General features: G+C 42.5%; 58 protein-coding genes, 1 tRNA gene and 3 pseudogenes (2 of these 62 cut by a window edge). 53 read left to right on the top strand and 9 right to left on the bottom strand.

Annotated elements, in window-relative coordinates; all coding sequences use genetic code 11:
• The 3 genes in view from O3620_RS08180 to O3620_RS08190 are tightly spaced (at most 20 nt apart) and all read left to right on the top strand, a layout consistent with a single transcriptional unit that may run on beyond the window.
• Positions 1 to 352: the end of an N-acetyldiaminopimelate deacetylase gene (locus O3620_RS08180; RefSeq protein ID WP_371601632.1), read on the top strand. The gene continues 782 nt to the left of window position 1, outside the view; the window shows 352 of its 1,134 coding nt (coding positions 783–1,134); the start codon falls outside the window, past its left edge; the stop codon is at positions 350 to 352.
• A gap of 20 nt (positions 353 to 372) precedes the next feature.
• Positions 373 to 912, top strand: a complete 540-nt coding sequence (locus O3620_RS08185) for a 5-formyltetrahydrofolate cyclo-ligase (protein WP_002917801.1) — start codon at positions 373 to 375, stop codon at positions 910 to 912.
• A complete protein-coding gene (locus O3620_RS08190) occupies positions 893 to 1,576 on the top strand; it encodes a rhomboid family intramembrane serine protease (RefSeq protein ID WP_125357186.1) in 684 nt (227 codons plus the stop codon). The genes O3620_RS08185 and O3620_RS08190 overlap by 20 nt, the downstream gene beginning before the upstream one ends.
• 97 nt (positions 1,577 to 1,673) lie before the next feature.
• Here O3620_RS08190 and galU read toward each other — a convergent pair whose 3' ends face one another.
• Positions 1,674 to 2,579 carry a UTP--glucose-1-phosphate uridylyltransferase GalU gene (gene galU / locus O3620_RS08195; RefSeq protein ID WP_002893959.1) on the bottom strand — a complete coding sequence of 302 codons (906 nt, stop codon included), beginning with the start codon at positions 2,577 to 2,579 and terminating at the stop codon, positions 1,674 to 1,676.
• A 16-nt stretch (positions 2,580 to 2,595) separates the two neighbouring features.
• Entirely contained in the window at positions 2,596 to 3,618 is a 1,023-nt protein-coding gene (locus tag O3620_RS08200; protein ID WP_048773874.1) for an NAD(P)H-dependent glycerol-3-phosphate dehydrogenase, read from the bottom strand.
• A 159-nt stretch (positions 3,619 to 3,777) separates the two neighbouring features.
• Between O3620_RS08200 and O3620_RS08205 the strand changes: the two genes are divergently transcribed.
• The 4 genes and pseudogenes from O3620_RS08205 (at position 3,778) to O3620_RS08220 (ending at position 7,255) form a co-directional block, all read left to right on the top strand.
• Positions 3,778 to 5,484: an ABC transporter ATP-binding protein gene (locus tag O3620_RS08205; protein ID WP_371601633.1), complete on the top strand. Its 1,707-nt coding sequence runs from the start codon at positions 3,778 to 3,780 to the stop codon at positions 5,482 to 5,484.
• Between the two features lies 1 nt (position 5,485).
• Positions 5,486 to 5,624 (top strand): annotated as a pseudogene (locus O3620_RS08210) (ABC transporter ATP-binding protein); the annotation flags it as partial.
• A pseudogene (locus O3620_RS08215) lies at positions 5,603 to 6,331 on the top strand (ABC transporter ATP-binding protein); the annotation flags it as partial. The pseudogenes O3620_RS08210 and O3620_RS08215, both read left to right, overlap by 22 nt.
• A 135-nt stretch (positions 6,332 to 6,466) precedes the next feature.
• The gene (locus O3620_RS08220; protein ID WP_371601674.1) at positions 6,467 to 7,255 is read left to right on the top strand and encodes an ABC transporter ATP-binding protein; all 789 of its coding nucleotides are present in this window, start codon (positions 6,467 to 6,469) and stop codon (positions 7,253 to 7,255) included.
• A gap of 116 nt (positions 7,256 to 7,371) precedes the next feature.
• On the opposite strand, the gene O3620_RS08225 is transcribed toward O3620_RS08220, so the two are convergent.
• The gene (locus O3620_RS08225; RefSeq protein WP_002920358.1) at positions 7,372 to 9,345 is read right to left on the bottom strand and encodes a peptide ABC transporter substrate-binding protein; all 1,974 of its coding nucleotides are present in this window, start codon (positions 9,343 to 9,345) and stop codon (positions 7,372 to 7,374) included.
• 228 nt (positions 9,346 to 9,573) lie between these two features.
• On the opposite strand from O3620_RS08225, the gene O3620_RS08230 reads away from it, so the two are divergent.
• The 10 genes from O3620_RS08230 to O3620_RS08275 all read left to right on the top strand — a co-directional run bounded on the left by O3620_RS08230 (position 9,574) and on the right by O3620_RS08275 (position 17,495).
• On the top strand, positions 9,574 to 10,263 hold the full coding sequence (locus O3620_RS08230) for a gamma-glutamyl-gamma-aminobutyrate hydrolase family protein (protein ID WP_002893948.1): 690 nt from the start codon (positions 9,574 to 9,576) through the stop codon (positions 10,261 to 10,263).
• Between the two features lie 217 nt (positions 10,264 to 10,480).
• Positions 10,481 to 10,924, top strand: a complete 444-nt coding sequence (locus tag O3620_RS08235; protein WP_002920355.1) for a dUTP diphosphatase — start codon at positions 10,481 to 10,483, stop codon at positions 10,922 to 10,924.
• A gap of 1 nt (position 10,925) precedes the next feature.
• On the top strand, positions 10,926 to 11,441 hold the full coding sequence (locus tag O3620_RS08240) for a histidine phosphatase family protein (protein ID WP_002907880.1): 516 nt from the start codon (positions 10,926 to 10,928) through the stop codon (positions 11,439 to 11,441).
• Between the two features lie 42 nt (positions 11,442 to 11,483).
• Positions 11,484 to 12,116 (top strand): methyltransferase domain-containing protein, encoded by a 633-nt coding sequence (locus O3620_RS08245; RefSeq protein WP_002907881.1) that lies wholly within the window; start codon positions 11,484 to 11,486, stop codon positions 12,114 to 12,116.
• A 5-nt stretch (positions 12,117 to 12,121) separates the two neighbouring features.
• Positions 12,122 to 13,489, top strand: coding sequence for a DNA repair protein RadA (gene radA, locus O3620_RS08250; RefSeq protein ID WP_080556503.1), 1,368 nt, complete (start codon positions 12,122 to 12,124; stop codon positions 13,487 to 13,489).
• A gap of 115 nt (positions 13,490 to 13,604) precedes the next feature.
• Positions 13,605 to 14,321, top strand: a complete 717-nt coding sequence (locus tag O3620_RS08255; RefSeq protein WP_002916623.1) for a TIGR00266 family protein — start codon at positions 13,605 to 13,607, stop codon at positions 14,319 to 14,321.
• A gap of 113 nt (positions 14,322 to 14,434) precedes the next feature.
• Positions 14,435 to 15,130 carry a TIGR00266 family protein gene (locus tag O3620_RS08260; RefSeq protein WP_101771898.1) on the top strand — a complete coding sequence of 232 codons (696 nt, stop codon included), beginning with the start codon at positions 14,435 to 14,437 and terminating at the stop codon, positions 15,128 to 15,130.
• A 148-nt stretch (positions 15,131 to 15,278) separates the two neighbouring features.
• Positions 15,279 to 15,776 (top strand): beta-class carbonic anhydrase, encoded by a 498-nt coding sequence (locus O3620_RS08265; protein WP_371601634.1) that lies wholly within the window; start codon positions 15,279 to 15,281, stop codon positions 15,774 to 15,776.
• A 97-nt stretch (positions 15,777 to 15,873) separates the two neighbouring features.
• Positions 15,874 to 16,740, top strand: a complete 867-nt coding sequence (locus O3620_RS08270; RefSeq protein WP_002899165.1) for an ABC transporter permease — start codon at positions 15,874 to 15,876, stop codon at positions 16,738 to 16,740.
• A complete protein-coding gene (locus tag O3620_RS08275; RefSeq protein ID WP_125330792.1) occupies positions 16,737 to 17,495 on the top strand; it encodes an ABC transporter ATP-binding protein in 759 nt (252 codons plus the stop codon). Before O3620_RS08270 ends, O3620_RS08275 begins: the two co-directional genes overlap by 4 nt.
• Positions 17,496 to 17,691: 196 nt before the next feature.
• Here O3620_RS08275 and O3620_RS08280 read toward each other — a convergent pair whose 3' ends face one another.
• Complete coding sequence (locus tag O3620_RS08280; protein ID WP_371601635.1) at positions 17,692 to 19,173, bottom strand: M protein trans-acting positive regulator PRD domain-containing protein; 1,482 nt, start codon at positions 19,171 to 19,173, stop codon at positions 17,692 to 17,694.
• Positions 19,174 to 19,466: 293 nt separating this feature from the next.
• Here O3620_RS08280 and O3620_RS08285 point away from each other — a divergent pair, with 293 nt between their 5' ends.
• The 19 genes and pseudogenes from O3620_RS08285 (at position 19,467) to rpmH (ending at position 34,934) form a co-directional block, all read left to right on the top strand.
• On the top strand, positions 19,467 to 19,706 hold the full coding sequence (locus O3620_RS08285) for a GlsB/YeaQ/YmgE family stress response membrane protein (protein ID WP_002899160.1): 240 nt from the start codon (positions 19,467 to 19,469) through the stop codon (positions 19,704 to 19,706).
• Positions 19,707 to 19,761: 55 nt separating this feature from the next.
• Positions 19,762 to 20,343: an alkaline shock response membrane anchor protein AmaP gene (gene amaP, locus O3620_RS08290; protein ID WP_371601636.1), complete on the top strand. Its 582-nt coding sequence runs from the start codon at positions 19,762 to 19,764 to the stop codon at positions 20,341 to 20,343.
• Positions 20,344 to 20,354: 11 nt separating this feature from the next.
• Positions 20,355 to 20,525 (top strand): DUF2273 domain-containing protein, encoded by a 171-nt coding sequence (locus tag O3620_RS08295; RefSeq protein WP_002905455.1) that lies wholly within the window; start codon positions 20,355 to 20,357, stop codon positions 20,523 to 20,525.
• Between the two features lie 18 nt (positions 20,526 to 20,543).
• Positions 20,544 to 21,134, top strand: coding sequence for an Asp23/Gls24 family envelope stress response protein (locus tag O3620_RS08300; RefSeq protein ID WP_371601637.1), 591 nt, complete (start codon positions 20,544 to 20,546; stop codon positions 21,132 to 21,134).
• A 76-nt stretch (positions 21,135 to 21,210) separates the two neighbouring features.
• Entirely contained in the window at positions 21,211 to 21,414 is a 204-nt protein-coding gene (locus O3620_RS08305) for a CsbD family protein (protein WP_002893927.1), read from the top strand.
• Positions 21,415 to 22,527: 1,113 nt separating this feature from the next.
• Entirely contained in the window at positions 22,528 to 23,229 is a 702-nt protein-coding gene (locus O3620_RS08310) for a hypothetical protein (protein ID WP_002899149.1), read from the top strand.
• Positions 23,230 to 23,250: 21 nt separating this feature from the next.
• Positions 23,251 to 23,391, top strand: coding sequence for a hypothetical protein (locus tag O3620_RS08315; protein WP_173306651.1), 141 nt, complete (start codon positions 23,251 to 23,253; stop codon positions 23,389 to 23,391).
• A gap of 222 nt (positions 23,392 to 23,613) precedes the next feature.
• Positions 23,614 to 23,775 (top strand): hypothetical protein, encoded by a 162-nt coding sequence (locus tag O3620_RS08320; RefSeq protein ID WP_371601638.1) that lies wholly within the window; start codon positions 23,614 to 23,616, stop codon positions 23,773 to 23,775.
• A 265-nt stretch (positions 23,776 to 24,040) separates the two neighbouring features.
• Positions 24,041 to 25,708 (top strand): ribonuclease J, encoded by a 1,668-nt coding sequence (locus O3620_RS08325; RefSeq protein ID WP_371601639.1) that lies wholly within the window; start codon positions 24,041 to 24,043, stop codon positions 25,706 to 25,708.
• Positions 25,709 to 25,782: 74 nt separating this feature from the next.
• Entirely contained in the window at positions 25,783 to 26,562 is a 780-nt protein-coding gene (locus tag O3620_RS08330) for an alpha/beta hydrolase family protein (RefSeq protein WP_002916601.1), read from the top strand.
• Between the two features lie 106 nt (positions 26,563 to 26,668).
• Positions 26,669 to 28,126 carry a glutamate--tRNA ligase gene (gltX, locus tag O3620_RS08335; protein ID WP_002916599.1) on the top strand — a complete coding sequence of 486 codons (1,458 nt, stop codon included), beginning with the start codon at positions 26,669 to 26,671 and terminating at the stop codon, positions 28,124 to 28,126.
• Positions 28,127 to 28,214: 88 nt separating this feature from the next.
• Positions 28,215 to 28,850 (top strand): annotated as a pseudogene (locus O3620_RS08340) (DUF6287 domain-containing protein).
• A gap of 175 nt (positions 28,851 to 29,025) precedes the next feature.
• A complete protein-coding gene (locus tag O3620_RS08345) occupies positions 29,026 to 30,225 on the top strand; it encodes an argininosuccinate synthase (RefSeq protein WP_002902161.1) in 1,200 nt (399 codons plus the stop codon).
• Positions 30,226 to 30,239: 14 nt separating this feature from the next.
• Positions 30,240 to 31,625, top strand: coding sequence for an argininosuccinate lyase (argH, locus tag O3620_RS08350; RefSeq protein WP_002899135.1), 1,386 nt, complete (start codon positions 30,240 to 30,242; stop codon positions 31,623 to 31,625).
• 148 nt (positions 31,626 to 31,773) lie between these two features.
• Complete coding sequence (gene rnpA, locus O3620_RS08355; protein ID WP_002899133.1) at positions 31,774 to 32,133, top strand: ribonuclease P protein component; 360 nt, start codon at positions 31,774 to 31,776, stop codon at positions 32,131 to 32,133.
• Positions 32,117 to 32,932 carry a YidC/Oxa1 family membrane protein insertase gene (locus O3620_RS08360; protein ID WP_002899132.1) on the top strand — a complete coding sequence of 272 codons (816 nt, stop codon included), beginning with the start codon at positions 32,117 to 32,119 and terminating at the stop codon, positions 32,930 to 32,932. Before rnpA ends, O3620_RS08360 begins: the two co-directional genes overlap by 17 nt.
• A gap of 21 nt (positions 32,933 to 32,953) precedes the next feature.
• The gene (gene jag / locus O3620_RS08365; RefSeq protein ID WP_125340297.1) at positions 32,954 to 33,979 is read left to right on the top strand and encodes an RNA-binding cell elongation regulator Jag/EloR; all 1,026 of its coding nucleotides are present in this window, start codon (positions 32,954 to 32,956) and stop codon (positions 33,977 to 33,979) included.
• 49 nt (positions 33,980 to 34,028) lie between these two features.
• Entirely contained in the window at positions 34,029 to 34,661 is a 633-nt protein-coding gene (locus O3620_RS08370) for an HI_0552 family protein (protein WP_371601640.1), read from the top strand.
• A gap of 138 nt (positions 34,662 to 34,799) precedes the next feature.
• A complete protein-coding gene (gene rpmH, locus O3620_RS08375; RefSeq protein WP_002893904.1) occupies positions 34,800 to 34,934 on the top strand; it encodes a 50S ribosomal protein L34 in 135 nt (44 codons plus the stop codon).
• Between the two features lie 61 nt (positions 34,935 to 34,995).
• On the opposite strand, the gene O3620_RS08380 is transcribed toward rpmH, so the two are convergent.
• Positions 34,996 to 35,613 (bottom strand): YafY family protein, encoded by a 618-nt coding sequence (locus tag O3620_RS08380; RefSeq protein ID WP_002902170.1) that lies wholly within the window; start codon positions 35,611 to 35,613, stop codon positions 34,996 to 34,998.
• Positions 35,614 to 35,637: 24 nt separating this feature from the next.
• Here O3620_RS08380 and O3620_RS08385 point away from each other — a divergent pair, with 24 nt between their 5' ends.
• The gene (locus O3620_RS08385; RefSeq protein ID WP_002902171.1) at positions 35,638 to 36,102 is read left to right on the top strand and encodes a pyridoxamine 5'-phosphate oxidase family protein; all 465 of its coding nucleotides are present in this window, start codon (positions 35,638 to 35,640) and stop codon (positions 36,100 to 36,102) included.
• Positions 36,103 to 36,113: 11 nt separating this feature from the next.
• On the top strand, positions 36,114 to 36,674 hold the full coding sequence (locus tag O3620_RS08390) for a DNA-3-methyladenine glycosylase I (protein ID WP_002902173.1): 561 nt from the start codon (positions 36,114 to 36,116) through the stop codon (positions 36,672 to 36,674).
• A gap of 130 nt (positions 36,675 to 36,804) precedes the next feature.
• Here the strand turns inward: O3620_RS08390 and O3620_RS08395 are convergent, their stop codons facing one another.
• From O3620_RS08395 to O3620_RS08405, 3 genes are read right to left on the bottom strand one after another with little or no spacing between them, the layout of a single operon-like run.
• Positions 36,805 to 38,220, bottom strand: coding sequence for a DUF4153 domain-containing protein (locus O3620_RS08395; RefSeq protein ID WP_002914101.1), 1,416 nt, complete (start codon positions 38,218 to 38,220; stop codon positions 36,805 to 36,807).
• A 2-nt stretch (positions 38,221 to 38,222) separates the two neighbouring features.
• Positions 38,223 to 38,441: a helix-turn-helix transcriptional regulator gene (locus O3620_RS08400; RefSeq protein WP_002899126.1), complete on the bottom strand. Its 219-nt coding sequence runs from the start codon at positions 38,439 to 38,441 to the stop codon at positions 38,223 to 38,225.
• Positions 38,442 to 38,449: 8 nt separating this feature from the next.
• Positions 38,450 to 38,926 carry a DUF2975 domain-containing protein gene (locus tag O3620_RS08405; protein ID WP_002914100.1) on the bottom strand — a complete coding sequence of 159 codons (477 nt, stop codon included), beginning with the start codon at positions 38,924 to 38,926 and terminating at the stop codon, positions 38,450 to 38,452.
• 205 nt (positions 38,927 to 39,131) lie between these two features.
• Here O3620_RS08405 and O3620_RS08410 point away from each other — a divergent pair, with 205 nt between their 5' ends.
• From O3620_RS08410 to O3620_RS08445, 8 genes are all read left to right on the top strand, one after another.
• Positions 39,132 to 40,217, top strand: a complete 1,086-nt coding sequence (locus O3620_RS08410; RefSeq protein WP_049547756.1) for a helix-turn-helix transcriptional regulator — start codon at positions 39,132 to 39,134, stop codon at positions 40,215 to 40,217.
• Positions 40,218 to 40,347: 130 nt separating this feature from the next.
• A complete protein-coding gene (locus O3620_RS08415) occupies positions 40,348 to 41,589 on the top strand; it encodes an MFS transporter (protein ID WP_049547665.1) in 1,242 nt (413 codons plus the stop codon).
• A gap of 95 nt (positions 41,590 to 41,684) precedes the next feature.
• Positions 41,685 to 42,455 carry a TatD family hydrolase gene (locus tag O3620_RS08420; protein ID WP_049547664.1) on the top strand — a complete coding sequence of 257 codons (771 nt, stop codon included), beginning with the start codon at positions 41,685 to 41,687 and terminating at the stop codon, positions 42,453 to 42,455.
• Positions 42,448 to 43,020, top strand: coding sequence for a ribonuclease M5 (gene rnmV, locus O3620_RS08425; protein WP_032905616.1), 573 nt, complete (start codon positions 42,448 to 42,450; stop codon positions 43,018 to 43,020). Before O3620_RS08420 ends, rnmV begins: the two co-directional genes overlap by 8 nt.
• A 67-nt stretch (positions 43,021 to 43,087) precedes the next feature.
• Entirely contained in the window at positions 43,088 to 44,185 is a 1,098-nt protein-coding gene (locus O3620_RS08430; protein ID WP_009660064.1) for a DUF262 domain-containing protein, read from the top strand.
• Complete coding sequence (locus tag O3620_RS08435; protein ID WP_009660072.1) at positions 44,182 to 45,411, top strand: hypothetical protein; 1,230 nt, start codon at positions 44,182 to 44,184, stop codon at positions 45,409 to 45,411. The genes O3620_RS08430 and O3620_RS08435 overlap by 4 nt, the downstream gene beginning before the upstream one ends.
• 86 nt (positions 45,412 to 45,497) lie before the next feature.
• Entirely contained in the window at positions 45,498 to 46,370 is an 873-nt protein-coding gene (rsmA, locus tag O3620_RS08440; RefSeq protein ID WP_049547663.1) for a 16S rRNA (adenine(1518)-N(6)/adenine(1519)-N(6))-dimethyltransferase RsmA, read from the top strand.
• Between the two features lie 55 nt (positions 46,371 to 46,425).
• Positions 46,426 to 46,833, top strand: a complete 408-nt coding sequence (locus tag O3620_RS08445; RefSeq protein WP_371601641.1) for a hypothetical protein — start codon at positions 46,426 to 46,428, stop codon at positions 46,831 to 46,833.
• A gap of 15 nt (positions 46,834 to 46,848) precedes the next feature.
• Here O3620_RS08445 and O3620_RS08450 read toward each other — a convergent pair.
• Positions 46,849 to 46,931 (bottom strand) — tRNA-Leu (locus O3620_RS08450).
• Between the two features lie 194 nt (positions 46,932 to 47,125).
• Here O3620_RS08450 and O3620_RS08455 point away from each other — a divergent pair.
• The 7 genes from O3620_RS08455 to purR all read left to right on the top strand — a co-directional run.
• The gene (locus tag O3620_RS08455) at positions 47,126 to 51,811 is read left to right on the top strand and encodes a Cna B-type domain-containing protein (RefSeq protein WP_371601642.1); all 4,686 of its coding nucleotides are present in this window, start codon (positions 47,126 to 47,128) and stop codon (positions 51,809 to 51,811) included.
• A gap of 234 nt (positions 51,812 to 52,045) precedes the next feature.
• Positions 52,046 to 52,924, top strand: coding sequence for a ribosome small subunit-dependent GTPase A (rsgA, locus tag O3620_RS08460; RefSeq protein WP_004185279.1), 879 nt, complete (start codon positions 52,046 to 52,048; stop codon positions 52,922 to 52,924).
• A gap of 11 nt (positions 52,925 to 52,935) precedes the next feature.
• On the top strand, positions 52,936 to 53,595 hold the full coding sequence (rpe, locus tag O3620_RS08465) for a ribulose-phosphate 3-epimerase (protein ID WP_002920304.1): 660 nt from the start codon (positions 52,936 to 52,938) through the stop codon (positions 53,593 to 53,595).
• Entirely contained in the window at positions 53,588 to 54,220 is a 633-nt protein-coding gene (locus O3620_RS08470) for a thiamine diphosphokinase (RefSeq protein ID WP_002920303.1), read from the top strand. Before rpe ends, O3620_RS08470 begins: the two co-directional genes overlap by 8 nt.
• A 1-nt stretch (position 54,221) precedes the next feature.
• Complete coding sequence (gene rmuC, locus O3620_RS08475) at positions 54,222 to 55,478, top strand: DNA recombination protein RmuC (protein WP_002920302.1); 1,257 nt, start codon at positions 54,222 to 54,224, stop codon at positions 55,476 to 55,478.
• A complete protein-coding gene (locus O3620_RS08480) occupies positions 55,468 to 56,412 on the top strand; it encodes a 3'-5' exoribonuclease YhaM family protein (protein ID WP_125347205.1) in 945 nt (314 codons plus the stop codon). Before rmuC ends, O3620_RS08480 begins: the two co-directional genes overlap by 11 nt.
• Before the next feature lie 92 nt (positions 56,413 to 56,504).
• Positions 56,505 to 57,112: the 5' portion of a pur operon repressor gene (gene purR, locus O3620_RS08485; protein ID WP_260467425.1), read on the top strand. The gene runs 208 nt beyond the window's last position; the window shows 608 of its 816 coding nt (coding positions 1–608); the start codon lies at positions 56,505 to 56,507; its stop codon lies off the right edge, out of view.

Genomic DNA, 57,112 nt, shown 5'->3' on the forward strand with positions numbered 1-57,112 from the left:
GAAGCGCTTACGGGAAATAGCAGAGGGCATAGCCCAAAGTTTCGGTCTGGAATTGGACTTGGAGCTTAAACAAGGTGGCTACCTACCTGTAGAAAATCATCCTGACCTAGCAGACGAATTGATGGACTTTTTCCAGAAGGAAGAAGGAGTGCAGTTGATTGATATTGCGCCGGCTATGACAGGTGAGGACTTCGGCTATCTGCTCAGTAAGGTCAAGGGTGTCATGTTCTGGCTGGGAGTGGACAGTCCCTATGCCCTCCATCATCCCAAGATGGCACCGGATGAGGCCGCACTGCCCTTTGCTATTGAAAAAATTGGGAAATTCCTAGATTATAAAATCAACGAAAGATAAGGAAAAGGTGGACGAGCTGCATGAAAAAAGAGCTGAGACAAACTGTGCTGAACCAGATGAAGAAACTGACAGGAAAAGAAAAAGAGCAGGCAGATAACTGGCTGACCCAGCACTTGCTCAGTTCAGCAGCTTATCAAAACGCTCAGGTTATCGCTACCTATCTTTCTATGCCGCATGAAGTCTCAACTGCATCCTTTATCAAGCAGGCTCAGTTGGACGGCAAGCGGGTTTTAGTGCCCAAAACCTATGGCCAGGGTCGGATGATATTTGTGGATTATGATGAAAGTTGCCTGCAAAAAAGCTCTTTTGGTCTTATGGAGCCGATAAGTGAAGAGGCTGTGGACAAGACAGAAATTGATCTGATTCATGTGCCGGGTGTGGTTTTCAATTCTCAAGGCTTTCGGATCGGTTACGGCGGTGGCTACTATGACCGCTATCTGGCTGATTTTGCAGGAGCATCCATCAGCAGCATCTATAGTTTTCAACAGTCTGATTTTGAGCCTGATTATCACGATATAGCAGTAAAGGAAGTACTGATTTATGAACTACATCTACGATAAAAAATATCCTGTGACCAGTGTTTTGTTAATTCTAACAACACTTGTCTTTGTGGGGATGCTGATTTTACGTGGCTTTTCTTATGCTGAAGCACAAACGGTCTTTGAATTTGGAGCAGTGTATTCTCCAACTATTATCATGAATCCCATTCAGATATGGCGCCTCTTTTCTGCTATCTTTGTGCATATTGGCTTGGAGCACTTTGTGGTAAATGTTATTACTCTTTATTTTATTGGACGGCAGGCAGAAGATATTTTTGGCTCACGAAATTTCTTTCTGCTCTATATGATGTCTGGCCTAATGGGAAATATCTTTGTCTTCTTTTTCAGTCCAGATGCTCTATCAGCAGGAGCTTCAACCGCCTTGTTTGGACTTTTTGCCTCTATCGTGACCCTGCATTATGTCGTTCGCGACAGCTACATTCAGCAGCTGGGGCAGTCTTATATGACCTTGATTGTGGTCAATATCATCTTTAGTTTCATGCCTAGTATCAGCTTGGCGGGGCATTTGGGAGGTTTGATTGGTGGCATACTCTGTGCGGTCATTCTCCCTATCAAAGGCTCAAGCAATGCTTTTAAACCTGCTCAGCGCTGGTTAGTCCTATTCGGTTATCTAGCCTTGGCCGCCCTTCTGATTTTTCTAGGCTTTCATCATTCCTTGATTTAACAAGTGTGTATAAATAACTAACGATATATAAAAAAGAGGTTAAAAACCTCTTTTTTATAGCTGAAATTTTATTTTCAACGTTAGTTGTTTGAATCAATTATTTTTTACTTTGTTTTTTCTCTAATGTATGACCCAAGTCAATGATATACTGCTTCAAGGAGTCTTTGACCTGCGGATGCTTGAGGGCGTAGTCGATAGAAGTCTTCATAAAGCCGAACTTGTCACCGACATCATAGCGATCGCCCTTGAATTCGCGAGCGAACACGCGCTGCGTCTTGTTAAGAGTATCAATCGCATCGGTCAGCTGAATCTCATTTCCAGCACCTGGCGCTTGTTTTTCCAAGATTTCAAAAATTTCTGGTGTCAGCAAGTAGCGGCCGATAATAGCCAAATCACTCGGTGCATCCTCAGGTTTTGGTTTTTCGACGAAGGTTTCCACGCTGTAGAGACCTTTGACACCTTCGCCTTGAGGGGCAATCACACCATAAGAGGAAACTTCATCATGAGGGACCTGCATGACAGCGATGGTAGAAGCGTGAGTAGCCTCGTAATCATCAATCAATTGCTTGGTCAGCGGCACAGCCTTATCATTGGTGATGTCCATGAGATCATCGCCCAGCATGACAACGAAAGGCTCGTTTCCTACGAAAGCCTTAGCTTGAAGGACAGCATCTCCCAGTCCGCGCGGATGGCTCTGACGGATGAAATGCAGACCGATACCAGTGGTTTCATCGACCAATTTGAGCAAATCGTCTTTACCCTTTTCTTTGAGATTGTATTCTAATTCAAAGTTTGAGTCAAAGTGGTCTTCGATTGAGCGTTTTGACTTACCTGTGACAACTAGAATATCTTCAATTCCAGATTTGAGAGCTTCCTCGACGATGAACTGGATGGTTGGCTTGTCGACGATCGGCAACATTTCCTTGGCCAGTGCTTTGGTAGCTGGCAGGAAGCGGGTTCCGAGACCAGCTGCAGGGATGACGGCTTTCTTAACTTTTGACATAATTATTTCCTTTCTATTAGAACGAAGTCCATTCGTTCTCAGCCTTGAATTCATTGTTCATAATTTCATAAATGGCTTCTTTGATATTACAGTTTTGATAAATAACCTTATAAATAGCCTGTGTAATCGGCATATAAACATCGAGCTCTTGGGCCAGTTCATAGGCAGCCTTGGTGGTGGAAATTCCTTCGATAACCATGCCCATATTGGCTTCAATATCAGCTAACTTCTCGCCGCGTCCTAGAGCATTGCCGGCCCGCCAGTTGCGGGAGTGGACAGAAGTCCCTGTGACAATCAGGTCACCGACACCAGATAGGCCGCTGTAAGTCAGAGGATTGGCTCCTAACTTGACACCTAGACGCGTGATTTCGGCTAGACCGCGTGTGATAATAGCTGCCTTGGCATTGTCACCGTAACCTAGTCCATGGAGAGCACCAGCTCCGACTGCGATGATGTTTTTCAGAGCGCCGGCAGTCTCCACTCCGATAACGTCGGTATTGGTGTATAGGCGGAAGTAGTGATTGCTGAAGAGCTCCTGCACATACTTAGCTGTTTCCAGATCCTTAGAAGCAGCGGTGATCAGGGTAATATCGCGTACAATGGTTTCCTCAGCATGGCTGGGACCTGAGACAACGACAATCTCGCTGCGTAGCTCTGCAGGGATTTCTTCTTCCAGGATAGTTGAAATCCGTTCATGAGTATTGGGCTCCAGTCCCTTGGAGGCGTGCATGATTTTCACCTTATGGTCCAGAGCTTGAGCTACTTGTTTGGCTACCAGACGGGTTACCTTGGTCGGCACGACAAAAAGCACGGCATCGGCATCTTTTAAAGCTTCTTCCAGATTATGATAAGCCTTGATCTTTTCGTCCAGTACAATATCTTTGAAATAGCGTTTATTGGTGTGTTCGTCGTTGATTTCGTTGATTTGCTCAGCGATATTTCCCCAAATACGAACCTCGTGTCCGTTGTCGTTTAATACTTGTGATAAGGCTGTTCCCCAAGAACCAGGACCAATCACAGCAACTCGTTGTTTATCCATATCTTCTCCTTATGATGAAATTCCGAGTCTGAATTTAAATCAGTTTTAGAGTCTATATCTCATTTTACCATATAATATAAGAAATTTCTTGCTTGACATTGTTTTTATCTGTGATATAGTAAGGAAACTAAGTCAAATATGAAAAAAGTAGGAGGAAGCATGTTTTTTAAAAGTCTATTACGGTATAAATGGTATGCCCTGAGTTCGCTTTTGATGACCTCGTTGATGATTGCCAGCTCTCTTTTACTGCCCTGGTTTTTAAAACACATCTTAGACGCTTTGCAGGAGCAAAATAGCCAGACTATCTACAGTATGGGCGGTTGGCTGATTGGCATCGGTTTTGTCGGGCTGGTGGCAGGAGGGATTAATGTAACCTTGGCGGCTTACATTGCCCAGGCTGTCTCATCAGATCTCCGTGAGGAGACTTTCCGCAAGATTCAGACCTTTTCTTATGCCAATATCGAGGAATTCAACGCTGGTAATCTAGTCGTGCGGATGACGAATGACATCAATCAGATTCAAAATGTAACTATGATGCTCTTTCAAATTCTTCTTCGACTGCCCATTCTTTTTATCGGATCAGTTATCTTGGCCATTGTGACCATGCCCTCTCTCTGGTGGATTATTTTCTTGCTGATTGTGCTCATAGCTGGTCTAACGGCTGTCATGATGGGGATGATGGGGCCTCGTTTTAAGAAATTCCAGACTCTTTTGGATAAAATCAATGCCATTGCCAAGGAAAATCTTCGTGGTGTGCGAGTGGTCAAGTCCTTCGTTCGGGAGGAAGACCAGTTTCATAAGTTTAGTCAGGTGTCTGATGAGCTTTTGTCAGAGAATCTCTATATTGGCTATGCTTTTTCAATCATTGAGCCAATGATGATGTTGGTCGGCTACAGTTCTGTTTACTTGGCTATCTGGACTCTGTCTGGCATGATTCAGGCGGAGCCAGGACTGGTCAGCTCTATCGCTTCTTTTATCGGTTATCTGAGCCAGATTATTTTCACCATCATTATGGTTGGTTTTTTGGGAAATGGCGTGACGAGGGGGATCATTTCTATCCGTCGGATCAAGGAAGTATTGGCGACGGAGCCAGCTATGACTTTCCCAGACTCACCAGATGAAGAACTAGAAGGCAGCCTCAGCTTTGAGCATGTGACTTTTTCCTATCCCAATGATGACGAGCCAATGCTAAAGGATATCAGCTTTGAGGTAGAGCCTGGGCAAATGATTGGCGTTGTCGGTGCGACAGGCGCTGGCAAGTCTACCTTGGCCCAGCTGATTCCCCGTCTTTTTGATCCGCAAGAAGGTTCTATCAAGATTGGCGGTCGAGATCTGCGAGAGCTTAGTCAGGGAACTCTTCGTAAAAATGTTTCTATCGTGCTCCAGCGGGCGATTCTATTTAGCGGGACCATTGCGGATAATCTCCGTCAGGGCAAGCTCAACGCTTCATTGCCTGAAATGGAGCGAGCGGCTCGTATTGCCCAAGCCAGTGAATTTATCAGCCGTATGGAAGAGAGTTTTGATAGTGCAGTGGAGGAGCGTGGCAGCAACTTCTCTGGCGGTCAGAAGCAGCGGATGTCCATTGCCAGAGGTGTTGTCAACAATCCCAATATTTTGATTTTAGATGATTCGACCTCAGCCTTGGATGCCAAGTCAGAAAAGTTGGTTCAAGAAGCCTTGAATAAAGAGCTGCAAGGAACGACGACAATTATCATTGCTCAAAAGATTAGCTCCGTCGTTCATGCAGATAAGATTCTGGTCTTGGATCAAGGACGGCTGATTGGCCAAGGGACGCATACGGAATTGGTCGCAACTAACGATGTTTACCGTGAAATCTACGAAACTCAGAAAGGAAAGGAGGACTAAGATGCGGACGATTGCATTTTTCTGGCAATATTTTAAGCGTTACAAATTATCCTTTGTCGTTGTCCTTTTGATGATGATAACAGCGACTGTTTTTCAGGTCCTTTTTCCGGTTTATGTCGGTCAGGCTGTTCAGCATTTGGTTGAGTTGGGACGTGCTTTTGCAGAGAAGGGTGAGACTGATCAGATTCTGTCGACTTTTGGCAGTGTCATGGGCAGTGTATTGGTGTCCTTTGTCTGCCTGTCTGTTTCTAGCTTAATTTACATGGTTTTGATGACCCGAGTTATTGCCCATTCGACCAATGAGATGCGCAAGGGCCTGTTTGGCAAGCTATCCAAGATGACAGTTGCTTTCTTTGACCGCCATCAGGATGGAGACATTCTGTCGCGCTTTACCAGCGACTTGGACAATATCCTGCAAGCTCTAAACGAGAGCATGATTCAGGTTATGAGCAATGCCTTGCTTTATATGGGTCTAGTGATTATCATGTTTGTCCAAAATGCTAGATTGGCCTGGATAACGGTAGCCAGCACACCGGTTGCTTTTCTTCTCCTAGTGGTCATTGTTAGGCTGGCTCGGAAATACACCAATCTTCAGCAAAAAGAAGTCGGCCGCCTCAATGCTTATATGGACGAGACTATTTCCGGTCAGAAGGCTGTTATCGTTCAGGGGATGCAGGAGGAGGTCATCAAAGGTTTTATTGAGCAGAATGACCGAGTACGCTTAGCGACCTTTAAAGGCCGGACCTTTTCAGGCCTTCTCTTCCCTATCATGAACGGGATGAATTTGATTAATACAGCCATTGTTATTTTTGTTGGTTCGGCTGTCTTACTGAGCGACCCTAATGTTGAAACGGCTGTTGCAGTTGGCCTGATTACCACGTTTACTCAGTTTTCTCAGCAGTATTATCAGCCCATCATCCAGATTGCTGCCAGCTGGGGCAGTTTGCAGTTGGCCTTTACAGGGGCTGACCGGATTCAGGAGATGTTTGATGCACCAGAGGAAGTCCGGCCAGAGAATGCACCTGCTTTCATAGAGCTTACAGACTCCGTGGAGATCAAGCATGTGGACTTCTCTTATGTAGAAGGCAAGCCTATTCTCAAAGACGTATCTATTTTAGCCCCTAAGGGCAAGATGACGGCTGTTGTTGGCCCGACTGGTTCAGGTAAGACGACCATTATGAACCTGCTCAATCGCTTTTACGATGTGGATAGTGGCAGCATTGAGTTTGACGGTCGCGATATTCGAGACTATGAGTTGGATAGCTTACGGAGTCATGTGGGTATTGTCCTGCAGGATTCGGTGCTCTTTAGCGGCACGATTCGGGACAATATCCGCTTTGGTGTGCCGGATGCTAGTCAAGAAATGGTCGAAACGGCTGCGCGTGCGACCCATATTCATGACTATATCGAAAGTCTGCCAGACAAATACGATACCATCGTGGATGATGATCAAAATATTTTCTCAACTGGGCAGAAACAGCTGATTTCCATTGCTAGAACTTTGCTGACCGACCCACAAGTCTTGATTTTGGACGAAGCGACTTCCAATGTCGATACGGTAACAGAAAGCAAGATTCAGCAAGCCATGGAAGCCGTTGTAGCTGGCCGGACTAGCTTTGTTATTGCTCACCGCCTCAAGACGATCCTAAATGCTGACCAGATTATCGTCCTCAAAGATGGAGAGGTCATTGAACAGGGCGATCATCATCAGCTCCTTAAACTCGGCGGTTTCTACTCAGAACTTTATCACAACCAGTTTGTCTTTGAGTAGCTGGTTGGTTTTGCAGCTGGATAATCAGCCAGGCTTTTAAAATATTAGATAGAAAAGTTAAAAAATCCAGCAGGTTTCTGTTCCTGCTGGATTTTTAATTAACATCAAAGTAGTGATTATTTCACATGTTTAGCCAGATCCTCTTGGGCCTTTTTATTGGATTCCTCTTTTTCTTTTTTCCATTTTTCTTGGGCCTTCTGATAGTCTTTAGTCGTGACAATCTCATCACTGATTTCCACGTATTTATGATAGTTGGCGTCTTTTGTACCTGTCTGAGCATAAGAGTTGGTAAATGGCACAATCCGAGAAATGAACGGTGCTGCTCCTCGGCTGCTCATAGTTGGCACAACGAGGGCGCTATCTGTCAGCCATGCTTGAGCTGCAGCATATTTTTCATAGCGCTTGTCAACATCTTGTGTTTCGTTTCCGGCCTCTTCGATCAGCTTGCTGTACTCATCTAGTCCTACAGCTTTAGCAGCAGCATTGTCTTTGCCTTCAAATCCAAGGTAGGTTCTGGTCTGAGTGCTGTTACCTGGGACTAAAATGTCCAGGTAAGTAGATGGATCTTGGTAGTCTGGATCCCAGGCAACGAGACCGTTGATATCCCAGTCTTCCTGGCTAGCAGCTTCAGCATTGAAGGTGATGTTTAGTGCTTCGTCCTCAGCCAGCATCTGCAGGTCTACAGAGACATTGTCCTTGCCTAAAGCCTCTTCTAATGACTGTTTCAGAGATTGCATGCGGTTGACGAAGTTAGTAGAATTCTGAGCGACAGGAACGTCTAGATGGATTGGGAATTGTACGCCTTCATCTGCAAGAGCCTGCTTGGCTTTGGCAAATTCCGACTTGGCTTTGTCAGCATTGTGGAGACCGTCTTGGCCGTCATCCAGCTTGATACCTTTCCACTCGTCACCATAGGAAGCCAGTGATTCTTCGACCAGAGTGCCAAATTCCTTGCCATTGGCTTGTACGAAGGTTGGCGGAACAAAGAGATTACGGACAGCTGGCTTGGCTGCATCTTCTCCGTTGACCTGAGCTGAATAGCTTTCGCGGTTAAGGGCAAAGGCTAGAGCTTGGCGGAAGTCTTTGTTCAGCAGAGCTTTTTTGGTAGCTTCTTTTTGTTCATCGCTGGTTTTAGAAGTATGGTTATAACTTTGACGGTCAATGTTAAAGCTGATTAGAGCGACACCCGCTCCTGCTTCTGTCATGAAGATATTATCTTTGTATTTCTCGGCGATTGAGGAATAACTGGAAGTGGCTGGGTAGAGTCTTGCCAAACTGTAGCCGCCATCTCCAAAGGTCCGCGCTAATGAATCTTGGTCAGAACCATCGTAGTAAGACAGTTTGACACCATCAATCTTGACCTTGTCCTTATCCCAGTAATTAGGGTTCTTCTCAAATTCGACAGAGGATTTAGAAGTAATGGACTTCATGATAAATGGACCGTTATACAGAATGGAATCTGCCTTGGTTGCCTGACCGAATTCCTTGCCTTGTTTTTCTAGGAAGTCCTCGTTGACCGGCATCATGACACCTGATGTTGTTTTAGAGTTCCAGTAGGTTTCAGGCTTGTTGAGTGTATATTGAACCGTATGATCGTCCAGTGCCTTGACTCCAACAGCTGAAAAATCTTTGTTGGTACCGGCTGCGTATTCACTCAGCCCCTTGATAGAATCTTGGATAAGAGGGAGAGCGTCTGATTTGACATCAGCAGCATGTTTGATACCTGCCACAAAGTCCTGAGCCGTGACATCTGCGTATTCTTCGCCATCAGCGGTATACCACTTGGCATCTTTGCGCAGCTTATAGGTATAGACGAGACCATCTGGAGAGACTGTCCAATCTTCTGCGATAGACGGAGCTAAGTTTCCATATTTATCATTTTCCAGCAAGCCATCTACACCATTTGTAGTCAGCTCGTGGGTAGACCCCTTTGCCGACTGGATGTAGTCCAAAGTCGTTGGATCAGACGTAAAGACATAGCTGTAGATTTTTTTGCTGGATTGGGAACTTCCGCCTCCAGAGCAAGCTGTAAGTAAGCCGACAGAGAGCAGAGTGAGCCCTGCGGCAAGAAGAATATTTGATTTTCTCATAGGGACCTCCAAGTCATGAGTTTTTACACTGCTTATTATAACAAATTTCTGTCAAAAGTAAATAATTTTCTGATAATTCTGAAATGTTTTTCTAAATTTTAAAAAAGAGATTTGTAGTGTTGCATATTCTGATAAAAAATTTTTATAACCAGCTTTAAAAAAATCTATTGGACGGCTTCGCAGAGGAGTGGTAAGATATACTATATCAAAATAAGGGGGAATCACGGTATGTGCAGAACTATTGTTGGAATTTCAGCCAATCTTTGTCCAGTTGATGAAGCTGGGAAAAATATTCACACCTCTGTTTCACGCAAGTTTGTGGACGGCGTACGAATGGTTGGTGGCCTGCCGATGGTGATTCCCGTTGGGGATAAAAGTTTAGTTCAGGATTATGTAGAAACGATTGACAAGCTGATTTTGTCAGGCGGGCAAAATGTTCACCCGCAGTTTTATGGGGAAGAGAAGACCATCGACAGTGATGATTACAATATTGTCCGCGATGAGTTTGAGTTGGCACTCTTGAAAGAAGCCCTGCGCCAAAATAAGCCAGTCATGGCCATCTGCCGCGGTCTGCAGTTGGTAAATGTTGCTTTTGGCGGTACTCTTAATCAGCATATCGAAAATCACTGGCAAGGCTTGCCATTTGGTACTTCGCACTCCATTCGTACGGAGAAAGACAGCGTTGTGGAGCGCTTGTTTGGTCAGGCTAGCCAGATTAATTCGGTCCATCGCCAAAGCATCAAAGACTTGGCGCCTAATTTCCGCGCGACAGCTTTTGATCCCAGAGACAATACCATCGAAGCGATTGAATCAGTTGACAATCATCGTATCATAGGTCTTCAATGGCATCCGGAGTTTTTAATAAACGAAGAAAAGGGCAATTTGGAGCTATTTCAGTACCTCTTGCAAGAGCTGTAAAAAATTATTTTATTTTTTTAAGTTACTTTTAGGAAAATTTAAGATAAGTGTTCTATACTAAGACCATAAACAAAGACCTCCTAACTTTGTTTAGAAATCCTAAAACTTTTCTTTTTCATAATAATCTCCCTATAAGAACCGCCCAATTGGCGGTTTTTTTGCTTGTTCTTTGCGAATTTAGTATAATAGGGACAGCAAAAATAGAAAAGAGAAATGCATGAAAATCCGCGGATTCGAGCTGGTTTCCAGCTTTACAAATGAAGATTTATTGCCAAAGAGAGAGACAGCTCACGCAGCTGGCTACGACTTGAAAGTGGCAGAGCGCACCCTCATTGCGCCAGGGGAGATTAAGCTGGTTCCGACTGGTGTCAAGGCCTATATGCAGCCGAGCGAGGTGCTTTATCTTTACGATCGCTCATCCAACCCTCGTAAAAAAGGCCTGGTTTTGATTAACTCCGTTGGGGTCATTGATGGCGACTACTATGGCAATCCTGGAAACGAAGGCCATATCTTTGCCCAAATGAAGAATATCACGGATCAGGAAGTCGTCCTTGAAGTTGGCGAACGTGTAGTGCAGGCTGTCTTTGCAGCATTTCTGATTGCTGATAGAGATGAAGCGGAAGGCGTGAGGACCGGCGGATTTGGGTCGACAGGACATTAGTATGAAAATCATTTTTATCCGCCACGGAGAGCCAGATTATTCTCTTTTGGAAGAGGCCGGTTACACTGGCTTTGGACTAGATTTGGCTCCCTTGTCGGCTGCTGGTCGTCGGATGGCGACAGAGGCAGCTGCTAATCCTTTGCTGGAACAGGCGGAAATTCTGATCTCTTCTTCTGTGACGCGAGCTTTGGAGACGGCCTCCTATCTGATTCGAGACCGCCAACTGCCGCTTTTTGTGGAGCCTTTGTTACATGAATGGCAGGTATATGAGAGTGGGACAGAAAAGTTTGAGCAGGCTCGGAAGTTATTTTTTGAGAATAATGGTTCTCTTCCTGCAGGAAGTCCTGTCCGGTATGAGACAGCTGAGCAGATGAAAGCCCGCTTTTTCCGTGCCTTAAGCAAATACAGAGACTACGAGACGGTAGCTCTTGTAGCCCATCGCATGCTCATCCACCAGTTTGTAGCTGATCAGCAGATTGATTTTTGCCAGTTTGTTGAATGTGAACTGAAGTTTTAATTTTTCGCTGTAAAAAGAATTTAGAGATAGATAAAAGAAAATATGAAAGAATTTAAGAACAAGGACTATGCAACAGAAATTCGTCAGAAAATTCCAGGCTATGATGTGATGCTAGATGTGATTTTCCGAGGAGTATTGCTTAGGTTAGCACCCAGTTTAAAAGTCGATAAGGTGTTAGCTTTGGCAAGCCAGACGGATGAGTTAAATGGTTTGGCATCCTTATTTCCTGAGGCAGGGTTGACGGTTGTGGAGCCAAGTGAGGCGATGCTACAAGAGCTTAAAAGACAGGTTCATCTGCCTCAAGCGGAGTATCTTAATAGTCGGTTTGAAGAAGCAGTGCTGCCTTCTGCTTATCAGATTTGTTCTTGCTTGCTAGTATTGCAGTTTGTTGAAAATCCCAGCTTATTTCTTCGAAAAATTTATGACTCTTTAAGTGAAGGTGGCCTTCTGATTCTTAGCTTTTTTTCCAACCAGCAACTGGGCTATTGGAAAACACTTGCTTCAGAGCTAGGAGCTAATCAGCAACAAGTTCAGCGTACTTATGAGAATCAAGCTGGTTTGATGAATTCCCTCTCGCCTCAAGAAGTTGCAGGCCTGCTAGAAGAGGCTGGCTTTACTAATATAGAGCAGGTGTGTCAGGTCTTATCTACTTTTGTTTGGATTATTAGAAAATAAGGAGAATCACCATCGCTAAGAAAAAAACGACCTTTGTCTGTCAAAATTGTGAATATCATTCGCCCAAGTACCTAGGCCGCTGTCCTAACTGTGGCTCTTGGTCTTCTTTCGTTGAGGAAGTAGAGGCTGCTGAGGTCAAGCATGCTCGTGTTTCCTTGACGGGCGAAAAGACCCGGCCCATGAAGCTGGCTGAGGTCACTTCGATTGATGTCAATCGGACCAAGACGGAAATGGATGAGTTCAATCGTGTACTGGGTGGTGGTGTCGTGCCTGGTAGTCTGGTTCTGATTGGCGGGGATCCCGGTATCGGGAAATCCACCCTGCTTCTGCAAGTATCCACCCAGCTTTCCCACCAGGGCACCGTCCTATATGTCAGTGGGGAGGAATCAGCTGAGCAGATTAAGTTGCGGGCGGAGCGTCTCGGTGATATTGACAGTGAATTTTATCTCTACGCCGAGACCAATATGCAAAATATCCGCACAGAGATTGAGAAAATCAAGCCAGATTTTCTGATTATCGACTCCATTCAGACAGTGATGTCGCCGGAAATTTCCAGTGTTCAAGGCTCTGTTTCTCAGGTTCGAGAGGTGACAGCTGAGCTCATGCAGCTGGCCAAGACCAATAATATTGCGACCTTTATCGTTGGTCACATGACCAAGGAAGGAACCTTAGCTGGTCCTCGAACTTTGGAGCACATGGTGGACACCGTGCTTTATTTTGAGGGTGAACGTCAGCATACTTTCCGTATCTTGAGAGCAGTCAAGAACCGCTTTGGCTCGACCAATGAGATTGGCATTTTTGAAATGCAGTCTGGTGGGCTAGTTGAGGTTGTCAATCCAAGTGAAGTCTTTCTGGAAGAGCGTCTGGACGGCGCGACAGGTTCGTCTATTGTCGTGACCATGGAAGGAACGAGGCCGATTTTGGCAGAGGTGCAGGCTTTGGTTACACCGACCATGTTTGGCAATGCCAAGCGAACCACGACTGGACTGGACTTTAACCGAGCCAGCCTCATCATGGCGGTTCTGGAAAAACGGGCAGGGCTCCTTCTGCAAAATCAAGACGCCTACCTCAAATCAGCTGGTGGTGTCAAGCTAGATGAGCCAGCCATTGATTTGGCGGTGGCGGTAGCCATTGCTTCCAGCTACAAGGATTTGTCTACAAATCCCCAAGAGTGCTTTATTGGTGAAATTGGCCTGACTGGAGAAATTCGCCGGGTTAATCGCATCGAGCAGCGCATCAACGAAGCAGCAAAGCTGGGCTTCACTAAAGTCTACGCTCCTAAAAACTCTCTGAACGGCCTCAAAGTTCCAGACAATATCCAAGTCATTGGTGTGACGACGATTGGGGAAGTTTTAAAGAAGGTATTTTCTTGATTAAAGTAGTATTGCGAAAAGTTGTTGTGCGTGCTATAATATTGCTAGAAAAATAGGATTTGTCTGGAAATTCCTATAAGTTGTTTTTCCAGATTTTTTAGGAGGATAATCAACCATGGTAGATCATCGTATGAATGTTTCTATTACCAACAATGCTCAATTTCCCTTGGCGGAGATTGCTTTAGATGCATCAGAGTCTGTTCGTATTCAGACTGGGAGCATGATATATCACACCCCCAACGTTGTCTTGAATGCTAAAGTGAATGCAGAGTCTCAATCAATCTTTGGCATGGCAATCCAAGCTGTGGGCCGTTCTATGGCTTCTGGCGAAGGAGTGTTTATAACTGAAGCAACTGCTCAATCAAATAACGGTCGTCTAGCCTTAGCGCCTAATGTACCTGGTCAGATTGTTGCTCTGGAACTAGGCGAAAAGCAATACCGCCTTAATGATGGAGCTTTTCTGGCTATGGATGGTTCTGCCTCTTATACTTTGGAGAGGCAGTCGGTAGGTCGAGCTCTCTTTGGTGGCCAAGGAGGCTTTTATGTGATGAGTACCCAAGGTCAGGGGACACTCTTGGTAAATTCCTTTGGCTCGATTCAAAAGGTCGAGCTACATAATGATAGGATAACGATTGACAATGCCCACGTAGTAGCATGGAGTCGAGAGCTGGAGTATGATATTCATTTAGAAAATGGTTTCTGGCAGTCCATGGGGACTGGTGAAGGAGTGGTTAATACCTTCTATGGAACTGGGGAAATTTACATCCAAAGTCTCAATATTGAAACCTTTGCAAATGTTCTTCGCCCACACCTGAATATTGACAATTCTTGAAAATTTCTAGGAGAGACTCAGGTTGTCTCTTCTTTTTTGATGCTTCAGTTTTCCTTTGTCCAAAATATATGAAAATGTTATAATCAAGTCATAATGAGAAGGAGGCATTTCTTATGCGATTTTCTATGGACAGTAATATGCAGTTTCCTTTGGTTGAGTTGTCGCTCAATCAAGGTGAAACGGTCTTTATCCAGCGTGGCAGCATGGTCTACCACACGCCGAATGTGACCCTGAATACCCAGCTCAATGCAAGCGGTTCTGGCTTGGGACGTTTTGTCAAGGCTGTGGGGCGTTCTATGGTTTCTGGTGAAAGTACCTTCATTACCCAGGCTGTTGCCCAGTCTGATAATGGCTACCTTGCTTTAGCGCCAGATTCTCCTGGCCAAGTCATTCCTCTTCAGCTAGGCGAAAAGCAATATCGACTTAATGATGGTGCCTTTCTAGCTCTTGATGGTACGGCTTACTATACCATGGAGCGCCAGTCTGTCGGCAAGGCTATCTTTGGAGGGCAAGGGGGTCTCTTCGTTATGACAACTCAAGGTCAGGGCACTCTGTTGGCTAATGCCTTTGGATCTATTAAGAAAATTGAGCTTCATAACCAAGAAGTGACTATTGACAATGCCCATGTAGTAGCTTGGAGCCAGTCTTTGAATTATAATATCCATCTGGAAAATGGCTTCTGGCAGTCTATTGGAACGGGTGAAGGAGTCGTCAACACTTTCCAAGGAACTGGTGAAGTCTATGTGCAAAGTCTCAATCTTCAAACCTTTGCAGGCTCACTCAGCAAGTATATTCCAAGAAGCTCATAACAAATAAAACTAGGACAGAAGATCAGGCTAGATGCTGGATTTATCTGTCCTATTTTTTTATAACAAAGTCGAGAACTGACAAATAGCAGAAAAGATGGTAAGATAATATAAAATTATTTGAATATCAAAGTATCAGCAAGGGGAAAGAATGTCATATTTTGAAAATTTTATGAAGGCCAATCAAGCTTATGTCGATCTGCATGGAACGGCACATCTGCCGATCAAGCCCAAGACCAAGGTAGCCATTGTAACCTGCATGGACTCTAGGCTCCACGTGGCTCAGGCTCTAGGACTGGCACTAGGAGACGCCCATATCTTGCGCAATGCCGGCGGTCGGGTAACAGAGGACATGATTCGCTCGCTGGTTATCTCGCAGCAGCAGCTAGGAACGCGGGAAATCGTAGTTTTGCATCATACAGACTGCGGAGCACAGACCTTTAAGAATGAGGAGTTTACGGCCTATCTTCATAAAGAACTAGGTGTCAATGTCAGTCATCAGGACTTTTTGCCCTTTACAGATGTAGAGGAAAGTGTGCGCGAGGATATGGCCTTGCTGCGGCAGTCACCGCTGATTTCAGCTGATGTAGAAATCTCAGGTGCGGTTTATGATGTAGATACTGGTCGAATGACAGTTGTTGAGGAATAGTTGGGAAGTCAATTTCTTTGTCTGCGCATCGGCATTGAAATTGGCTCCTTTTTTATGTTAAAATAGAGAAACGATTTTAATTAGTTAGGACAATGTTATGATTCTTTCCATTATTTCTCAGGGACTGGTTTGGGCCGTCCTAGGTCTAGGTATTTTTATGACCTTCCGGATTCTGGGCTTTCCTGATATGACGACAGAAGGCTCCTTCCCCTTGGGCGGGGCGGTAGCTGTTACCTTGATTACCAAAGGAGTCAATCCTTTTCTGGCAACAGCAGCGGCCGTTTTAGCAGGCTGTGCTGCGGGTGCCGTGACAGGTCTGCTCTATACCAAGGGGAAAATTCCGACTCTGCTTTCTGGGATTTTGGTCATGACCTCCTGCCACTCTATCATGTTGATGCTGATGGGTCGTGCCAATCTGGGGCTTTTAGGCAGCAGTAAGATTCAGGATATTCTGCCTTTTTCAGGGGAAGTCAATGACCTTTTGACTGGTTTGATTTTTGTCAGTCTGGTGATTGCAGCCCTGCTCTTTTTCTTGGATACCAAGCTAGGGCAGGCCTATATCGCGACCGGAGATAATCCGGATATGGCTCGCAGTTTTGGTATCAATACTGGTCGTATGGAGTTGATGGGACTGATTCTGTCAAATGGCTTGATTGCTCTGGCTGGGGCACTGATTGCCCAGCAGGAAGGTTATGCAGATGTGTCCCGTGGGATTGGAGTGATTGTTGTCGGTCTGGCCAGTCTTATCATTGGCGAGGTGCTCTTCCATAGTCTGACCTTGGCAGAGCGTCTGATTACCATTGTGGTTGGTGCGATTGCCTATCAGTTCTTGATCTGGGGCGTCATTGCTCTCGGCTTTAATACCAACTATCTCCGTCTATACAGTGCGGTGATTCTGGCCGTCTGTCTCATGATTCCAACCCTGAAAAATAAATTCTTTAAAGGAGCCAAGTTAAGCAAATGACAGCGATTGTAGAATTAAGAAATGCAACTAAGCTTGTAAAGAGCGGCTTTGATGAAGAAAAAATCATCCTAAATGATGTTTCTTTGGACATTCACGAGCATGATTTTATTACGATTTTAGGCGGAAACGGTGCAGGAAAGTCAACCCTGTTCAATGTCATTGCCGGCACTCTCCCTCTGACCAGTGGCAGCATTCATATCTTGGGGGAAAATGTCACTCATTTTTCACCAGAAAAGCGGGCCAAGTACCTGTCTCGTGTCTTTCAGGATCCTAAGATGGGAACAGCTCCGCGCATGACAGTGGCGGAAAATCTTCTTATTGCCAAATTCCGAGGTGAAAAGCGTGGCTTGGTGCCCCGTGGGCTCAACAGTTACAGGGAAGAGTTTCAGGCGACGATTGAGAAAATCGGCAATGGCCTGGACAAGCATCTGGATACGTCGATTGAATTTCTTTCTGGCGGACAAAGACAGGCTTTGAGTCTGCTCATGGCAACGCTCAAGCGCCCAGAGCTTTTGCTTCTGGATGAGCATACTGCAGCACTGGATCCCAAGACTAGTGTTGCCTTGATGGAGCTGACCAATGAGTTTGTCAATCGTGACCGCCTCACAGCCCTTATGATTACCCATCACATGGAAGATGCCCTCAAATATGGCAACCGATTAATCGTCATGAAAGACGGGCAGATTATTCAGGACTTAAACAAAGACGAGAAAGCCAAGATGACCATTGCAGATTACTATGGCTTGTTTGAATAGGCTTGCTCAGAGTTTTGTAAAAACAAGAGAAAGAATATGTACTAAATAATGTACGGCTCCCACAAAGTTAGACAATTAATGATCAAAAGTCTCTAGTTCTCTGTTAAATAGGACTATGTCCTTTTTCTTCAAATCGCCCTAATAGATGAATAAAAACCGCTTGATTGCGGTTTTTTTGTTATCAAAATAGTCTAAATCACTCATCTAAGCGAATAAACATCATTGCGTTAAGTAAGGAGATGAGTGCGACCGTATTAATATTATTGGAATATATCAGTCTCTTGTTCTCAATGGGTGGAATAATAAAATTAGAAATGATGATATCGTAAGGTGATTCTTTTAAAGAATCGATTGATAGTTCTAATTTATTCCAAACTTCAAGTTCAAAATTGTTACTGCAATAATAAGAAAGTGTCTCTGCTACCGATCTTGCATGATACTGATCAAAATTGCTCATGACTAAAACTTTTAATTTAGGCTGATTTTGTAAAAGATTCAGCACTAAATGTTTGCTGTGAGTGATAAAAGTATAGGATAGATGGTTGACTTTCATTGGTGTGCTATGGATATACAAAGTCTCTAGGTAATGTTCAATCCCTTTTTTAATATCTGAAACAAATTGAGGGAAAATATTTTGAAAGTTCTTGATTGTATTCCCTTTTTGATCAAACAGAATAAATTCTGTAGATAGTTCCTGACGGTGCAGATGTGCTGTATTATGCAAATGCCAAATAAGATTGTCATTATTGTCTATTTTTAGATTATAATTGCTTTCTATCTGATCAATTAAATCACTTAATAATTGATACGAATTTTTTACATAGCTATCTGTTTTTGCGCAGCTCATAAATAGATTTTCATCAATGAAAAACATTTTTTGAAAATAGGAGACAAATAGTTGGCCTATCACTTCTTTATTCAAAGAGATATGATATTCAGAATCAAAGCTCGCTATAATGTCTTCGATTCCTTCTTCCTGCATGAAAGATTCTAACAATTGATTGTTAAAAGAATCTTTCTCAACTTCCAAGAAATGACCAAACTTTATTCGATATAAATTCGTAACGAGGAGTAATTTTAACATTCTTTGAGTTGCGAAATTGACAGGAAATGCAGTTTCTTTATAGACAAGTTCTAACAGCTTACACAAAGGTTCTACTGAAAAATCTGCAAAGGGCCATTCAAGAAAATAATATTTTTCCAAAAAATATTGTGCAAAAAAATAACGGATATCAATCTCATCTCCAATAATCCGAGCAGGATTGAGACTAATTTTAAAATTATATTGTTTTTTTATAATTTTGTTAATATGACTGATTATACGATAGAGTGAGGAAGAGCTTATATAAAACTCTTTGCAAATACTCTCAGTTTCGTATCCTTCGTTAAAGAAGATGAATTCTAAAATTGAAAAATGGGTTGAATGCTTAAAAAAATGGTGATAGACCATCTCAATATCACTATCATCGGTATTAATGATACGTATGCCATTAGTAGACGAGTGAAAAATCAATTGAGGAAACGCAGACTTGACATGGGATAAATCATCTTTTACTGAACGTTCTGTACAATTCAATAGTTCAGCCAACTCAGAAATATGAAACCAGCGTTTGTTTTTAAATAGTAGTTCTAGTAGTTCTAATTGCCTGTGGCTCTTTTTAGATAGTAATTCTCGCATTAAAATATTATCTTTCTTTATATAGTGTTTTTATTATCAGGCAATTATACCATATTTTATGCATTTAACCTCGTTTAACAACTCAAAAATATATCTAAAAATGCTGATAAAAGCCTATAGAACAAGGAATTCTTATCTTTGCGTATCTATAGTACAGATAAACGGAAAGAAAACCAAGTTGAATTATTATGTTTCCAAGTTGGAAAATTATATAATTATGTTAATTAAAAAATAATAGTAAAAAATATTATTAAACAATTTTGATTTAGAAAAAATTAGAAAGGAGAATCAATATGCTTTGGTCTATTATTGTTGGAGGTGTTATTGGTCTTATTGCTGGATCAATCACTAAAAAAGGCGGCTCAATGGGTGTTATTGCAAACGTTGTTGCAGGTTTAGTTGGTTCTGCTGTCGGTCAGTCACTTTTAGGAACTTGGGGTCCTAGTTTGGCTGGTATGGCCTTGCTTCCTTCTATCATTGGTGCAGTTATTGTGGTAGCTGTTGTATCATTTTTTGTAGGTAAAAAGGCATAAATTGTCTTTTTACTTTCAAAATACAATTTAAAATTTAATGATGTGAGGATTCAATATGTCAAAATCAAGAAAAATACTTTCCCTTATTTTCTGTATTTTAATCTTGACAATTTTGATTCCTGTTTTGCTAGACTTTCATAAAGTCAGCGGTCTGGGGCTCCAGTTATTTAGCTGGAAGTTATTCACGTGGAAGCAGATTCCTTTTGTGGGCTACTATCTTTCTAGGTATGTTTTCTGGGGCACTGTGGTTTTAGCAAGCTTAATCTTACTACTAATGTTAGTGATAGTTTTTTATCCTAAGAGACGTTTGGAAATTCAGCTAGCTGATGCGGATGGGAAACTGATGCTGAAAAATTCAGCGATTGAAGGGTTTGTTCGTAGTGTGTTAACAGAACACGGTTTAATTAAAGATCCTACAGTTTCAGTAAATAGCCGTAAAAACAAATGCATGGTTTCTGTTAAAGGGGCAATCGTTCCTTCGGAAAACATCATTAAGAGAAGTCAGTTGATTCAAGAAGAAATTGCGTCTGGATTGACAGAATTCTTCGGAATCAATCATAATGTCAAGCTTAAAATCTCTGTCTCAGACTTCAAGCCAAAAGAAGCGGCTAAAAAAACTACTAGTCGTGTAAAGTAAGGAAGTAAAAAATGGAATGGTTTAAAAAATATCAATATCCAATCTTGTCTGGATTAGCAGGCATTATTCTAGCATGTTTTATCCTATCCTTTGGCTTCTTTAAGACTCTATTTGTCTTGATTTGCGCTACTCTAGGGGCAGGAATCGGATATTATATTCAAAAAAATAATATATTTAAATAACTAATCAAGGAGTTTAATATGTCAAATAAAGATGTTAAAGATGTTGCAAAAAAAGAAGTTGCTCAAGCAGCTCATGAAGTAAAAGGTGAATTGACTTACGATGATAAGGTCATTCAAAAAATTATCGGTCTCTCTTTAGAGAAAGTTTCAGGTTTGCTGGCTGTTGACGGCGGCTTCTTCTCTAACATAAAAGATAAATTGGTCAACTCTGACAATGTCACTCATGGTGTCAATGTTGAAGTTGGTAAAGAACAAGTAGCTGTTGACCTGAATGTGGTTGCGGAATATCAAAAGAATGTTCCTGATCTATACAAAGAAATCAAGAAAGTCGTTGCAGAAGAAGTTTCTAAGATGACTGATTTGGAAGTTGTTGAAGTAAATGTCAATGTTGTTGATATTAAAACGAAAGAACAACACGAAGCGGATTCAGTAAGCCTTCAAGACCGAGTGACAGATGTTGCTGAATCAACAGGCGAATTTGCTTCAGAGCAATTCGAAAAAGCAAAATCTGGCATTAGCGGTGGTTTCTCAGCTGTTCAAGAAAAAGTTGGCGATGGTGTAGAGGCTGTTAAAGACGCTGCATCAAATGAAAAAGCTCGCGTTCGTTAATTCTCTCACTGAGATTAGGAATTCTTATATTCTTTCATTGCTTTAAAAATTGAAACTAATAACGGAGGTATCAATTATGTCTACAGAAGAAAAATTCAACCAAGCTAAAGGTTCTGTTAAAGAAGGACTAGGCAAATTAACTGGTGATAAAAAAACAGAAAAAGAAGGAGCTGCTGAAAAAGTAGTTTCTAAAGTTAAAGAAGTTGCAGAAGATGCCAAAGATGCCGTTGAAGGCGCAATCGAAGGCGTTAAAAATATGGTTAAAAAAGACGATAAATAAAACCAATAGTTGATTTTCCTTATAAAAAGTCTTTGTTAACTATAGTCACTGATAAAAATTATCTAGAGTTTAAAGGAGATCATTTTAAGGTCTCCTTTCTTTTTTTGCTTGACTTCTTTTTAGCTAAAAAGTTTTTTAATTTCTTGATTGTAAACGCTTGCAAAAATTAAAATAGAGTACTATAATAGAATTAAGGAAATAGAAAGGAAACCAAATTCATTCGCTTTTAAGTTTACTTTGTTGGTATAGTTGTTTGTAATACATAAGTAGTTGCTTTACTTGACATATTGGTTGAATTGTCAGACAGGCCTGCTTAGCTTGCCTGATTGTAACGATAGTATAGAAAGTAGAAGCTTTTAGATGGTTTTCAAACTTCGAGAATTCAATCAATAGTGCTTTATTATGTTATAGAGATTTCCAATGCTAAGATAAAAAGAAAATCATTAGCGGTTGAAGGAATTAAAAGTTTATAAAAAATAATAAAAACAATAAATCAAAAAAATGTTATTCAGTTACACCTTGGATGAACTGATTGCTCTCATACCAGCGAAGTAAACCAGACCTCTAGCCGAGTAAAGCTAGAGGTCGTTTTTTGCTACGATTGGCATGTCGTGTATCTGGGGTGAAAGCCCTCTGGGGGCTGTTTTCTTATACTTTGCAAGTATAAGATACCGTTGACAAGAAAGGGTTTTCGGTATATATTTATATTAGGAATGATGATTGGAAAACAATCAGCAGTTAGAAGAGAGGTTGTTATAGGAGCTGTTTTTTTAGCGTCATCATTGCTTTTCATTATTAGGAAGGTATGATTATGCCGATTATAAGAAAAGTTCAAGTGTATCTTTTGCTTCTGTTTTTCTCTTTGAGCGGTGTCTTGCCAAGTCAGATTGTCTTTGCGGAGCAGTCGCAGAATGGTGTCTAAAGATTTGATTGACAAATACCGCTGGATTTCGTTGATTCAGTACAATGGCATGCGGGTCAGCAAGCGGATGCTCCGATACTATGGTGTTGACTGGTGATAAGCAATTTGCAAGACCAAGTGAGCCAATAAAAGGTGAGAAACCCGGATATCATACAGCTTGATATTCGGGTTTTTGGAAAGGTAAAGAGAAAATGAAGCTGAAAAAAGAAAAATGTCGGCACCAGCTGTTTGACTATGAGGCCGACTATGTCATCTGCCCGACCTGCGGTGAGCCTATTGCGGAGAATATACCGAATAATCCCAATTTCAAGCTGCAGATGATTCGGCGGAGTCGGAAGTATAAAAGATTTTTAAGGTGGAAAACAGGTTATTTCTTTTTCTTGTTTTTAATATTATTTTTAATGTTATTCATTATCTTCAATTATCAATTCTTGGATAGTTTAGTGATTAAAAGCTACGGGATTACAGGTATTGATTCTTTTGAGCCTATTCTCAAATGGAGCTTCTATCCCTTCAAAGATGTTGTAGAGACAGCGGCCGTCCTCACTTTTATTCTTGCAGGACCTCAGCTTGATAGACGAGAATGGCTGAGACGCTGGCATCTTCAAAAGCATGCACATTACTATTTGGCATCATATCTGTATCCAGTAATCAGAGTAGCAAATTATATTCTTTTAATTTATCTAGGCAGTGAATTTTGGAGTAAGCTTATTTATTTAGAAGAGATGGACTTGTTGAATTATCACTTAGGTGGTCAGGAACTGATTTACGCTAGCGCGGTCTATGCTAAGGAAAATCTTCGCGGCCTCTACATTGTGCTGGGCCTTAATTTTCTTGCAGACTGCTGGCTCTTTTTCTACCAGCGCTTGGCTATATGGGCGAATCGTTTTTAGGATTTATGAAAGAGTATGAATATGAAAAAAGAAAAATGCCGCCACCAACTGTTTGACTATGAAGCCGACTATGTCATTTGTACGGCCTGCCTCTTTCTGCCTCTGCTCTTTCCTTGCCATATCGGTCTTTGGGTAGCAGTGATTGGAATTTTGGCGACCTAAATCCTGCCCGGCTTTCTCAGTAATCCCAATCGCGGTTTTGTCTCGGCTGATCTCAGCCCCATCGATTTTCCTCATTTGATTGAGCGGCTGTTTCTTCTGGACATTATCACTTTTGGGTAGAAGTTGATTGGGCTTTCCGAGCATTTCGGAAATGAAAATTTCTCCCCCCTGTCTGTCCTTCTGCCCTACACTCCTTGTAATAAGCTAGAACGTAGATTCTCAATGAGGTTTCTGCTTATAGAGGTAGCGCTTCCGATTCTAAGCTTGATAGCTAGCCTGCTGTTCTTTTCTGCTCATGCTCTGGCAACGGTCGGGCTGACTTTCTTGGTTACAGCTGCGATAATGGTTTATTTTGTCCGTTTTAATCTGACTGGCAAAGCCTAACCCTAAAAAGGGACAGTTTGCGGCTGTTTCTTTTTTTGCTGTCGGTGTGTTTTTTCGTGGTTAGAAAAATAGCTCCATTCTAAGTGACAATGGAAAAACAATTTTTCTTTGTTTTGAAAAAAGCTGAAAAAATGCTATAATAGGTTAGATATGCAAACCTAAGGTTTGCAAGACTGTAATTCGACTTGGCTAGCCAAGGACCGTTAGTAATAAAATAAAGAATCTTTGATAAAAGTGAGGTTCTGAAAATTGAATAGGAGAAAAAATGAGCAAGAGCAATATTAAACTGATTGCTTTGGGCGGCGTACGTGAAAATGGGAAAAATCTTTACGTTGCCGAAGTGGATGATTCCATTTTTGTATTGGATGTTGGGCTGAAGTACCCAGAAAATGAGCAGTTGGGCGTGGATTATGTCGTTCCCAACATGGACTATTTGTTTGAAAACAAGAAGCGGATTGCGGGTGTCTTTCTGACGCACGGGCACGCGGATGCGATTGGTGCTCTGCCTAATCTTTTAGCAGATGCTAAGGTGCCGGTTTTCGGATCAGAGTTGACGATTGAGCTGGCCAAGCTTTTTGTCAAGAATAACGATGCAGTTAAGAAATTCAATGATTTCCATGTGATTGATGAAAATACTGAGATTGAGTTTGGCAAAACAGTGGTTTCTTTCTTCCGGACGACTCACTCGATTCCTGAGAGTTTGGGAATTGTCATCAAGACCAGAAAAGGCAGCATCGTTTATACAGGTGATTTCAAGTTTGACCAGTCTGCCAGCCCGTCCTATGCGACAGACTTTGGCCGTCTGGCTGAGATTGGCCGCGAGGGTGTTCTGGCCTTGCTCAGTGATTCAGCCAATGCAGATAGCACTGTTCAGGTGGCTAGCGAGAGCGAGGTCGGCAAGGAAATCGAAGATACGATTGCTGACTGGGATGGTCGTGTGATTGTTGCGGCGGTTGCCAGCAACTTATCTCGTATCCAGCAGGTCTTTGATGCAGCTGCAGAGACTGGCCGCCGAGTGGTTTTGACGGGCTTTGATGTTGAAAATATTGTTCGTACAGCTATCCGCCTCAAGAAGTTGTCTTTGGTGGACGAACGCCTCTTAATCAAGCCCAAGGAAATGTCTAAGTTTGAAGACCATGAGCTGATTATCTTGGAGACTGGCCGGATGGGTGAGCCTATCAATGGCCTGCGCAAGATGTCGATCGGACGTCACCGCTATGTGGAAATCAAGGAAGGCGATTTGATTTACATCGTAACGACACCGTCTATTGCCAAGGAAGCGGTCGTGGCTCGCGTGGAAAATATGATTTATCAGGCGGGTGGCATTGTCAAGCTGATTACCCAAAACCTGCGGGTTTCGGGTCATGGAAATGCGCGTGATTTGCAGCTCATGATTAACCTGCTGCAGCCCAAGTACCTCTTCCCGATTCAGGGTGAGTACCGCGGATTGGATGCTCATGCTAAGGCTGCCATGGAAGTTGGCATGCTGCCGGAAAATATCTTCATTCCTAAGCGTGGCAGCATTATGGAATACGACCATGGTGATTTTGTGCCTGCTGGTGCAGTATCAGCTGGAGATGTCATGATTGATGGAAATGCGATTGGAGGTGTGGGCAATATCGTCCTGCGTGACCGCAAGGTCTTGTCTGAAGATGGTATTTTCATCGTGGCACTTACGGTTAACCGTAAGGAAAAGAAAATCATTTCCAAGGCTAAAGTACACACCCGAGGATTTGTCTATGTCAAGAAGAGCAGAGATATTTTGCGCGAAAGCTCTGACATTATCAATAAAACCGTGGAAGACTATCTGGCGCAGGATAGCTTTGACTGGGGTGAGCTGAAGGGTGCTGTCCGTGACAGTCTGGCCAAATATCTCTTTGACCAGACCAAGCGTCGTCCAGCTATTTTGCCGGTCGTTATGGAAGTGCGGTAAAAATCTGAACACAAATACAAGAAAAGTCGGGTTTCGGCTTTTTCTTGTCAGGAAGATACGAAGGAGAAATGCGAATGGCAGTGATGAAAATAGAGTATTATTCAGAAGCTTTGGAGATGGAATGGGGAGTCAATGTCCTCTATCCGGACGCAGCTCGCGTGGATAAGCCGGATGATAAGGATATTCCTGTTTTGTATCTGCTTCATGGTATGAACGGGAATCACAATAGCTGGCTCAAGCGCTCAAATATTGAGCGTCTGGTTCGCTCGACTAATCTGATTGTTGTCATGCCTAATACCAGCAATGGCTGGTACACCGATACTCAGTATGGTTTTAACTATTACGAAGCCATCGCTGAGGAGCTGCCTCGGGTGCTCAAGCGCTTTTTCCCAAATATGTCGGATAAGCGGGAGAAGAATTTTATCGCTGGTCTTTCCATGGGCGGATACGGAGCCTTTAAGCTGGCTCTCAAGTCTAACCGTTTTTCATATGCAGCTAGTCTTTCGGGAGCTTTGAGTTTTCTTGATGCTCGTCCAGATAATGCTGAAATGGCAACGCCAGCCTATTGGCGAGGAGTTTTTGGAGACTATAAAGACTGGACCAGCAGCCCCCATTCGCTGGAGAGTATAGCCAAGCAATCTGATAAAAAGACCAAGCTTTGGGCATGGTGTGGCGAAGAGGATTTTCTCTACAAGGCCAATCAGGAGGCAGTGAAAAATCTGCAAGACTTAGGCTTGGAGATTACTTACAGCCACAGTCCAGGTAAGCATGAGTGGTATTACTGGGAAAAGCAGCTGGAGAATGTGCTGGCCTGGCTTCCTATCGACTTCCAGCTGGAAGAGCGCCTATCGTAAAAATAGACTGTAAAGTCGTATTCTGCCCTCAGAGTATGATATAATGATTACGTTTGAAAATCGGAGTGGGAATGATTCCCCGAAATACAAATAGGAGAATGGAACTTTGACAAAAGCGATTCGAGTGCGTTATGCACCAAGTCCGACTGGACTTTTACACATCGGAAATGCGCGGACTGCGCTCTTTAACTACCTCTATGCTCGTCACTATGGCGGAACCTTCATTATTCGTATCGAGGATACAGACCGCAAACGCCATGTAGAAGACGGAGAACGCTCACAGCTTGAAAACTTACGCTGGCTGGGTATTGACTGGGACGAAAGTCCTGAGACTCACGAAAACTACCGCCAGTCTGAGCGCTTGGATATTTACCAAAAATACGTCAATGAACTCTTGGACAAGGGCTTGGCTTACAAGTCCTATGTGACTGAGGAAGAATTAGCGGCTGAGCGTGAACGTCAGGAAGCAGCTGGTGAAACACCGCGTTATATCAATGAGTTTCTAGGTATGTCAGAGGAAGAAAAGGCAGCCTATATCGCTGAGCGCGAAGCAGCGGGCATCATTCCAACGGTTCGTCTGGCTGTCAATGAAGCTGGTGTCTATAAGTGGACTGACATGGTCAAGGGCGAAATTGAGTTCGAGGGTGGCAATATCGGTGGTGACTGGGTTATCCAGAAGAAAGACGGCTACCCAACTTATAACTTTGCTGTGGTTATTGATGACCATCTGATGGAAATTTCACACGTTATTCGTGGAGATGATCATATTGCTAACACACCTAAACAGCTCATGGTTTATGAAGCTCTAGGCTGGGAAGCACCAGAATTTGGTCACATGACCCTGATTATCAACTCTGAAACAGGTAAGAAGCTGTCCAAGCGCGATACCAATACCTTGCAGTTTATCGAGGATTATCGCAAGAAGGGCTACCTGCCAGAAGCAGTCTTTAACTTTATTGCACTGCTGGGCTGGAATCCTGGCGGCGAGCATGAGATTTTCTCTCGTCAAGAATTAATTGAGCTTTTTGACGAAAAACGTCTCAGCAAGTCCCCAGCTGCCTTTGACCAGAAGAAGCTGGACTGGATGAACAACGAATACATCAAGAATGCGGATTTTGACACAATCTTCGCCCTGGCTAAGCCGTACTTGGAAGAAGCGGGCCGTTTGACAGATAAGGCAGAAAAGCTTGTAGAGCTCTACAAACCACAAATGAAGTCTGTGGATGAAATCGTGCCGCTGACAGACCTCTTCTTTGCGGACTTCCCAGAGTTGACAGATGCGGAGCGTGAGGTTATGGCTGGTGAAACGGTACCGACTGTGTTGACAGCTTTCAAAGAAAAGTTAGAAGCCATGTCTGATGCAGATTTTGTGACGGAAAATATCTTCCCACAAATCAAGGCTGTCCAAAAAGAGACAGGGATCAAGGGCAAAAACCTCTTCATGCCGATTCGGATTGCCGTTTCGGGCGAAATGCATGGACCAGAGCTGCCAGATACGATTTACCTGCTAGGCCGCGAAAAATCCATCCAGCATATCGAAAACATGCTGAATCAAATTCAATAAGATAAACCAGCTTTCGAGCTGGTTTTTACTTTGCAAATTTTGTTTTTATGTCACAATCGTAATAAGAAAATACCTTAAGGAGATAAAAATGAAAAAATGGATCATTATCTTGGTTGGAGGGCTAGTAGCTTTACTCGTGCTAGTAACCTGTAACCAAAAGAAAGAACAGACGAATCCTGCTTCCAATAGTTCTAAAGCAAGTTTGACTAGCTCCGCATCTTCTAAAAAGTCTGAAAGAGGGACCAATTCGAGCGAACTTGATGGCTAAGCGGATAATCAGGAAACTTCTGATACAGGCTCTCAGCAGAATTCGGAAACTGAAGCTGAAAAGTCTACCAAGGAAACTAGCAAAGGGGAGAAAGAGGCTGCAACAACTTCTAGTTTGGATATGAAGGCTATTGCTTCTGGAGATTTTTCCAGCATGATTGGTACTTGGCAGGATGCCAAAGGGAACAGTTATACTTTCGATGCGTCTGGTATCGAGTCAGATGTTGCCAAGCTTGAGACAGGAGATTACTCTGGGCCAGATGAAAATGGGATTTACCGAGCAGGGATTCGTTGGAAAAACCAAACCGGTGCTGCCTTTCTCATCATTCCAGCAGGAAAGAGTTTGCCAGCCGGGGAGACTGTCAATGGGACAGATCCGACTGATACCAGTCAAGATCGTTTCATCATCACCCAGAGCGTTTCCGAACATCCCGATGTTTTTTACCGCGTAAAATAAGGAGTCTTGACGGACTCTTTTTTTCTTGTTTTGAGTCCAGTATATAATATATTGATTTTGAATAAAAATTGATAAAACGTTTTTATTTTAATAAATATTAAAATTTCTCTTGACATTCGCATTTTCATACAGTAGAATGTTTAAAAATAAAATGTAGAAGGATAGAGGTAATCATATGGTTAAAGAGAAAGTCATTTTAGCATATTCCGGTGGCTTGGACACTTCGGTGGCCATTACTTGGCTGAACAAGGATTATGATGTGATCGCGGTCTGTATGGACGTAGGTGAAGGAAATGATTTGGATTTCATTCATGACAAGGCGCTGAAAGTAGGCGCTATCGAATCACATGTTATTGATGTTAAAGACGAGTTTGCGGAAGACTACGTCTTGGTTGCTCTGCAAGGACACACCTTCTACGAACGAAAATATCCTCTAGTGTCCGCTCTGAGCCGACCTTTGATTTCTAAGAAATTGGTTGAAATTGCCCACAAGACGGGGGCGACAACCATTGCCCATGGCTGTACCGGAAAAGGAAACGATCAGGTACGTTTTGAAGTCGCTATCGCCTCCTTAGATCCCAAGCTCAAGGTGATTGCTCCGGTTCGGGAGTGGAAATGGTCTCGGGAAGAAGAGATTAATTACGCTAAAGCTAATGGTGTGCCAATTCCAGCAGATCTGGACAGCCCCTACTCAGTTGACCAAAACCTTTGGGGGCGGGCCAATGAGTGCGGAGTATTAGAAAATCCTTGGAATGAAGCACCTGAAGACGCCTATGATTTGACGGTTGCACCAGAAGCAGCGCCAGACAGTCCAGTCTATGTAAATATTGATTTTGAGGCGGGCGTGCCAGTTGCTTTAGATGGCAAAAAGATGAAGCTGGCGGACTTGATTCTTGAGCTCAATGACCTAGCTGGACAACACGGTGTTGGGCGGATTGACCATGTGGAAAACCGTCTGGTGGGGATTAAGTCTCGGGAAATCTATGAATGCCCTGGGGCGGTGACTCTCTTGGCTGCCCACAAGGAAATCGAGGATCTGACTTTAGTTAGAGAATTGGCTCATTTTAAGCCGATTATCGAAAATGAACTGTCCAATCTCATCTACAATGGCCTTTGGTTTAATCCAGCGACAGAAGCTCTGATTGCCTATCTCAAGTCCACTCAGCAGGTGGTTAATGGAACAGCTAAAGTGAAGCTTTATAAGGGGGCTGCGACAGTCGTGGCACGTAAGTCTGATAATTCTCTCTACGATGAAAGTCTGGCCACCTATACCAGTGCAGATACCTTTGACCAGGATGCCGCGATTGGCTTTATCAAGCTATGGGGTCTTCCATCTAAGGTTCACGCAGAGGTTCAGGCTCACAAGGACAAATAGAAAGGGGCTTTCCTATGGTGAATCATAAACTGTGGGGCGGACGTTTTGAAGCCTCTCTGGAAGGCTGGGTAGAGGAGTTTGGTGCCAGCATCGGATTTGACTATCGTCTGGCTCCTTATGATCTGCAGGGCAGCCTAGCCCATGTCAAAATGCTGGGACGGACGGGAATCATTGCTCCAGAGGAAGCAGCTGCTATTCAGGCAGGCCTAGAAAAGCTGCTGGTACGTTATCAGGCTGGAGAGCTTGAGTTTGATGTGCGTAATGAAGATATTCATATGAATATGGAGGCTCTTCTGACCGAGGAGATTGGGCCAGTGGCTGGCAAGCTTCATACGGCTCGCTCCCGTAATGACCAGGTGGCGACAGATATGCACCTCTATCTCAAGGATCAGCTCGGCCAGATTGCGGATAAACTCTTGAATCTGCGTCAGGTGCTGCTGGACTTGGCTGAGGAGCATGTAGAGACTATCATGCCAGGCTATACCCATCTGCAGCATGCCCAGCCGATTAGCTTTGCCCATCATCTACTGGCCTATTATCAGATGTTCAGCCGGGATAGTCAGCGCTTTGCCTTTAATCTGGAGCATACGGATTTATCTCCTTTAGGAGCAGCGGCTCTGGCGGGGACAACGTTTCCAATTGATAGGGAGCTGACGGCTGATTTATTGGGCTTCAAAGGCATTTACCACAATTCTTTGGATGCGGTCAGTGATCGAGATTTTATCTTGGAGTTTCTATCTAACAGCAGCATGCTCATCATGCATCTGTCTCGTCTCTGCGAGGAGCTGATTAACTGGTGCAGCTATGAATATGGCTTTGTCAGTCTGTCAGACACCTTTAGTACAGGATCATCCATTATGCCGCAAAAGAAAAATCCGGACATGGCGGAGCTGATTCGGGGTAAGAGCGGCCGGGTCTATGGCCATCTCTTCAGTCTTCTGACGGTTATGAAATCCCTGCCCTTGGCCTATAATAAGGACCTGCAGGAAGACAAGGAAGGCATGTTCGATACAGTAGATACTATCCAAAAATCGCTGGATATTATGGCGGGTATGCTGTCTAGTATGACAGTCAATAAGGAAAAAATGCTGGTTTCAACCCAGCAAGACTTCTCCAATGCGACAGAATTGGCTGACTATCTGGCCAAGAAAGGACTGCCTTTCCGGGAAGCCCATGAGATTGTCGGAAAGTTGGTGCTGGAATGCAGCAAGGCAGGCTATTATCTACAGGATATTCCGCTGAGCCGCTATCAAGAAGTGTCATCACTGATTGAGGAAGATATTTATCAAGCGCTCGAATCACAAACGGCTGTACAAAAGCGGAATTCCCTTGGCGGGACAGGATTTGCACAGATTCGTCAGGAGTTGGAAAGAGCTAAGAAACAGCTGGAAAAGAAATAAGATATAGGGAACATCGCAAGGGAATTGCGGTGTTCTTTTGGTGAATCAACCTTTTAAATATTTGCAAAAACGGCGTCATAGCAGGACTTATTGGCATTTTCGAAAAATATGGTATAATAGATATAATTTTGGTGGATGGAGTTGAGTTTTGAGAAAAAACTATCGCGTCAAGAGCGAAAAAGATTTTAATGCGATTTTTAAAAGAGGACAGAGTTTTGCTAATCGAAAATTTGTCGTTTACATGTTAGAAAAAGAGCAAAAGCATTTTCGAGTAGGAATTTCCGTCAGTAAAAAGTTGGGGAATGCAGTAGTTCGTAATCGTATTAAAAGAAAAATCCGCCATGTCTTGATGCAGCATCAAAAACATCTAGTCCAGGCAGACTTCGTAGTTATTGCTCGCAAAGGAGTAGAGGAGCTGGACTACCACCAAGTTGAACAAAATTTATTGCATGTATTAAAGATTGCTAAACTTTATCAGGAAGGATTCATTTGTGAAACAGAAAAGTAAATTAGGGATTTTGCTGGTTGCCTCGCTGCTCTTTCTCACAGCCTGCGGAACCAGTCAAGTTACAGCCGATTCACATGGCTTCTGGGAACAGCTAGTATATTTCTTTGCAGACACCATTCGTTTTCTATCCTTTGGTGGAAGCAAGGGGATTGGGATTATTCTCTTTACCTTGATTATCCGGACAGTTCTCCTGCCGGTCTTCCAATTCCAGACGACTTCTTCGCGTAAGCTGCAGGAAGTGCAGCCGCATATCAAGCAGCTACAGGAAAAGTATCCTGGTAAGGATATGGAGAGCAGAACGGCCTTGGCTGAGGAAACGCAAAAACTCTACAAAGAGAAGGGTGTCAATCCCTATGCCTCATTCATTCCGCTCTTTATCCAGATGCCAGTGCTCTTGGCTCTGTTTCAAGCCCTGACTCGGGTTGATTTTATGAAAACAGGTCACTTCCTCTGGCTCAATCTAGGAGCGACAGATCCGACCTTTATTCTTCCGCTGTTGGCGGCTCTCTTCACTTTCTTCAGTACTTGGCTTTCAAACAAAGCCTTGCCTGAGAGAAATGGCGGGATGACAGTCATGATGTACCTGATGCCAGTTGTGATTTTCTTTTTTGCCCTCTATGCAGCGAGTGGGGTGGCCCTCTACTGGGCGGTCTCAAATGCTTATCAGGTGGTTCAGACCTTGCTGCTGAGCAATCCTTTTAAAATCATTGCCGAGCGGGAAGCTAAGGAACGGTCAGAGCGTCAATTGGAACAGAAAAAGAAACGTGCCCTGAAAAAAGCACAGAAAAAGAAAAAGTAAGTAAGAAGGAGGACTCTTGCAATGGTTATTTTTACAGGAGCAAGTGTTGAAGAAGCCATTCAAAATGGTTTGAAAACGTTGGATATTCCACGTATGAGAGCGCATATCACTGTTATTTCACGTGAGAAAAAAGGCTTTTTAGGTCTGTTTGGCAAGAAGCCAGCTCAGGTGGATGTCGAGCCTATTGCTGAGACGACAGTTGTCAAGGCCAATCAAAAGGCTGTAAAAGGTGTTCCCGAAGAGATTAATGCTCAGAATGAGCCTGTGCAGTCTGTCAGTGAAGCGACGGTTGATTTGGGCCGTGTGGTAGCTGCCATCAAGAAGGTCGAAGGCGAAGGCGAAGTTATCTCAGATGAGGTCAAGGCTGAAATTCTCAAAAATGACAAGCAAGCCAATACAATTTTAGAAGAGACTGGCACTATTGATCTTCTCAAGACCAACCAAGCTATTGATGAGTCAATTGCTCAAGCAGAAGAGGGCGATAGCAAGGTTATCTCTTTTGAACAAGCAGCTAAAGACAAGGCTGAGCCGACAGAAACAGAAGAAAGCTCTTTTGCTGATTTAGGCATCCAAGTCGAAGCAGACTATGATATTGAAGAAGTAGTTGAAAACGTAACGGACTACGTTCAGAAAATCGTTGATGAGATGGATGTTGAAGCGGGCATTTCCAGCAGTCACAACCGCCGAACTATCAACATGCAGATTGATACCAATGAACCGGGGCGCGTGATTGGCTACCACGGAAAAGTCTTGAAAGCTCTGCAGCTCTTGGCGCAAAACTATCTTTATAACCAATATTCTAAGAGCTTCTACATTTCCATTAATGTCAATGATTATGTTGAGCATCGAGCTGAAGTGCTGCAAAGCTATGCGCAGAAACTGGCTCAGCGGGCTTTGGAAGACCGACGCGGTCAGCACACAGACCCTATGTCTAACAGCGAGCGCAAAATTATCCACCGCATCATCTCTCGCATCGATGGCGTGACTAGCTATTCCGAAGGCGACGAGCCAAACCGCTATGTCGTTGTGGATATTGACAGCGAATAAAAAGAAAGCCAGCAGAGATGCTGGTTTTTGAATATAGAAAGGATTTTTTATGTCACTTTTTCCAGCTATTGAAAGTTATCTGCCTCATCAAGGGGCTAAGTATATATCTCCAGACAAGGCAGAGCAGTTGCGTGCCTCTATGTTGGAGCTAAGAGCTAAGGGCCAGGCGGCACGCAAGGAATTTGCGGATTTGGTCAAGGATTTTCAGAGCCTCTATCCTAAGCTGACCTTGGAGCGAACCAGCCAGTGGATGAATCAGGCACAGATACTGCGGCCCCATTTTTGGAATTATCTTAAAGGCTATGGAGAAATCACAGAACCGATGTTTGCTCTGCGCTTGTATGGAACTGCAGAAGATTTTGGGGTATCGCTGGAGGTGAGCTTCATGGAGCGCAAGAAAGATGAGCACAGCCTCAGCAAGCAAAATCGGGTCTTGGAGTTGCCTATTCAGTCGCCAGCTTACTATTTTGCTCAGATAGATGGTGTGAGTCAGCGTTTTGAAGGAACAGAGGAAAATCGCCAGCTCCTTACTCAGCAGCTAGCGGTCGGTCAGGTTCGTAAGGTCTTGATTAAATACGATATTCCCCTTTCTCAGGCTGCTTCAAGAGAGCAAGTGCTTTCCCAGCTGCAGGAGGCCATGACAGCTTTGATTCCCTTTTATGAGGCGACTCGGACCATATGATTACGTTTACAAAGAGAAAGTTATTTAAGTAAGTATTGACAAAAGGCTTAGAATCATATAGAATAGTAAAGTATGTTTAGTAACTGATCACAACTAGCCGGCTAAACGAATACAAGAATCTAAGAGGAGGTATTCATCGTGAAACGTACTTATCAACCAAGTAAAATCCGTCGTGCGCGTAAACATGGTTTCCGCCATCGTATGTCAACTAAAAACGGTCGTCGTGTATTGGCAGCTCGCCGTCGTAAAGGACGCAAAGTTTTGGCTGCTTAATCCAAACGATTCATCAAGAAACCAGCGGAGACTCGAGACCGCTGGTTTTTTTGTCTTAAATTTATGGGTAAAAGTCAATAGACTGGCAGGGAAGTTCCCTTTTTTGGCCAGTGTCTTTGTTTATGACCTCTGCATACCAATCTCCTTTGAGGCTAAATAGTTTGATAAATTGAACCAGAAGAGACTGCTGTTCATACTTAATTGGAAAAAATTCTTCCTGCCTGTGCAATAAAATATCAAGAATTATTCGCAACTGAGAATTGTTGATTGTCTTTCTGACTTCTGGTTGAAGGATTTTCTCAATTTTTGTGATCTTGCTTAACTGCTGTTCTGAAATCGAGTTTTCAAATTTTTCTTTTAATTTTTGCAGGTCAATATCAAAAGGGCACATATTGTAGTTTTCCAGAGTCAGCATGGAAAAATACAAGGCAGAAATTTCATCTATGGAGAAAATAATAGGAGATAACAAGTCGTTGCTAAGAATTTTATAACTGCCATTCCGGCCCAAGTCAGAATAAATTGGAATTCCCAGCGTTTCAAGGCTGGCAATATCACGAAGGGCAGTGCTTTTTGAAATATGATATCGATTCATAATATCTTTTAGGTTGAATTGTCTTTTCTTATTGAGAAAAATAAGCATATCGTTAATTCTTTGAGATTTATTCATGAGAAACTCCATATTTTTATTAAATAGTTTCAAAAAATGATACCTTTTTATATTATACTAGTTTTAGAGAAAATAATAAAGGAGTCAAATATGAATCAATATTTTAAGGCCTTATTGGCAGAACAGACAGAAATGGCTCTAGCTACTTCTGTAAAGGATATCCCAAATGTAAGAATTGTCAATTTTTACTATGATGAGGAGATGAAGAAATTGTTCTTTATCTCATTTAAAAATAGTCATAAAATCCAAGAGTTGGCAATCAATAATCGTATAGCTCTTACAACAGTCCCGAAAGGTGATGGGAGGTATGTCCGGATTCAAGGGAGAGTCAAAGAAAGCCAGCTTTCTATTGAGGATATAAAAAGCGTTTTTATTCAGAAGTATCCTTATTATCAAGATATTATTGAGCAGCATAGCAACTCCTTGCAACTTTTTGAAGTCTCTTTTTCTGATGCTTTCTTGGTCTTAGATAATAATCAAGTTGAGAAAATCAAACTATAAGGAGAAAATAGATGGTTGAGATAAAAAGATGCGATTGGGCTGAAAATAGTGAGCTTGAGAGAAATTATCATGACCATGACTGGGGGCGACCTGTTCATGACGAGCATAAACTCTTTAAAATGTTGATTTTGGAAGGTCAGCAGGCGGGCTTGAGCTGGCAAACTATTTTGTCAAAAATGGATGCTATGACAGAGGCTTATGAAAACTTCAATCCTGAAATACTCTCCAACTATGACGAGCAGAAGATTGAAGAATTGCTTAGTGATCAAAGAGTGATACGAAATAGGCTGAAAATAAAGGCAGTTATAAAAAATGCTAAGGCCTATTTAAAATTAAAAGAAGAATATGGTAGTTTGGATTCTTATATTTGGTCTTTTGTAAATAATGAACCGATTCTTAATTCATGGTCTAGTATTGAAGAGGTGCCCTCTCGAACGGATCTATCCGATAAAATTAGTAAAGAACTCAAAAAGAAAGGTTTTTCTTTTGTTGGTTCTACGACCATATATGCCTTTATGCAGTCCATTGGCATGGTTAATGATCATTTGCTGACGTGTGATTTTAGAATATAATTATTTTTCCTTTGAGTTAGAAGAATGAGCGGTCTATTATCGAATGCCGGTAAATGATATAAAAAGAGAAAAAAACCAGAAAGAAATTGATTTTCTTTCTGGTTTTTTGTGTATAGTTAAGCACAGTTGCTTATTTTGCTACTGGTAAAAGCATTGGATAAAGATAGCAGAGCAAGGTAAAGCTTATCAGGGCATAAAAGATACCGATGCGAATGGCTTGGATAGGTTTGTAGAAACGAATCAAGGTCAGTAGGCACCAGACTAAGAGAACTAGGATGAACCAAGCTGAAATCAAGCGCAGCGGTGTTGGTCCGTAAAGGTAGATGTAGATGCCAAATAATTTCCAGCCAGCTAGTAAAGCCAGCAGACCGGTAAAGATAAAGAGGATAGTAGCTGCGAATCGCGTCCCTTTCTGGTCCCAGAGTGGCTTTTTGGCAATCAGATAGAAGACACCTAGGACTGCAAAGTTAAGGATAGAGACCCGAACCAGCTGCCAGAAGCCAGCTACGGCAACAGTTGAAGCATTCTGGGGAGAAATAGCCTGAGCTATTGTTCCGGCGCTTAGGAGCTGACCGAGCTCACCCAGACCCGTCAGGAAGAAGAGAGCATAGGTCAGGCAGAGGCTGCCGATGATAATGTAGGCTGCGAAAGCGGGTGCTACTCGCAAAGGGCGGATGCTTGCTTGGAATTTTTTGTAGCTAAGTTTAGTATCTTTTTTGCCTAACAGACTGCCGGCTAGGAGGCCATACAAGTATAGACTGACAGGAACAGCCAGGCAGGCCTTGAAGACAATCATGCTGCTATCAAGACTTGAAAAGAGGGAGTCAAGGAGATTTTCAATAACATCAGCGGTATTGCTGAAGAAAGAAGCAAAGCTGTCTGAAACCTGACTTAGCTGGGACCAGACAAAGTAGACCAAGATTCCTGCAACAAAGAAGCTGCTGACGATAATCACGAGCTGTTGGGATTTCTTTGAAGACAGACTGTCAGAGCTGTCAGAAGAGTCCTGCTGCTTGCCTTCTATAAAGACTAGAATAGCAGCAATGAAATTTTTAAAGGGCAGGATGCAGAAGGCTTGAATGGTGTCAAACCAGACTAGGATACCCAAACGCCCTTGGCTTAACCAGCCTGTGTGGGACAGAATATAGAAGGCGAATGAGATGTGGATGGCTAGAAATTGGAACAATTCTAGCTGGCGATGAAGCCCCCAGAGACTTAAAGCTAGGGCTTGGGCTAACGTCATGATTAGAAAGCTTCTAGCCTCTAATCTGCTGTCAAGATTTTTTATCTGCAGAGATGGATAGGCCAATTTCCTGATTAAGGCCTCGCTTAATAATATAAGGCCGATTGCAAACGGGAAAAAGGGTGCAGTTTGATAATTAAAAAATACAGCAGAGTAAAAGTAGGTTAAAAGATAGAGGATTAGATAGCTGATTTTAAAGAATCGCAGTTGCTTGTCCTCTAGGCCTGTGAAGATGGTCTGTCGTTCTGCTTCTGCGGGCAGACAAGGCTGGACATTCATCTGATCTTGTGCTGGATATTCCATAATTATTTCTCCTCCTCATCGTCAGGGATATACTCCAAAATATCGCCAGGCTGGCAGTCTAGTTCACGGCAGAGAGCGTTGAGTGTTGAAAAGCGGACAGCCTTGGCTCGATTATTTTTTAGGATAGATAGATTGGCTGGTGTTAGGTCAATCAACTCTGCTAAACGGCCAGCACTGATGCGCTTTTGCGCCATGACAAGGTCTAAATTTATCTGAATCATAAGACCTCCTAAATAGTGTAGTCCACTTGATCCTGCAGCTCAATGGCCTTGCCAAAGGCATTGCGGATGACGCGGATAATCAGGGTCAATATACTGCAAGAAACAGTGACTAAGAGCATGGGCAAGTAAGCTGTCAGTCCCATAAATAGGGAGATAAGAGCGACAGTGCCCACTTCCCAGCCAAGATAGCGCATGTACTGAACATTTTGTGTGATAAAGACCTGATTTTTACCAATGCGGCTAAGGAGTCGATAGAGATGGACAATGCAGGCCAGAGCCAGGCAGCCTAGGACATAGCCGAGCAGCAGCAATAGCCAAAAGCGCGTCTCCCCTTGAAAGAAAGGAGAGGGAAATTCGATAACTAGGTTGACGACCCAAGGTCCTAGGGCTATCAGGATAATGGAAGCAATAAATAAAAGGCTGATACTGATTTTTGTAAGAGTGATGCTCATATCTTCAGCAGTCTTTTTCATTTTGTCTGTCATAATTTCCTCCGACTAACGTTTCATTTCTTAGTAACTATAACACGAATATTATCGATAATCAATAAGAAAATATCGAAAAAAGATAAAATCGGTCTTAAGGACTAGATGAAAGTTTCTAAAAATCTCTTATTTTATAAAGATGGATTTATTGTCAGGAGATGAACAGATTAGAAGACGATGAATATTTTGCTTGATTTTTGGTATAATGAAAAACAGGAATTGTATACTCTTCTGGTCAGAAGCGGAGTATGTGTATGTAAGGAGGGAAGAATCTGTGGGTGTAAAGCTTGTTCATTATCGTAGTAAGTTATATGAATTTCTTATGGTGCCTGCCATCGTTTCAAGGGAAGATAAACATATGTGGAAGGATTTACGGCAGAATCAAAAGGAGCTGCTTCTTGATGTACAGCCGCACTATGATAAGCTTTATCAGGATTTACTTCCTTTGAAAAGCGAGCTTGTTGCGGTTAGTTTGTTCGAAGGAGCTACAGTGGGACTGGCTCCGCTCCTCTACCTCTACTTGCTAGAAAAAGGAGAAGATCCGGCCAATTTGCATGACTTGTTAGAATGTCTGAAAAAACTAGACGCAGAGCAAATCATCTATTGCTTATCACTTAAGCTTTCTAAAGGGGGAGTTACCAAGGGATATCCTGAAGATCTGCTGGATTTTATAGAGAATAGTGACAAGTCTCCGGAAAATAAATGGTACTGGTACCAAGCTATTCAGTATCCAGAGAAGCTTCGGGATCAATTAGTTTCCTTGCTAGAAAGAGTGTTCGAGCTCTATCAGCCTATTTATGAGCAGTTTGAGCATGAAGTTCTAGCTTTTGAACAAGAATTTAGCCTATTAGATGTGATGGATGATGAAGAGCAGAACGCTAAGCTTCTTGAAAAGGCCACTCAAGTCTTTGTTCTGTCACCCATGTTTATTGACTCTTTTCTCGAAAAGGTTCCTGATTTCACTTCCTATTCCTTAGTCCTTTCGACGAGAAGTTCCCAGTTATCAAAGGCGGAATCAGAGCTTAACGATGAAACATTGGCTCTGACCTTAAAAACTCTTGGAGATGAAACCCGCTATAAAGTCTTGATTGAATTGATTCAGCCGCATGCCAAGAATAAAGATATAGCTAAAAAATTGGGGCTTACAAGAGCCTCTATCTCATTCCATACGCAAAAGCTCCTAAATTCTGGCTTGCTGGAGCTTGTGGTGGATGATGATTCGGTTAAATACACGGTCAATAAAGAACTGATTCGAAATATTATAGAGAAGTTCAAACAAGACCTAAGATAGTTTAAGAAGACCTGGATTCATTCTAGGTCTTCTTTTTGTAAAATAATAATCTAATAAAAATTTTACAATCGATTAATTAATTGTTATGATTTGTTAAACAAAAATCTAACAAGAGTAAAGGAGATGTCGTATGATTGTTTTTTCAAAAAACAAAAATTTTCGCCAGTTGCTCATTAATCAATGGATTTCAGGTTTTGGGGACATTGTTTTTTATTTGGCTTTGATGAACTATGTCTCCGCTTATTCTTTTGCTCCACTTGCGGTTTTATTGATTTCTCTTTCTGAAACGCTGCCCCAGTTAATTCAAGTTTTTACTGGAGTTGCAGCGGACTTTCAGAAGGATCGTATTCATAAATACCTGCTTATACAGTTTAGTAAGGTGCTCTTATATAGCTTGGTAACGTTTTTGCTGCTTGGACAAGACTTCTCTTTCTTGATTCTGCTTGTGATTTGCTTGATTAACTTTCTGTCGGATAGTCTGAGTTATTTTTCAGGTGCCATGCTGACGCCGGTTTATGTAAAGGTGATTGAGCAAGATATGACCTCTGCTATGGGCTTTCGGCAGGCTAGTATGAGTCTGGTTCATATTTTGGGGAATCTAGCTGGCGGTTTTCTCATCGCTTGGATGAGTATTGGAGCTTTGGCAGGACTGAATGCTCTGACATTCTTGCTAGCTTACCTTGGTTTTTGGCATATTAGTAAAAGCTTACAGGACTTAGAACCGGAGCTCAGCAGTGCCAAGGAGCTAAATAAAGAGAATTTTTGGCAGCATTTATTGGATTCTCTTAAGGTCTTACTGGGATTGAAAAACGTTGTGAGGTTGTTATTGGTTTCAACCTTTGGGCAGGTCACTCTGAACATTCTGACGCCAGTAGCGACTCTTTTGTTGCTGAAAAGGCCTTTTTGGAATTTGCAGGTTGGTCAGTCCATTGCCGTGTTAATTGTTCTAAGTTCCGCTGGTCTGATCTTAGGAAATATTTTGAGTGGCAGTTTGCTGAAAAAACTTTCGACGAAGCTTGCTATGTATAGTAGCCAAGTATGTGAAGGTTTTATTCTTTGCTGTTTTTTCTGGCAAAACTTTTTACTTGTTCTGATAGCGAGCTTTGCTTGCTCTGTTACAGTCGGTTTGCTGAGTCCAAGATTGCAGAAATCTGTATTCAGTATGATTCCAGAAGAGTCCATGGGAGCCATCCAGTCGGCTATTAATCTATTTAGCATGGCTGTTCCGAGTGTTTTATCCATGCTGTTAATAGCTCTTGCCAGCAGCATGGGAATTATTTATATTCTCCTCCCGCTTGTGTTAATGCTGGCACTGTCTTTTTACTTAATTATTCCAATGGAGAACTTGAAGACAGATTCGGATAGCTGTTGAATGGCAGCTATCTTATTTTTCTGCTTTGAAGAGACTTCTGATTTTTTAGGTCATTTTTGGTATAATAAAGGACAGGAAATACAAGGAAGTAAACCATGAAGATTTTTGATACACATACGCATTTAAATGTGGAAGAATTTGCTGGTCGAGAGGCAGAGGAGCTGCAGCTGGCTACAGAAATGGGCGTCAGCAAAATAAATATTGTCGGTTTTGACCGACCGACCATTGAGCGCGCCCTGGAGCTGGCAGATTGCTATGATCAGCTTTATGCTACGATTGGCTGGCATCCGACTGAGGCTGGGACTTATGATGAGGCGGTGGAAGCCTATCTGCTGGACAAGCTTCGTCATCCCAAGGTGGTGGCTCTGGGCGAGATTGGGCTGGACTATCACTGGATGACTGCACCCAAGGATGTTCAGGAGCGGGTATTTCGCCGCCAAATCCAGCTCTCCAAAGAACTGAACCTTCCCTTTGTCGTTCACACACGTGACGCATTGGAGGATACCTATGAGATTATCAAGAGTGAGGGAGTTGGTTCTCAGGGCGGTATCATGCACTCTTATTCCGGTTCTTTGGAAATGGCAGAGCGCTTTATCGAGCTAGGAATGATGATTTCCTTTTCTGGAGTCGTCACCTTTAAAAAAGCGACAGATATTCAAGAAGCTGCGCAGAACTTGCCCTTGGACAAGATCCTCGTCGAGACTGATGCACCTTACTTGGCGCCTGTTCCCAAGCGTGGCCGAGAAAACAAAACAGCCTATACTTGCTATGTTGTAGAGAAAATTGCTGATCTGCGTGAGCTGACTGTCGAAGAAGTAGCGCTGGCGACCTATGATAATGCAAAGAAGGTGTTTGGGCTTGATTGAGAAGATAAAAATCCCTCAGGTGCTTGTCGTTGAGGGCAAGGATGACACAGCCAATCTTCAGCGATTTTACCAAGTTGACACTTATGAGACAAGAGGCTCTGCGATCAATGAAGAAGACTTAGAGCGGATTGCGAAACTGCACCAGCTGCGTGGTGTTATTGTCTTTACTGATCCAGACTACAACGGTGAGCGTATCCGTCGAATGATTATGGAGACTGTGCCTACTGCTCAGCATGCCTTTCTTCGTCGAGATGAGGCAACGCCCAAGTCTAAGAACAAAGGTAAATCGCTGGGAGTAGAGCACGCTTCATTTGAGGATTTACAGCAGGCGTTAGCTGGTCTAGTCGGATATTTTGATGATGAGGATAATTTTGACATAAGCAAAAGTGACCTCGTACGACTGGGACTGCTTATGGGAAGTGACAGCCGTCAGCGTCGAGAGTATCTTGGTGAGCAGCTCCGTATCGGCTATTCTAACGGTAAGCAGCTGCTTAAACGCTTGGAATTGTTTGGGGTGACTTTGGCGGAAGTGGAAGATGTTATGAAATCTTATGAGAATAGCTAAGCAGAGCCCAAATGTAAGCAAATTATGCTATAATGGAAGAGTAGATTAATATAGAGGAAAGAAAATAATGGAATATACTACTATAAGTCATGATGTTGAAACTATAAATAATAGAATAAGAAGAGGGCAAATAAAAATGGACTCTGATTTTCAAAGAGGAGAAGTTTGGACTTTGCCTAAAAAACAAAAATTAATTGATACGATATTACGTGGATGGCCTATCCCTCCCATACAAATTGTAAAATTAAAAGATACAGAGGAAATATTAGATGGGCTTCAACGTGTTACCTCCATAATTGAATTTTTAAAGGGAGAATATTCCATTGATGGAACAATCCAGCCAAAAAATTCAGATTTAGAAATATTAGATGGACTGACTTTTTCAGATATAGAAAAAAAGGCTGATTCGGAGAAAGATCCGTTTTATAAAAAGATCCTCAATACTATTTTAAGCACGTCTATTAGTGCATATTATATACAGAATCCAACTTCTGAAGAAATTGCAGAACTATTTTATAGGTTCAATTCCCCAATGCAACTGAATCCTGTAGAGAAGAGGAATGCATTTATGGGAGACACTAGGACACAAATAAAACAATTAAATGAGTATTTTATTGAGAGTGGAGCTAGAAAAGAGACTTTAGGTTTCAATGATATTCGTGGGCTTTATGAAGATATTCTTGTCAAAGTGTGCTATTTTTTTGAATTTCCTGATAGGCGCGTTATAAAGTTAACAACGGATAAGTTGGTTGAGTTGTATAGAGAGAATCATAAGTTTTCTGATAGAACTATCTCAACAATTAAATCTTCAATAAAGCTATTTTTTGAAACAATAGAAGAGTATTTCCAAAATAGTCATATTAAACTTTCTAGAACTACTGTATTTTCGATTTTGTTATTTATTTGTAATAATCTTAGCTCGCTTCATAAACATGAAATCCAAAAAGTTATACACTTTTCAAGTGGTGGGATTCAAAAAAACACAGAGATTTATAATACCTATCGAAGTCTTTCTATATCTGGTACAACAGATGCAATTAATATTAATCTCAGAGAGTATATTTTATATCTTGTTTGTGAAAATATTGAGATTACTACTGATGACGAACTATTTGAGGGAATGAGAGATTATTATATTGAAAAAATTGGTGTAAGAATTCTATGAAAATAAAAGATCAAAAAGTTTTAGATTTCGCAAAAAAAACAAATGATTTTGTTGTTATCCTAGGGGCAAATGGCAGTGGAAAAACATCGAAATTAAAATCCATCTTTAATGATATGTCTGATGTCAATCCAGATATAAAGCAAGTATATATTTCGGATTCTTATATTATTAACTCTGGACAGATTGTTAATTATTTTATTTCTAATACCGATATTGATAGTCTTGAATCAAGAGAGATTAAAAATAGTGATTTAAAGCATCTTAATACAATGATTTTTAAAGAATATCATAAAGTGACATATAAAACCATAGATTTTGATGGTTTCACTGATATTTTTGGGGATCAAATTCCGGAGGTGGATATACTATTTGATAGGTATAGTAGGAATATACGTTTTTTCTATGTTGAAGTGACAGATTCGGAAGGTAAAAGTTATGACTCTCTTTCAATGGGGAGAGGTGAATATTTATCGGTGGTGTATTTTATACTATTCCATGAAGAAATAAAAAAAAGTAAGGTGTATATAGATGAACCTTGCAACTATCTGTCATATTTTTCTCTTCAAAACTTTTCTAAATTGTTAATTAAATCCTCAGCAGTGGCTAAAAATGAGTTTTATTTGACAACAAATAATTTAGATTTAATAGACAATTTGCTGTGTTATGATGTTGATTTAAAAATAATATTTAACTATCCAGAAGGTACATCGGAAATTTCAAAGGAAGATTATTATTCTATATTTTGTGCTCGATATCAGAAAAAAGAAGAAATCAAGAGAGTTATTTTTGTCGAGGATGTTTTAGCGAAAAAGTTTTTAGATAGGCTGTTTCCAAATGAAGAAATTGTTTTCGTTCAAGGAGAGGGGAATTTGAGAATAGTTGATAGGTTTAGTGCTTTAAATACACAATTTAAATTCCCTGAAATTCGAGTGATTTATGATGGCGATCAAAAAGATCGCCAGTTTAGATTGCCCTTTGATGATGTAGAATCTTATGTAATTTATAATTATCAAAAGATTATTGATAGCAAAATACCTAAAGCCACGAGCTTTAGGATTGAAGACTCTATTAAGCGTTTGGAAAAACATGATGCATATTTAGAAATTTTAAATATTTTAAATCTTGAAGAAGAACAGTGTCTAGACAGATTAGTAAAAGAATACAGAGATGGTGAATGGTTTGAAGAAATTTCTAATTATATAAATAATGTAATAACTTCTGTTTAATTGATGTTATTATATAGATTTGTTTAGGAAGTAATGGTATCAGATGTATTCTTAGAATTTAGGTACTAGCTTAGAAAGAAAGATATATGAGAATTGCAGACCATAGTGTGACCCGTGCCATTCTGGAGCGTCACGGTTTCACTTTTAAAAAATCTTTCGGTCAGAATTTCCTGACGGATACCAACATTCTCCAGAAGATTGTGGACACAGCTGAGATTGACAAAAAGGTCAATGTCATCGAGATTGGGCCCGGTATTGGGGCTTTGACGGAGTTTTTGGCGGAAAGTGCCGCAGAGGTCCTGGCCTTTGAGATTGATGATCGGCTGGTGCCGATTTTGGCGGATACTCTGCGCGATTTTGACAATGTGACAGTGGTCAATCAAGATATCCTCAAGGTTGATTTGGCCCAGTACATAGCAGAGTTTAAGAATCCAGACCTGCCTGTCAAGGTAGTGGCGAACTTGCCATACTACATCACGACGCCGATTCTCATGCATTTGATTGAGAGCGGGATTCTTTTTAGTGAGTTTGTCGTTATGATGCAAAAAGAAGTAGCGGATCGGATATCAGCTCAGCCGAATACCAAGTCCTACGGCAGTTTGTCGATTGCGGTCCAGTATTATATGACGGCCAAGGTTGCCTTTATCGTGCCGCGGACAGTCTTTGTGCCAGCACCTAATGTAGATTCGGCGATTCTCAAGATGGTGCGCAGAGACCAGCCAGCTGTTGAGGTACAGGACGAGAAATTCTTTTTCAAGGTCTCCAAGGCCAGCTTTGTCCACCGCCGGAAAACTCTCTGGAATAACCTGACCAGTTATTTTGGGAAGTCAGAGGAGACTAAAGGCAAACTAACAGCAGCTTTAGAACGAGCTGAGATATCTCCAAGTGTTCGGGGAGAAGCTCTGAGTTTAGAGGAATTTGCGCGCTTGGCAGACGCTTTGAAGTCAGAGGGATTATAAAAAATAGAAGATCTGCTCTATATAGCTGGTCTTCTATTTTGCTAATGAGGTAAATATGAAAGTGAAATGTCTGTCTTTGTTTTCTGCCCTGCTCTGGTTTTCGCAGTCTTTACTCCATTTCCTGCTTATGCTAGGTCTGCCTATGGGACGTTTGGTATTTGGCGGAGCTTATATAGTATTTCCTTTATGGCTGCGTCCTGTCAACTTCTTGCTTTTCTTGTTGTGGGGTTTCTTTAGTCTTAGTTATCTATCTTTGGGCGGTTGGCTAAGAAGTAGCTTGAAGTCTTCTGTTCTGAGAAAGATCATCTTAAGCGGAACTGTTTTTCTCTTTTTGGCTACTGTTTTCAATTTCTTTGTGACCGCAAGTCTATTAGAGAAGTATTTAACAGGGGGACTGACCTTTCTTGCTTTTCTCAGCAGTGTAATTCTACTTCATAATAACAAAAAATCCCATCAGTCATGATAGGATTGCTTTTTATGCGGAGGAAGGGATTTGAACCCTCACACCCGTACGGGCACATGCGCCTGAAGCATGCGTGTCTGCCGTTCCACCACCTCCGCTTGAGATTCTATTATAACTTATTTTTGTGAAAATGCCAATAGAGAATATCAGTTTTTTTCATACAGTGAAAAAAGCAGAAAAATTTCTATTTTTTCTTTACTAAAATAGTTCTATGATATTGCCATTATAGCAAGTATTTGTTACAATTAGATTAATTACTTATTTAGGTAACGAAATAAAAAAGGAGAATGTTATGAAACTGAAAAAATGGCTGCTGTTTTTGATGCTGCCCCTTCTGTTTTTGCTGGATTTGAAGCTGTTTACAGCAACTGCTCAAGCTGATGCTTTGAAGAATGCAATCACAGACATTAAAATCTGGGATCATTCTAATGGCCGCGAAGCAACCAAGGTTAACGGTGCTTACAATTTGGTCCAAGGGGGGAATTATCGCTATGAGCTAGTTTTTGATTTGTCTGCTTACGATAACAAGCTCAAGGATGGGGATACCTTTACCTTTACAGTACCGAACGGTGCAACCATTGCTGATGGTACAACTTTTACTCTGACGGATAATGAAACGCAGGTCCAACTTGGAGCGGCTAAGATGACGTCGAATGGTTCGGGTAAGGGTGGTCTGATCACGGTTACTATTCAGAATCTGGCAGATTACAAGGCCAAGACAACTGCTAGTGGAGTTAGAGGGAGCTTCTTCTTTGACTTTCAGGCGACGACAGTAGGCGCTGATCAGGACTGGAATTATAATCCTGAGGAAACTCAAGGGGCGATGAGCCATAAGGTCACCATTAACGAGCGCAAACAAAGCAGTTTTTCAACAGCCGGTGAAAACTACGCTAAGATTGGAGGGGTCATTGCTAAGAAGCCATATAATTCGGCTATTCTAGGCAAGAGTGGTGACTACTCACATAACTGGACTGTTCGTATCAATACTCAGCAAAAGACCTATAATTCTCCGATTGTTATCAAGGACGTCATTCCAGATAGCAGTGCACCAATGCAATTCGTTCCGGAGCAACTTGTCCTTCGCCAAGGGGAGTACACGCAGAGTTTATCAAGTATTGCGAATTCTGTTATCTTGAAAGAAGGTCAAGATTATACGGTTGCCTATAATGACACTTATACAGAGTTTACTCTAACTATCAATAACCCAGGCAATCGTGCCTTTATGTTGAATTATATGACAACTTCACCAGCTGATGGTTCTTTGGTATCCAATACGGCTGAGATGGAAGTTGATAATACAAAACTGCCATTCAGAGATGATCGCCCTGGTCAGACGAGCTCTACGATAGAGCGTAGCAGCCGGATTACAGAAGGCGGTGTTATCACAGCAGATATCAGCAACAGTCTGGTTCTCTACAAGCAAGATTCTAAGACTGGTAAAATGCTGGAAGGTGCTGTCTTTAAGGTGACAACTCCTAGCGGCCAAGAGATTACTCTGCCGCCGACAGATGCTAACGGTCGGGTTTCTACACAGCCTTTCTCAAGTGAAGAAATCAAGAAAGGCCAATTCACAGTAGAAGAAGTCACAGCTCCGGAAGGCTATGTACTGGACAGCAATCCGATGAAGGTGACTATCAAGGCTGATGGAGCGGTTAAGACAGTCAAGAATACGGTGGATCCAAATGCCAGCAAAAAGCTGACAGTCAAGAAAGTTTGGAAAGATGAAAACAATCAAGATGGCAAGCGTCCGGCTTCTATTGCTGTAGATGTCTACGCTAACGGTCAAAAGTTGGCTGATAAGACAGTGACTGTAACTGGCGGAAGTACAGATGCGGAGTGGACAGCTCAGACAACTGATTTACCAATCTTTGATACAAATGGTCAAAAAATCACCTATACAATCGGTGAAGATCAGCTTGATGGCTACGATGCTCCAGAAGTAGATCAGGGGAATCTCACTGTTACCAATACTCGTACGCCAGAGAAAATCGCTATCAAAGCCAGCAAGAAATGGGATGATGCCGAGAATCAAGACGGCAAACGTCCTGCCAATGTTGTTGTCAAACTTTATAAAGAAGTCGGCGGTCAGAAATCAGAAGTTGCGAACAGAACTCTGACCGAAGCTGACCAGTGGGCAACCGAGTTCGCCAACTTGAACAAATATGAAAAGGGACAAGAAGTTGTTTATTCTATTGAAGAAGATGCGGTCCCTCACTATCAATCTCAGGTAACTGGCAATGCTGCTGACGGCTTTGTAGTGACCAACACTTACAAGCCAGAAACAATCAAGATTTCTGGTCAGAAGAAGTGGGAAGATGCGGATAACCAAGACGGCAAGCGCCCAAATGCTGTTAGAGTCAAGATCTTGAAAGGCCAAGATATTGTTGATGTGCAGGAAGTGACGGCTGCTAACGGTTGGAAATATGAATCCAATCCTCTTCCTAAATATGCAGCAGGCCAAGAAATTACCTACACTGTAAGCGAAGAAGCTGTCTCAGGCTACACGAGCAAGGTGGACGGCTACAACATCACCAACTCTTACACTCCAGAAACGGTCAAGGTTTCCGGTCAGAAGAAATGGGATGATGCGGAAAACCAAGATGGTAAGCGTCCAGCTTCTGTTAAGGTTAAAATTCTGAATGGTGATACGGTTGTGGATGAGCAAAATGTGACTTCCGCTAACGACTGGAAATATGAGTCCAAGGCTTTGCCTAAGTACGCAGCAGGCCAAGAAATCACTTATACTGTAAGTGAGGAAGCTGTACCAGGTTATACTAGCAAAGTGGATGGTTACAACATCACTAATTCTTACACCCCAGAGACAACGACTGTGTCTGGAAGCAAGACTTGGGAAGATGGCGATAACCAAGATGGCAAACGTCCAGCTTCTATCACAGTTAATCTGCTAGCTAACGGTCAAAAAGTCAATACTCAAACAGTCGGAGAGGCAGAAGGCTGGTCTTACAACTTTACTGGCTTGCCAGTCTACAAGGATGGCCAACGAATTACCTATACAGTGACAGAAGAAGCTGTACTGGGTTATTCAACCAATCTCAACGGCTACAATATCACTAACTCTTATACACCAGAAAAGACAGAAATCACTGCCAGCAAGACCTGGAATGACAGCGACAATCAAGATGGCAAGCGTCCAACTAAGATTAGCATTAAACTGATGAAGACCGTTGGCGGTGTCAAGACAGAAGTCGCTAGCAAGGAAGTGACGGCTGCTGATCAATGGCAAACCAAATTTGAAAATCTGCCAGTTTATGAAAATGGTCAGAAGATTGATTACTCTATCGAGGAAGATGATGTAGCTGGCTACACTAAAGAAATCAAAGATTTCACTGTTACCAACTCTTACACTCCAGAGATGATCAAGATTTCTGGTCAAAAAGTCTGGGATGACGCGGATAACCAAGACGGCAAGCGTCCAGCTTCTGTTAAGGTTAAGGTGAAAAATGGCGATACTGTCGTAGATGAGCTGGAAGTAACAGCTGCTAACGATTGGAAGTTTGAGTCTAAAGTCCTTCCTAAGTATGCAGCAGGCCAAGAGATTGCCTACACTGTTACTGAAGAAGCAGTTGCGGACTATCAAACTAAGATTGATAAGTTCACCATTACCAATTCTTACACTCCTCAAAGTACGGAGTATGCTGTTACGAAGGTCTGGGATGATGCTAATAACCAAGACGGCAAGCGTCCAGCTTCCATCACAGTGCAGCTGTATAGCTCAGTAAATGGTGAAGAGCCAGTTGCTGTCGCAGGTAAGACATTAACATTGACAGTTGCTGATAAGGCAGATGCCAACACTTGGAAAGCAAGTTTCACCAATCTGCCTCAGTTTGACAAGGGGCAGGAGATTACCTACTCTGTCAAAGAGGATGATGCAACAGTAGCCGCTTTGAAAGAAAAAGGTTACAGTCCGAAAGTAGAAGGTCAGACAATCACTAACTCTCATACTCCAGAACAGGTTAAAGTTTCTGGTCAGAAAGTTTGGGATGATGCAGATGATCAAGACGGCAAACGTCCAACATCTATTACAGTTAAAGTGATGGATGGAAGCACTATTGTTGATACACTTGAAGTAACAGCTGCTAATGGATGGAAGTTTGAATCTAAAGACCTGCCTAAATATAGAAATGGTCAAGAGATTGTCTACACACTTAAGGAAGATGCTGTTGCTCAATATGAAACTAAGATTGATAAGTTCACCATTACCAACTCCTATACTCCAGAAACCGTTAAAGTCTCTGGTCAAAAGGTTTGGGATGATGCTAATAATCAAGATGGCAAGCGCCCGACATCTATCAAGGTCAAGATTTTGGACGGAGATAAAGTCGTAGATGAGCTGGAAGTAACAGCCGCTACTGACTGGAAGTTTGAGTCCAAAGATCTGCCTAAGAATAAGAAGGGCAAGAAAATCAACTACACAGTCCTTGAGGAAGTTACAGTTGAGGGTTATAGCAGCAGCCAAGAACAAGCAACAGATGGCAGCTTCACTTTGACTAATAGCTACAAACCAACACAGATTGCTGTTAAGGGAACTGCGGTATGGTCAGATGCTGAAAATCAAGATAAGGTTCGACCTTCTAAGATTACTGTTCGCCTCTTGGCAGATGGCAAACCAATCAAAGAACTGGTTGTATCAGAAGAAAATGGTTGGCAGTATAACTTTAGCGACCTTCCTAAGTACAAGGATGGCAAGGAAATTGTCTATAGCGTTGCGGCTGATCCAGTAGATGGCTACAAGCTTGAGATCAACGGTACTCAGCTGACCTTCAGTCATATCCCTACTAAGAAAGTGGCTGTTGACGGAGTGGTTTCACCTAATAAGCCAGGCGGTCAAGCTCCGAAAGTCGGAGGAAAAGCTCTTCCTCGTACTGGACAGGAAGAAAGTCTTCTTGTTACTATTCTTGGCTTCCTAGCAGCGCTTCTCGCAGGAGGCATGCTGATGGCTAAGGCGAAACGCAGCTAATCAGTTTTGTGACTTACTGAAAAGCACAGTAAATATCTCATTCGATATGAAAAAGCGAACAGGTTCTTTTGAGCTTGTTCGCTTTTATCATGTCAGTTTCATCTCAAGTATTTTAAAACAACTGCTTTCTATGAGAAATGAACCTAACCTTAAGAAATGTCTTCTATGCAAAACAAGCAAGCTAAATCTCGCATTTTTTGTTATAATGAGTGTATTAACTTTTAAGGAGCAATCTTGCAAGGAAAAATCATTAAGGCTCTGGCTGGTTTCTATTATGTGGAGTCGGACGGACAGGTTTATCAAACCAGAGCGCGGGGTAATTTTCGCAAAAAAGGGCAGACACCCTATGTCGGTGACGAAGTCGAATTTTCAGCTAAAAAAGACTCGGAAGGCTATATTTTAAAAATAGCAGAGCGAAAGAACAGTCTCGTGCGGCCGCCGATTGTCAACATTGACCAGGCAGTTGTAATCATGAGCGCGAAAGAGCCAGATTTCAATGCCAATCTGTTAGATCGTTTTCTGGTGCTTTTAGAGCATAAGAGGATTCATCCTATTATCTACATCAGCAAGTTAGACCTGCTTGAAGATGAGCAGAGCTTGGATGTCTATGTACAGGCCTATCAGTCCATCGGCTATGAGGTCATTAAGACGACTGAGGAGTTGCTGCCATTGCTGACAGGGAAAATCACTGTTTTCATGGGACAGACTGGGGTTGGAAAGTCCACTCTGCTCAATAAAATTGCCCCAGACCTGCAGCTAGAAACAGGAGAGATTTCTGAAAGTCTTGGCCGCGGCCGTCATACGACGAGGGCTGTCAGCTTTTACAATCTAAACGGTGGGAAGATTGCCGACACACCAGGATTTTCGTCTTTGGATTACGAGGTGACTACAGCTGAAGATCTCAATCAAGCTTTTCCGGAGATTGCTGAGGTTAGCCAGTCCTGTAAATTTCGTACTTGCACTCATACCCACGAGCCAGCTTGTGCCGTTAAGCCAGCAGTCGAGTCCGGCCAGATAGCGTCATTCCGCTTTGATAATTACCTGCAGTTTCTCAGCGAGATTGAAAATCGTCGGGAAACCTATAAAAAAGTTGCCAAAAAAAATTCTAAATAAGGAGAAGAACTATGACTTCATTCAAAATTGCCCCTTCAATCTTAAGTGCGGACTATGCTAATTTTGAATCAGAACTGAAAAAGTTAGAAGAAACAGGCGCTGAGTATGCCCATATTGATATTATGGATGGTCATTTTGTACCCAATATCAGCTTTGGGGCTGGGGTTGTTGCCAGTATGCGTCCTCACAGCAAGCTAGTCTTTGACTGTCATCTGATGGTTTCCAATCCTGAGCACCATATCGAAGAATTCGCTCGTGCTGGTGCAGATATCATCAGCATCCATGCCGAAGCGACGCCACATATCCACGGAGCGCTGCAGAAGATTCGGGCAGCGGGAGTCAAGCCTAGTGTTGTGATTAATCCGGGAACACCAGTCGAAGCAGTCAAAAATGTTTTGAATTTGGTCGATCAAGTCCTTGTGATGACAGTTAATCCAGGTTTTGGCGGTCAGGCCTTTCTGCCAGAAACCATGGATAAGATCCGTGAGCTGGTCGTTCTGCGTGAAGTCAATCAGCTGAATTTTGATATTGAAGTGGATGGCGGTATTGACGATAAGACCATTGGGATTGCTAAAGAAGCTGGTGCCAATGTCTTCGTAGCAGGCAGCTATGTCTTCAAAGGTGATGTCAATCATCAAGTTCAGACCTTACGGGATGCCCTGCATGACTAAGGTTGCGCTGTTTGCTGGCGGGAACTTGGAACATTTTAGCTTAGATTTTGATGTGTTGGTCGGAGTAGACCGTGGGAGCCTCTTTCTGCTTGAGCAGGGAGTTTATCCTGACTTGGCTGTCGGGGATTTTGACTCTGTGAGCAAGGAAGAATTGCTACGTATAAAAGATAATGCCAAGGAAGTCGTTCAGGCCCATCCTGAAAAGGATGATACAGACCTGGAGTTGGCTGTTCTGGCTTGTTTTGAACGGTATCCAGATGCTCGTTTGACCATTTTCGGCGCCTTTGGAGGCCGTCTGGATCATGCCTTGGCCAATGTCTTCCTGCCCAGTAATGAAAAAATTGCACCTTATATGGAGAAGATTTTTCTGGAAGATGAGCAGAATCTTTTGACCTATGTTCCCAAGGGGCGCCATGAAATCAAACCAGTAGCTGGCATGTGTTATCTAGCCTTTCTGCCATCGGATGATGCTGCCTTAACGATTGAGGGCGCCAAATATCCGCTCAATAAAGATAACTTTTTTTTCAAAAAAGTGTATGCTTCTAACGAATTTATAGATAGTCCCATTTATTTGGACTTTGATAGCGGCTATACAGTCGTCATTTACAGCAAAGACAGGAGCTGATATGGAGTTTATAATCATCCTCATTCTTTTGGGGAATCTAGTGCTGACCTTTCTCCTATGGCAAAAGCTTAGTCAGCAGACCGAGACGCTAAAGCAAGTCTTGGAAAATCAGGCAGATCATCTATCGGATCAGTTGGACTATCGCTTGGAGCAAGAAAGCCAGAAAAAGGAAACGTCTCAGAAAGAGCTGGAATTAGCTCTGGGAGACCGTTTGAGCGAGGTCAGGACAGATTTGCACCGCAACTTGACAGAGCTGCGCTTGGAAATCAGTGACAACCTGACCAAGAATCGGGATAAAACTGACGAGCGTATGCGGCAGATCCAAGAGTCCAATGAAACCCGTCTAGAGCAGATGCGGCAGACTGTTGAAGAGAAACTGGAAAAAACACTTCAGACTCGTCTTCAGACTTCTTTTGAAACGGTCTCTAAGCAATTGGAGTCTGTTAATCGCGGTCTGGGAGAAATGCAGAGTGTTGCCCGAGATGTCGGCACGCTGAACAAGGTTCTTTCAAATACCAAGACCCGAGGGATTTTAGGGGAGCTGCAGCTGGGGCAGATTATTGAGGACATTATGACGGCCAGTCAGTATGAGCGAGAGTTTGTGACGGTGGCCGGATCCAGCGAGCGTGTCGAATATGCCATTAAACTGCCGGGACAGACGGAGCATGAATATGTCTATCTGCCCATTGATTCTAAGTTTCCTCTGGCCGATTACTACCGTTTGGAAGATGCTTATGAGTCTGGCAGCAAGGAAGAGATTGAGCTCTACCGCAAGTCTCTCTTAGCAAGCGTTAAACGCTTTGCCAAGGATATTAAAAGTAAATATCTGGCGCCGCCAGCTACGACTAATTTTGGAATTATGTTTCTGCCAACGGAAGGTCTCTATTCGGAAGTTGTCCGCAACCCAGCCTTTTTTGACAGTTTGCGACGGGAGGAGCAGATTGTGGTGGCGGGACCATCTACCCTCTCTGCCTTGCTCAATTCACTGTCTGTCGGCTTTAAAACGCTCAATATCCAAAAAAGTGCGGATGACATAAGCAAGGTTCTGGGTTCTGTCAAATCCGAGTTTAACAAGTTCGGTGGTATTCTGACCAAGGCTCAGAAACATTTACAGCATGCTTCGGGTAACATTGATGAACTCTTAACCCGGCGGACAGGAGCTATTGAAAGAACCTTACGCCATATTGAGCTGTCTGACCAAGACCTCGATTTGAACTTACTTGATTTTTCAGAAGAAAGGGAAAACAATGAAGATTAATCAAATGAAAAAAGATGAACTGTTTGAAGGTTTCTATCTGATCAAGTCAGCAGAAGTCCGTCAGACAAGGGCTGGGAAAAATTATCTGGCTTTTACTTTCCAAGACGATACAGGGGTAATCGAGGGCAAACTCTGGGATGCCCAGCCACATAATGTCGAAGAATTCACTGCTGGCAAGATTGTGCACATGCAAGGTCGACGGGAAGTCTACAATAACACACCCCAGGTTAATCAACTGACCCTGCGTCTTCCTAAGGCTGGAGAGCCCAATGATCCAGCGGATTTCAAGGAAAAACCGCCAGTAGACCAGAAAGAAATCCGAGATTATTTATCTCAGATGATTTTTAAGATTGAGAATTCGGTCTGGCAGCGCGTGGTCCGCTCGCTTTATAGCAAGTATGACAAGGAGTTTTATTCTTATCCAGCTGCCAAGACCAATCACCATGCTTTTGAGTCTGGCCTAGCCTTTCATACCGCTACTATGGTCAAGCTGGCAGATGCTATCGGAGACATTTATCCTCAGCTTAATAAAAGCTTGCTCTTTGCTGGGATCATGCTTCATGACTTGGCCAAGGTTATTGAGCTCAGCGGTCCGGAAAATACAGAGTACACCGTGCGAGGCAATCTGATTGGTCACATTGCTTTGATTGATGAAGAATTGACCAAGACCTTGATGGAGCTGAAAATTGATGATAGCAAGGAAGAGGTTATCGTCCTGCGGCATGTCCTTCTCAGCCATCACGGTCTCTTGGAATACGGTAGTCCTGTACGGCCGAAGATTATAGAGGCAGAAATTCTGCACATGATTGATAATCTGGATGCGGAGATGATGATGATGACGGCTGCCTTAGGACTTGTTGATCCAGGTGAAATGAGCAATAAAATATTCGCTCTTGAAGGCCGTTCCTTCTACAAACCAAAACTTGAACAGTAAAATACGAAAAATGGACATTACTTGGAAAAGAATGTTCGTTTTTTTGTTTCTGTTATGGTATAATGAATAAAATAACTTTAATTGGTGAAAAAATGAAATTAAGAAGAAGTGAGCGTATGGTGGTTATTTCTAATTATTTGATTAACCATCCTTATGAATTAACGAGCTTAAATACATTTGCAGAAAAATACGAATCTGCTAAATCTTCTATTTCAGAAGATATTGTCATTATTAAGCGTGCCTTTGAAGAGATTGAAATTGGAACCATCGAAACGATTACTGGTGCTGGTGGAGGAGTGATTTTCAGCCCGTCCATCTCCGATGCAGAAGCTAAGACTATTGTAAAAGGTCTTTGTGATCAGCTGTCTGAAAGCAATCGGATTCTTCCTGGGGGCTACATTTACCTATCTGATCTGCTCAGTACTCCATCCATTTTGAATAATATTGGGCGGATTATTGCCAAAAGCTTTAAAGATCAACAGATTGATGCTGTCATGACGGTTGCTACTAAGGGTGTTCCTTTGGCCAATGCAGTAGCCAATGTTCTCAATGTACCTTTTGTCATCGTTCGTCGGGATTTAAAGATTACAGAAGGATCAACGGTCAGTGTCAACTACGTATCGGGCTCCAGCGGAGATCGTATTGAAAAGATGTTCTTGTCCAAGCGCAGTCTCAAGGCCGGCAGCCGCGTCTTGATTGT

This window comes from Streptococcus sp. 27098_8_134, from assembly GCF_041431675.1.
In the GTDB taxonomy this organism is placed as follows: Bacteria; Bacillota; Bacilli; order Lactobacillales; family Streptococcaceae; genus Streptococcus; species Streptococcus sanguinis_R.

Bases quoted from the DNA above. Each gene is read 5' to 3' on its own strand.
- O3620_RS08185 (WP_002917801.1), top strand. From the start codon at position 373: ATGAAAAAAGAGCTGAGACAAACTGTGCTGAACCAGATGAAGAAACTG.
- O3620_RS08190 (WP_125357186.1), top strand. From the start codon at position 893: ATGAACTACATCTACGATAAAAAATATCCTGTGACCAGTGTTTTGTTA.
- galU (WP_002893959.1), bottom strand. From the start codon at position 2,579: ATGTCAAAAGTTAAGAAAGCCGTCATCCCTGCAGCTGGTCTCGGAACC.
- O3620_RS08200 (WP_048773874.1), bottom strand. From the start codon at position 3,618: ATGGATAAACAACGAGTTGCTGTGATTGGTCCTGGTTCTTGGGGAACA.
- O3620_RS08205 (WP_371601633.1), top strand. From the start codon at position 3,778: ATGTTTTTTAAAAGTCTATTACGGTATAAATGGTATGCCCTGAGTTCG.
- O3620_RS08220 (WP_371601674.1), top strand. From the start codon at position 6,467: ATGTTTGATGCACCAGAGGAAGTCCGGCCAGAGAATGCACCTGCTTTC.
- O3620_RS08225 (WP_002920358.1), bottom strand. From the start codon at position 9,345: ATGAGAAAATCAAATATTCTTCTTGCCGCAGGGCTCACTCTGCTCTCT.
- O3620_RS08230 (WP_002893948.1), top strand. From the start codon at position 9,574: ATGTGCAGAACTATTGTTGGAATTTCAGCCAATCTTTGTCCAGTTGAT.
- O3620_RS08235 (WP_002920355.1), top strand. From the start codon at position 10,481: ATGAAAATCCGCGGATTCGAGCTGGTTTCCAGCTTTACAAATGAAGAT.
- O3620_RS08240 (WP_002907880.1), top strand. From the start codon at position 10,926: ATGAAAATCATTTTTATCCGCCACGGAGAGCCAGATTATTCTCTTTTG.
- O3620_RS08245 (WP_002907881.1), top strand. From the start codon at position 11,484: ATGAAAGAATTTAAGAACAAGGACTATGCAACAGAAATTCGTCAGAAA.
- O3620_RS08255 (WP_002916623.1), top strand. From the start codon at position 13,605: ATGGTAGATCATCGTATGAATGTTTCTATTACCAACAATGCTCAATTT.
- O3620_RS08260 (WP_101771898.1), top strand. From the start codon at position 14,435: ATGCGATTTTCTATGGACAGTAATATGCAGTTTCCTTTGGTTGAGTTG.
- O3620_RS08265 (WP_371601634.1), top strand. From the start codon at position 15,279: ATGTCATATTTTGAAAATTTTATGAAGGCCAATCAAGCTTATGTCGAT.
- O3620_RS08270 (WP_002899165.1), top strand. From the start codon at position 15,874: ATGATTCTTTCCATTATTTCTCAGGGACTGGTTTGGGCCGTCCTAGGT.
- O3620_RS08275 (WP_125330792.1), top strand. From the start codon at position 16,737: ATGACAGCGATTGTAGAATTAAGAAATGCAACTAAGCTTGTAAAGAGC.
- O3620_RS08280 (WP_371601635.1), bottom strand. From the start codon at position 19,173: ATGCGAGAATTACTATCTAAAAAGAGCCACAGGCAATTAGAACTACTA.
- O3620_RS08285 (WP_002899160.1), top strand. From the start codon at position 19,467: ATGCTTTGGTCTATTATTGTTGGAGGTGTTATTGGTCTTATTGCTGGA.
- amaP (WP_371601636.1), top strand. From the start codon at position 19,762: ATGTCAAAATCAAGAAAAATACTTTCCCTTATTTTCTGTATTTTAATC.
- O3620_RS08295 (WP_002905455.1), top strand. From the start codon at position 20,355: ATGGAATGGTTTAAAAAATATCAATATCCAATCTTGTCTGGATTAGCA.
- O3620_RS08300 (WP_371601637.1), top strand. From the start codon at position 20,544: ATGTCAAATAAAGATGTTAAAGATGTTGCAAAAAAAGAAGTTGCTCAA.
- O3620_RS08305 (WP_002893927.1), top strand. From the start codon at position 21,211: ATGTCTACAGAAGAAAAATTCAACCAAGCTAAAGGTTCTGTTAAAGAA.
- O3620_RS08310 (WP_002899149.1), top strand. From the start codon at position 22,528: ATGAAGCTGAAAAAAGAAAAATGTCGGCACCAGCTGTTTGACTATGAG.
- O3620_RS08315 (WP_173306651.1), top strand. From the start codon at position 23,251: ATGAAAAAAGAAAAATGCCGCCACCAACTGTTTGACTATGAAGCCGAC.
- O3620_RS08320 (WP_371601638.1), top strand. From the start codon at position 23,614: ATGAGGTTTCTGCTTATAGAGGTAGCGCTTCCGATTCTAAGCTTGATA.
- O3620_RS08325 (WP_371601639.1), top strand. From the start codon at position 24,041: ATGAGCAAGAGCAATATTAAACTGATTGCTTTGGGCGGCGTACGTGAA.
- O3620_RS08330 (WP_002916601.1), top strand. From the start codon at position 25,783: ATGGCAGTGATGAAAATAGAGTATTATTCAGAAGCTTTGGAGATGGAA.
- O3620_RS08345 (WP_002902161.1), top strand. From the start codon at position 29,026: ATGGTTAAAGAGAAAGTCATTTTAGCATATTCCGGTGGCTTGGACACT.
- argH (WP_002899135.1), top strand. From the start codon at position 30,240: ATGGTGAATCATAAACTGTGGGGCGGACGTTTTGAAGCCTCTCTGGAA.
- jag (WP_125340297.1), top strand. From the start codon at position 32,954: ATGGTTATTTTTACAGGAGCAAGTGTTGAAGAAGCCATTCAAAATGGT.
- O3620_RS08370 (WP_371601640.1), top strand. From the start codon at position 34,029: ATGTCACTTTTTCCAGCTATTGAAAGTTATCTGCCTCATCAAGGGGCT.
- O3620_RS08380 (WP_002902170.1), bottom strand. From the start codon at position 35,613: ATGGAGTTTCTCATGAATAAATCTCAAAGAATTAACGATATGCTTATT.
- O3620_RS08385 (WP_002902171.1), top strand. From the start codon at position 35,638: ATGATACCTTTTTATATTATACTAGTTTTAGAGAAAATAATAAAGGAG.
- O3620_RS08390 (WP_002902173.1), top strand. From the start codon at position 36,114: ATGGTTGAGATAAAAAGATGCGATTGGGCTGAAAATAGTGAGCTTGAG.
- O3620_RS08395 (WP_002914101.1), bottom strand. From the start codon at position 38,220: ATGGAATATCCAGCACAAGATCAGATGAATGTCCAGCCTTGTCTGCCC.
- O3620_RS08400 (WP_002899126.1), bottom strand. From the start codon at position 38,441: ATGATTCAGATAAATTTAGACCTTGTCATGGCGCAAAAGCGCATCAGT.
- O3620_RS08405 (WP_002914100.1), bottom strand. From the start codon at position 38,926: ATGACAGACAAAATGAAAAAGACTGCTGAAGATATGAGCATCACTCTT.
- O3620_RS08410 (WP_049547756.1), top strand. From the start codon at position 39,132: ATGAAAAACAGGAATTGTATACTCTTCTGGTCAGAAGCGGAGTATGTG.
- O3620_RS08415 (WP_049547665.1), top strand. From the start codon at position 40,348: ATGATTGTTTTTTCAAAAAACAAAAATTTTCGCCAGTTGCTCATTAAT.
- O3620_RS08420 (WP_049547664.1), top strand. From the start codon at position 41,685: ATGAAGATTTTTGATACACATACGCATTTAAATGTGGAAGAATTTGCT.
- O3620_RS08430 (WP_009660064.1), top strand. From the start codon at position 43,088: ATGGAATATACTACTATAAGTCATGATGTTGAAACTATAAATAATAGA.
- O3620_RS08435 (WP_009660072.1), top strand. From the start codon at position 44,182: ATGAAAATAAAAGATCAAAAAGTTTTAGATTTCGCAAAAAAAACAAAT.
- rsmA (WP_049547663.1), top strand. From the start codon at position 45,498: ATGAGAATTGCAGACCATAGTGTGACCCGTGCCATTCTGGAGCGTCAC.
- O3620_RS08445 (WP_371601641.1), top strand. From the start codon at position 46,426: ATGAAAGTGAAATGTCTGTCTTTGTTTTCTGCCCTGCTCTGGTTTTCG.
- O3620_RS08455 (WP_371601642.1), top strand. From the start codon at position 47,126: ATGAAACTGAAAAAATGGCTGCTGTTTTTGATGCTGCCCCTTCTGTTT.
- rpe (WP_002920304.1), top strand. From the start codon at position 52,936: ATGACTTCATTCAAAATTGCCCCTTCAATCTTAAGTGCGGACTATGCT.
- O3620_RS08470 (WP_002920303.1), top strand. From the start codon at position 53,588: ATGACTAAGGTTGCGCTGTTTGCTGGCGGGAACTTGGAACATTTTAGC.
- rmuC (WP_002920302.1), top strand. From the start codon at position 54,222: ATGGAGTTTATAATCATCCTCATTCTTTTGGGGAATCTAGTGCTGACC.
- O3620_RS08480 (WP_125347205.1), top strand. From the start codon at position 55,468: ATGAAGATTAATCAAATGAAAAAAGATGAACTGTTTGAAGGTTTCTAT.